Annotated in this window: 50 protein-coding genes (2 of these 50 running past the window's edge); 34 read left to right on the top strand and 16 right to left on the bottom strand. The window is 71.7% G+C overall.

What is annotated here, in order from left to right:
* The 4 genes from efeO to MUN74_RS08400 all read left to right on the top strand — a co-directional run.
* Positions 1 to 58, top strand: partial view of an iron uptake system protein EfeO gene (gene efeO, locus MUN74_RS08415; RefSeq protein WP_244856037.1) — the final stretch only. It extends 1151 nt beyond the left edge of the window; 58 of the gene's 1209 nt are visible here — the last part of the coding sequence; its start codon lies beyond the left edge, outside the window; it ends in the stop codon at positions 56 to 58.
* Position 59: 1 nt separating this feature from the next.
* Positions 60 to 1370, top strand: a complete 1311-nt coding sequence (gene efeB / locus MUN74_RS08410) for an iron uptake transporter deferrochelatase/peroxidase subunit (protein ID WP_244856036.1) — start codon at positions 60 to 62, stop codon at positions 1368 to 1370.
* 109 nt (positions 1371 to 1479) lie between these two features.
* The gene (locus MUN74_RS08405; RefSeq protein ID WP_244856035.1) at positions 1480 to 1767 is read left to right on the top strand and encodes a WXG100 family type VII secretion target; all 288 of its coding nucleotides are present in this window, start codon (positions 1480 to 1482) and stop codon (positions 1765 to 1767) included.
* A gap of 71 nt (positions 1768 to 1838) precedes the next feature.
* Complete coding sequence (locus MUN74_RS08400) at positions 1839 to 2687, top strand: hypothetical protein (RefSeq protein WP_244856034.1); 849 nt, start codon at positions 1839 to 1841, stop codon at positions 2685 to 2687.
* Between the two features lie 34 nt (positions 2688 to 2721).
* On the opposite strand, the gene MUN74_RS08395 is transcribed toward MUN74_RS08400, so the two are convergent.
* Both MUN74_RS08395 and MUN74_RS08390 read right to left on the bottom strand, forming a co-directional pair.
* Positions 2722 to 3117: a hypothetical protein gene (locus MUN74_RS08395; protein WP_244856033.1), complete on the bottom strand. Its 396-nt coding sequence runs from the start codon at positions 3115 to 3117 to the stop codon at positions 2722 to 2724.
* Positions 3114 to 4763, bottom strand: coding sequence for an aminotransferase-like domain-containing protein (locus MUN74_RS08390; RefSeq protein ID WP_244856032.1), 1650 nt, complete (start codon positions 4761 to 4763; stop codon positions 3114 to 3116). Before MUN74_RS08390 ends, MUN74_RS08395 begins: the two co-directional genes overlap by 4 nt.
* A 75-nt stretch (positions 4764 to 4838) precedes the next feature.
* Between MUN74_RS08390 and MUN74_RS08385 the strand changes: the two genes are divergently transcribed.
* From MUN74_RS08385 to MUN74_RS08350, 8 genes are all read left to right on the top strand, one after another.
* Positions 4839 to 5552 (top strand): pyridoxamine 5'-phosphate oxidase family protein, encoded by a 714-nt coding sequence (locus MUN74_RS08385; RefSeq protein ID WP_244856031.1) that lies wholly within the window; start codon positions 4839 to 4841, stop codon positions 5550 to 5552.
* Between the two features lie 17 nt (positions 5553 to 5569).
* Positions 5570 to 5701: a hypothetical protein gene (locus MUN74_RS19220; protein WP_255820938.1), complete on the top strand. Its 132-nt coding sequence runs from the start codon at positions 5570 to 5572 to the stop codon at positions 5699 to 5701.
* Positions 5702 to 5820: 119 nt separating this feature from the next.
* Positions 5821 to 6015 carry a hypothetical protein gene (locus MUN74_RS08380; RefSeq protein WP_244856030.1) on the top strand — a complete coding sequence of 65 codons (195 nt, stop codon included), beginning with the start codon at positions 5821 to 5823 and terminating at the stop codon, positions 6013 to 6015.
* Between the two features lie 110 nt (positions 6016 to 6125).
* A complete protein-coding gene (locus MUN74_RS08375) occupies positions 6126 to 9080 on the top strand; it encodes a helix-turn-helix transcriptional regulator (RefSeq protein WP_305038268.1) in 2955 nt (984 codons plus the stop codon).
* Positions 9081 to 9194: 114 nt separating this feature from the next.
* A complete protein-coding gene (locus MUN74_RS08365; protein ID WP_244856029.1) occupies positions 9195 to 9890 on the top strand; it encodes a tyrosine-protein phosphatase in 696 nt (231 codons plus the stop codon).
* The gene (locus MUN74_RS08360; protein ID WP_244856028.1) at positions 9887 to 10411 is read left to right on the top strand and encodes a GNAT family N-acetyltransferase; all 525 of its coding nucleotides are present in this window, start codon (positions 9887 to 9889) and stop codon (positions 10409 to 10411) included. The genes MUN74_RS08365 and MUN74_RS08360 overlap by 4 nt, the downstream gene beginning before the upstream one ends.
* A 54-nt stretch (positions 10412 to 10465) precedes the next feature.
* On the top strand, positions 10466 to 11101 hold the full coding sequence (locus MUN74_RS08355) for a TetR/AcrR family transcriptional regulator (protein WP_244856027.1): 636 nt from the start codon (positions 10466 to 10468) through the stop codon (positions 11099 to 11101).
* Between the two features lie 67 nt (positions 11102 to 11168).
* Entirely contained in the window at positions 11169 to 12128 is a 960-nt protein-coding gene (locus tag MUN74_RS08350) for a DUF389 domain-containing protein (RefSeq protein WP_244856026.1), read from the top strand.
* 175 nt (positions 12129 to 12303) lie between these two features.
* Here the strand turns inward: MUN74_RS08350 and MUN74_RS08345 are convergent, their stop codons facing one another.
* The 5 genes from MUN74_RS08345 to MUN74_RS08325 form a co-directional block, all read right to left on the bottom strand.
* Positions 12304 to 15075 (bottom strand): immune inhibitor A domain-containing protein, encoded by a 2772-nt coding sequence (locus MUN74_RS08345; protein ID WP_244856025.1) that lies wholly within the window; start codon positions 15073 to 15075, stop codon positions 12304 to 12306.
* A gap of 322 nt (positions 15076 to 15397) precedes the next feature.
* Positions 15398 to 16069 (bottom strand): HAD hydrolase-like protein, encoded by a 672-nt coding sequence (locus tag MUN74_RS08340; RefSeq protein WP_244856024.1) that lies wholly within the window; start codon positions 16067 to 16069, stop codon positions 15398 to 15400.
* An 83-nt stretch (positions 16070 to 16152) separates the two neighbouring features.
* Positions 16153 to 16848 (bottom strand): endonuclease NucS, encoded by a 696-nt coding sequence (gene nucS / locus MUN74_RS08335; protein ID WP_244856023.1) that lies wholly within the window; start codon positions 16846 to 16848, stop codon positions 16153 to 16155.
* 48 nt (positions 16849 to 16896) lie between these two features.
* Positions 16897 to 17451: a dihydrofolate reductase family protein gene (locus MUN74_RS08330; protein ID WP_244856022.1), complete on the bottom strand. Its 555-nt coding sequence runs from the start codon at positions 17449 to 17451 to the stop codon at positions 16897 to 16899.
* Positions 17452 to 17521: 70 nt separating this feature from the next.
* Positions 17522 to 18781, bottom strand: a complete 1260-nt coding sequence (locus tag MUN74_RS08325; RefSeq protein WP_244856021.1) for an MFS transporter — start codon at positions 18779 to 18781, stop codon at positions 17522 to 17524.
* Positions 18782 to 19056: 275 nt separating this feature from the next.
* Between MUN74_RS08325 and MUN74_RS08320 the strand changes: the two genes are divergently transcribed.
* The 11 genes from MUN74_RS08320 to MUN74_RS08270 all read left to right on the top strand — a co-directional run bounded on the left by MUN74_RS08320 (position 19057) and on the right by MUN74_RS08270 (position 32142).
* On the top strand, positions 19057 to 20331 hold the full coding sequence (locus MUN74_RS08320; protein ID WP_244856020.1) for an ABC transporter substrate-binding protein: 1275 nt from the start codon (positions 19057 to 19059) through the stop codon (positions 20329 to 20331).
* 4 nt (positions 20332 to 20335) lie between these two features.
* Complete coding sequence (locus MUN74_RS08315; RefSeq protein ID WP_244856019.1) at positions 20336 to 21310, top strand: carbohydrate ABC transporter permease; 975 nt, start codon at positions 20336 to 20338, stop codon at positions 21308 to 21310.
* Entirely contained in the window at positions 21303 to 22205 is a 903-nt protein-coding gene (locus MUN74_RS08310; protein WP_244856018.1) for a carbohydrate ABC transporter permease, read from the top strand. Before MUN74_RS08315 ends, MUN74_RS08310 begins: the two co-directional genes overlap by 8 nt.
* A gap of 4 nt (positions 22206 to 22209) precedes the next feature.
* On the top strand, positions 22210 to 23310 hold the full coding sequence (locus MUN74_RS08305; RefSeq protein WP_244856017.1) for a LacI family DNA-binding transcriptional regulator: 1101 nt from the start codon (positions 22210 to 22212) through the stop codon (positions 23308 to 23310).
* A 40-nt stretch (positions 23311 to 23350) separates the two neighbouring features.
* The gene (locus MUN74_RS08300; RefSeq protein WP_244856016.1) at positions 23351 to 24541 is read left to right on the top strand and encodes a Gfo/Idh/MocA family protein; all 1191 of its coding nucleotides are present in this window, start codon (positions 23351 to 23353) and stop codon (positions 24539 to 24541) included.
* A gap of 127 nt (positions 24542 to 24668) precedes the next feature.
* Positions 24669 to 25712 (top strand): L-threonine 3-dehydrogenase, encoded by a 1044-nt coding sequence (tdh, locus tag MUN74_RS08295; RefSeq protein WP_244856015.1) that lies wholly within the window; start codon positions 24669 to 24671, stop codon positions 25710 to 25712.
* Positions 25713 to 25727: 15 nt separating this feature from the next.
* Positions 25728 to 26909, top strand: a complete 1182-nt coding sequence (locus MUN74_RS08290; protein ID WP_244856014.1) for a glycine C-acetyltransferase — start codon at positions 25728 to 25730, stop codon at positions 26907 to 26909.
* A 240-nt stretch (positions 26910 to 27149) separates the two neighbouring features.
* Complete coding sequence (locus MUN74_RS08285) at positions 27150 to 29198, top strand: PKD domain-containing protein (protein WP_244856013.1); 2049 nt, start codon at positions 27150 to 27152, stop codon at positions 29196 to 29198.
* Between the two features lie 125 nt (positions 29199 to 29323).
* Positions 29324 to 29755, top strand: a complete 432-nt coding sequence (locus MUN74_RS08280; protein WP_244856012.1) for an SRPBCC family protein — start codon at positions 29324 to 29326, stop codon at positions 29753 to 29755.
* A gap of 48 nt (positions 29756 to 29803) precedes the next feature.
* Positions 29804 to 30886, top strand: a complete 1083-nt coding sequence (locus MUN74_RS08275; RefSeq protein WP_244856011.1) for a LacI family DNA-binding transcriptional regulator — start codon at positions 29804 to 29806, stop codon at positions 30884 to 30886.
* A 26-nt stretch (positions 30887 to 30912) separates the two neighbouring features.
* A complete protein-coding gene (locus tag MUN74_RS08270) occupies positions 30913 to 32142 on the top strand; it encodes an amidohydrolase (RefSeq protein WP_244856010.1) in 1230 nt (409 codons plus the stop codon).
* Between the two features lie 4 nt (positions 32143 to 32146).
* Here the strand turns inward: MUN74_RS08270 and MUN74_RS08265 are convergent, their stop codons facing one another.
* The 4 genes from MUN74_RS08265 to MUN74_RS08250 all read right to left on the bottom strand — a co-directional run bounded on the left by MUN74_RS08265 (position 32147) and on the right by MUN74_RS08250 (position 37078).
* Positions 32147 to 33523, bottom strand: coding sequence for an MATE family efflux transporter (locus MUN74_RS08265; RefSeq protein ID WP_244856009.1), 1377 nt, complete (start codon positions 33521 to 33523; stop codon positions 32147 to 32149).
* Between the two features lie 109 nt (positions 33524 to 33632).
* The gene (locus MUN74_RS08260) at positions 33633 to 34553 is read right to left on the bottom strand and encodes an alpha/beta hydrolase (RefSeq protein ID WP_244856008.1); all 921 of its coding nucleotides are present in this window, start codon (positions 34551 to 34553) and stop codon (positions 33633 to 33635) included.
* 150 nt (positions 34554 to 34703) lie between these two features.
* On the bottom strand, positions 34704 to 35360 hold the full coding sequence (locus MUN74_RS08255; protein WP_244856007.1) for a response regulator transcription factor: 657 nt from the start codon (positions 35358 to 35360) through the stop codon (positions 34704 to 34706).
* Complete coding sequence (locus tag MUN74_RS08250) at positions 35348 to 37078, bottom strand: sensor histidine kinase (protein WP_244856006.1); 1731 nt, start codon at positions 37076 to 37078, stop codon at positions 35348 to 35350. Before MUN74_RS08250 ends, MUN74_RS08255 begins: the two co-directional genes overlap by 13 nt.
* A 77-nt stretch (positions 37079 to 37155) precedes the next feature.
* Between MUN74_RS08250 and MUN74_RS08245 the strand changes: the two genes are divergently transcribed.
* The 3 genes from MUN74_RS08245 to MUN74_RS08235 all read left to right on the top strand — a co-directional run bounded on the left by MUN74_RS08245 (position 37156) and on the right by MUN74_RS08235 (position 40762).
* Positions 37156 to 39222, top strand: coding sequence for a M13 family metallopeptidase (locus MUN74_RS08245; RefSeq protein WP_244856005.1), 2067 nt, complete (start codon positions 37156 to 37158; stop codon positions 39220 to 39222).
* A gap of 98 nt (positions 39223 to 39320) precedes the next feature.
* On the top strand, positions 39321 to 40226 hold the full coding sequence (locus tag MUN74_RS08240; protein WP_244856004.1) for a serine hydrolase: 906 nt from the start codon (positions 39321 to 39323) through the stop codon (positions 40224 to 40226).
* Entirely contained in the window at positions 40226 to 40762 is a 537-nt protein-coding gene (locus MUN74_RS08235; RefSeq protein WP_244856003.1) for a GNAT family N-acetyltransferase, read from the top strand. Before MUN74_RS08240 ends, MUN74_RS08235 begins: the two co-directional genes overlap by 1 nt.
* On the opposite strand, the gene MUN74_RS08230 is transcribed toward MUN74_RS08235, so the two are convergent.
* Both MUN74_RS08230 and MUN74_RS08225 read right to left on the bottom strand, forming a co-directional pair.
* Positions 40735 to 42273 (bottom strand): alpha/beta fold hydrolase, encoded by a 1539-nt coding sequence (locus tag MUN74_RS08230; RefSeq protein ID WP_244856002.1) that lies wholly within the window; start codon positions 42271 to 42273, stop codon positions 40735 to 40737. The genes MUN74_RS08235 and MUN74_RS08230 overlap by 28 nt on opposite strands.
* 81 nt (positions 42274 to 42354) lie before the next feature.
* Entirely contained in the window at positions 42355 to 42762 is a 408-nt protein-coding gene (locus MUN74_RS08225) for an NUDIX domain-containing protein (RefSeq protein ID WP_244856001.1), read from the bottom strand.
* 92 nt (positions 42763 to 42854) lie between these two features.
* Between MUN74_RS08225 and MUN74_RS08220 the strand changes: the two genes are divergently transcribed.
* Both MUN74_RS08220 and MUN74_RS08215 read left to right on the top strand, forming a co-directional pair.
* Positions 42855 to 44240: a glycine--tRNA ligase gene (locus tag MUN74_RS08220; RefSeq protein ID WP_244856000.1), complete on the top strand. Its 1386-nt coding sequence runs from the start codon at positions 42855 to 42857 to the stop codon at positions 44238 to 44240.
* A gap of 4 nt (positions 44241 to 44244) precedes the next feature.
* A complete protein-coding gene (locus tag MUN74_RS08215) occupies positions 44245 to 44985 on the top strand; it encodes a GNAT family N-acetyltransferase (RefSeq protein ID WP_244855999.1) in 741 nt (246 codons plus the stop codon).
* 50 nt (positions 44986 to 45035) lie between these two features.
* On the opposite strand, the gene MUN74_RS08210 is transcribed toward MUN74_RS08215, so the two are convergent.
* Positions 45036 to 46073, bottom strand: coding sequence for a LacI family DNA-binding transcriptional regulator (locus MUN74_RS08210; RefSeq protein ID WP_244855998.1), 1038 nt, complete (start codon positions 46071 to 46073; stop codon positions 45036 to 45038).
* A 232-nt stretch (positions 46074 to 46305) separates the two neighbouring features.
* On the opposite strand from MUN74_RS08210, the gene MUN74_RS08205 reads away from it, so the two are divergent.
* The 6 genes from MUN74_RS08205 (at position 46306) to MUN74_RS08180 (ending at position 56621) form a co-directional block, all read left to right on the top strand.
* Positions 46306 to 47592, top strand: a complete 1287-nt coding sequence (locus MUN74_RS08205; RefSeq protein WP_244855997.1) for an ABC transporter substrate-binding protein — start codon at positions 46306 to 46308, stop codon at positions 47590 to 47592.
* 146 nt (positions 47593 to 47738) lie between these two features.
* Positions 47739 to 48740 (top strand): carbohydrate ABC transporter permease, encoded by a 1002-nt coding sequence (locus MUN74_RS08200; protein ID WP_244855996.1) that lies wholly within the window; start codon positions 47739 to 47741, stop codon positions 48738 to 48740.
* On the top strand, positions 48737 to 49651 hold the full coding sequence (locus tag MUN74_RS08195) for a carbohydrate ABC transporter permease (protein WP_244855995.1): 915 nt from the start codon (positions 48737 to 48739) through the stop codon (positions 49649 to 49651). Before MUN74_RS08200 ends, MUN74_RS08195 begins: the two co-directional genes overlap by 4 nt.
* Positions 49648 to 51456: a glycoside hydrolase family 35 protein gene (locus MUN74_RS08190; RefSeq protein ID WP_244855994.1), complete on the top strand. Its 1809-nt coding sequence runs from the start codon at positions 49648 to 49650 to the stop codon at positions 51454 to 51456. Before MUN74_RS08195 ends, MUN74_RS08190 begins: the two co-directional genes overlap by 4 nt.
* A 61-nt stretch (positions 51457 to 51517) precedes the next feature.
* On the top strand, positions 51518 to 55885 hold the full coding sequence (locus tag MUN74_RS08185; protein ID WP_244855993.1) for an endo-alpha-N-acetylgalactosaminidase family protein: 4368 nt from the start codon (positions 51518 to 51520) through the stop codon (positions 55883 to 55885).
* 100 nt (positions 55886 to 55985) lie between these two features.
* Entirely contained in the window at positions 55986 to 56621 is a 636-nt protein-coding gene (locus MUN74_RS08180) for a hypothetical protein (RefSeq protein ID WP_244855992.1), read from the top strand.
* Positions 56622 to 56685: 64 nt separating this feature from the next.
* Here the strand turns inward: MUN74_RS08180 and MUN74_RS08175 are convergent, their stop codons facing one another.
* Positions 56686 to 57339 carry a GNAT family N-acetyltransferase gene (locus tag MUN74_RS08175; RefSeq protein WP_244855991.1) on the bottom strand — a complete coding sequence of 218 codons (654 nt, stop codon included), beginning with the start codon at positions 57337 to 57339 and terminating at the stop codon, positions 56686 to 56688.
* Positions 57340 to 57436: 97 nt separating this feature from the next.
* Positions 57437 to 57671, bottom strand: the 3' end of a protein-coding gene (locus tag MUN74_RS08170; protein ID WP_244855990.1) for a serine hydrolase domain-containing protein. Its footprint extends 1139 nt past the window's final position; only the last 235 of its 1374 coding nucleotides appear in the window; its start codon lies off the right edge, out of view — the gene reads right to left on this strand; it ends in the stop codon at positions 57437 to 57439.

Raw genomic sequence — 57671 nt, 5'->3', positions numbered from 1 at the left:
GGTCAACGCGCTCGCCGAGCCGCTCTCGCAGCTCACCGCGACGGTGCTCGGGGTCTGACATGAGTGACGAGGAGCGCACCACCGCGCCCGCGGACGAGCCGCGGGGCGTGTCTCGACGCGGGCTCCTCGGCCTGTTCGGCGCGGGCGCCGCGGGCGCGGCGGTCGGCTTCGCGGGCGGGGCCGCGGCCGTGGGCGCCGCCATGTCGTCGGCCTCCACGGGCGGCGCCGGCGCCGGAGCATCCTCGTTCGCGTTCTACGGCCCGCACCAGGCGGGCATCACCACGCCCGCGCAGGACCGCCTGCACTTCGCCGCCTTCGACGTGGATGCCGCGCTCGATCGCGACGGCCTCGTCGAGCTGCTCACCGACTGGACGAACGCTGCGGCCCGCCTCACGCAGGGCCTCGACGTCGAGGAGGGCGGCGCCGTCGGCGGGTCCGACTACGCGCCGCCCGCCGACACGGGCGAGGCACAGGGGCTGCCGGCCGCCGGGCTCACCATCACGTTCGGCTTCGGCCCGGGCCTGTTCGAGGATGCCTCCGGCGCCGACCGGTTCGGCCTCGCGAGCCGCCGGCCGCCCGAGCTCGCAGTGCTGCCGCGCTTCCAGGGCGACGCGCTCGAGCCGGCCCGTACGGGCGGCGACCTCTGCATCCAGGCCTGCGCGGACGATCCGCAGGTCGCGGTGCACGCGATCCGCAACCTCAGCCGCATCGCGTTCGGCCGTGCGACGCTGCGCTGGTCGCAGCTCGGCTTCGGGCGCACCTCGTCGACCTCGACCGCGCAGGCGACGCCGCGCAACCTCTTCGGGTTCAAGGACGGCACCGCGAACGTCAAGGCCGAGGAGACGAAGGTCGTCGACGACCAGGTCTGGGTCGCGGCAGCCGACGAGCCGGCGTGGATGGCCGGCGGCTCGTACCTCGTGGCCCGCCGCATCCGCATGATCATCGAGAACTGGGACCGCGTGCAGCTCGGCGAGCAGGAATCGCTCGTCGGCCGGTCGAAGGGCGAGGGTGCGCCGTTGTCGGGCGGCACCGAGTTCACCGAGCCCGACTTCGAGGCCGAGGGTGCGACCGGCAAGCCGCTCATCGCCGAGAACTCGCATGTGCGGCTCGCGCACTCGTCGAACAACGGCGGGGCCCGCATGCTGCGCCGCGGCTACAACTTCGTCGACGGCAACGACGAGCTCGGCCGGCTCGACGCGGGACTCTTCTTCCTCTCGTTCCAGCGCTCGCCGCAGCAGTTCATCGACATCCAGACCTCGCTCGCGGCCGACGGGCTCAACGAGTACCTGAAGCACGTGGGCTCGGCGATCTTCGCCGTTCCCGGCGGCATCGCCGAGGGCGAGTTCGTCGGCCAGCGGCTCTTCGCCTGAGCGACGCGCCGATGGGGAGCGCTCCCCATTCGCCAGTTTCGCCGGCCGGGTTAGTCTCGTGGGGGTCGCTCGATCGGGTGACAGGATTTTCAACGGATCGGATGTGATCATGGCTGATTTCAAGGCGTCGTACGGTGAGATGGAGTCGATGGCGGGCCGTCTCGACACGGGTCGTGAGGAGATCGGCGACGTGCTGCGTCGCCTGAAGGACGATGTCGACCGTCTCCTGGGTGACGACTTCAAGACGCAGCACGCGTCGGGCAAGTTCGGCGAGGGGTACACCGAGCTGACCACGGGTCTCGAGAAGGCGATCGAGGGCATCAGCGACATGGGCGACTCGCTGCGCAAGATGATGCAGGCGATCAAGGACACCGACCAGGCCCTCGCCGGCAACTAGTCCTGTTCTGCAGCGGGGTGCGGACGCGCGGACGCGACCGCACCCCCGACGTCGTTCCAGGAGGAGCCCGGATGAGCGCGCGGTCGACCCCCGCTGTCGCCGCCGCGCTGCGCGCCGCGCCCGACGTCGTGTACGGCGCGGCGACGGTCGCGCGCGACATCGAGAACGCGGCGCTCGCGGCCGTGAGCCCCGACGCGGCGAACCGCGTCACCGCCGTCGACCGGCGGTTCGACCGGGCGTTGCGTGAACTGCGCGAGGAGTTCCGTGCTCGGGCCGACGACGTGCCCGAGCACCCCGAGGTCGGCGACCGGGTCGCCCTGGATCTCGCGGGCTTCCTCGGGAGCATCGTGGCCTTCGGCATCGTGATGGCGGGCATGTCGTCGACGTTCACCGGTGCGCCGGCGGCGTGGACGGCCACCGCGTTCGCGGTGTTCGCCGCCGGCTGCCACCTCGGCAACGCGGTCGCCGCGCGGCACGAGCCTCCGAACCGCAACTCGCCCGGCTACCTCGTGCTCTCGACACTCGCACTCGCGACCGCCGCCGGGGTCGGCACGATGCTCGCTCCGGGGGTGTGGGCGCCGTTCGCGGTCCTGGTCGCTTGCACGGTGGTCGTCGCGGGCCTCGCCGTCCGCGCGATCGTGCGATGGCTCCCCATCGGGCGTGGGGCTGCCGCGTATCGTGCGGCGCTCGATGCGCTGACCGCGGAGCTCGAACGGCGGTTGTCGGGTCCGGCGGCGGACGCGACCGCGGAGTGGCGTTCGATCGTCACCGCCCTGCCGACGGAGGCCCGCGAACGGTTCGAGGCCGATCGGGTGAGCGGCATGGCGGCGTTCGCGGCACGTGACGACGTGGTTCGTCCGGCGGGCTTCGATGCCGGCGCACCTGCTGGCGCGCTGCGCTACCGCGGCGCCCGGATCTAGCCGCGCCGGGATCGCCGGCCACGAGGCATCCGGGTCAGTCGGTCTCTTCGACCTCGGTCACGAGCCACTGGTCGCCGCCCTCGCTCTTGAGGAACCCGCGCACCCGTTCGCCGTCGCGCTCGGCCTGGAACGCCACCACGCCGGGCTCGCCCGGCTTGGTGATCTGCTCGGCGGAGAACGTGGGCGAGGTGTAGCCCAGCCCGGTGAGCGCCTCGGCGCGGGCGCCCTGATCCCATGAGCCGGGCATGAACGCGAACATCGCCGCGCCGGCGAGGGCGGCGAGCACGAAGATCGCGCTGCCGAGCTCGCGCACCGGCTTCGATCGCCGACGTGTGCCGAGGCTCGACACGACGATGCCGGCGATCGCGACGACGATCGGGATGGCGAGCGGCCACGGGTGCCAGGGGGTCACGGTCACGATCTCGTTCACGGCGGGTCTCCGGTGTCGAGGATGCCGCGTGCGAGGGCCGCGACGCGGTCGAGGGCGGTGGTGAGGGCGAGGTCGCCGACGCCCGCGTAGCCGATCACGAGCCCGGTGCGTGCGGGTTCGGCTGCGGGGCGGAAGCTGTCGCTGCGCGCGACCGCGGGGTGGGCGCCCGACGACGCGGAGTACGTCGAGAGCGGTGCGACGACGATGCCCTCGGCCGCGAGGCGGGCGACCAGTTCGTGCTCGCGGTCGACCCCGGGCACCTCGAGCACGGCGTGCAGACCGCCGTCGAGCGCTCGCAGGCGGGCGCCCCGCTCGTCGAGCGGCGCGAGCGCCGCGAGCACGAGCTGCCGGCGGTGCCGGTACTCGCGACTCGTGGCGGCGATGTGGCGCCGCAGCGCCCCACTCGTGATGAGGTGCGTCATCGCGAGCTGCACGGGGCCGGCGACCGGCGTCGTGAGGTCGGCACGCGCCGTCGTGAGCGCGGAGCGGAGGTGCGGATGCCTCGGCAGCACGAGATACCCCAGGCGCAGCCAGGGCGTCAGCACCTTCGAGAAGCTGCCGATGAGCACGACTCGTTCGCTGCCGCTGCCGCTGCCGCTGCCGCTGCCGCTGCCGCTGCCGCTGCCGCTGCCGCTGCCGCTGCCCGCACCGACGCCGTCGAGCGAGGCGAGCGCCGGCAGCGGCGGGCCGGCGTGCCGGAACTCGCTGTCGTAGTCGTCCTCGACGACGAACCCGCCCGTGCGCGCCGCCCAGTCGAGCAGCGCGAGCCGGTCGGCCACCGGCAGCCGACCGCCCAGCGGGTACTGGTGGCTCGGCGTCACGACGACGGCGTCGAGCCTGGTGCGTGCGGCGCTCACCGCCGCCACGTCGAGCCCGTCGCCGGAGACCGGCAGTGCCGCGAGCTCAGCGCCGTGCAGGCGCAGGGTGCGGCGGCCGTTGCGATAGCCGGGATCCTCGACGCCCACGAGGGGCGCCCGCTCGAGCATCGCGCGCAGCGCGTGGGCGACGACCGCGAGCGCCTCGCTCGTGCCGGCCGTCACGATCACGTCGTCGGCGGCGCAGTCGACGCCGCGGGCGTTGCGCAGGTGCTCGGCGATCGCTGCGCGCAGTTCGGGCAGTCCCGCCGACGGCGGCGCCAGGCCCGGGGGTGGCGCGGCCGCGGCCCGCCAGGCGGCGCGCCACGCCCGCACGTCGAGCCGTGCGGTCGACGGGATGCCGGGGGAGAGGTCGACGATCGGGGATGCCACGGCGGAGGTCGCGCTCGTGTCTGCGGAGGTCGCGCTCGTGTCGGCGCGGTCCGATGACGGAGGGCGGTCGGATCGGCGCGCCTCGGCCGGTCGGGTCGAGGCCGAGGTCTTCGTCGCGGTCGCTGTCGTGGTGGTCGTCGCGGAGTCGCGCGGGAGCCGGGCGACCCGGGTCGCCGCGCCCTGACGGAGCTCGAGGTAGCCCTCGCCGGCGAGCTGTTCGTAGGCGGCGACCACCGAGCTGCGCGCGATGCCGAGCTCGCCGGCGAGCACCCGAGTGGACGGCACGCGATCGCCGGCCCGCAGGCGGCCGTCGAGGATTCCGCGGCGCAGGCTCTCGACGAGCCGCGGCACGACGGTACGCGCGGCGGAGCGGTCGATGATGAGGAGCGGCCCGTCCATCTCGCCTCACTGGTCGGCATGAATGACGCGGAACTGGTCTTCGAATGCTACCAGTCGAGGGCGCACGCTCGAAGCATGATCTCAACCTCCACTCCCGACCCCGCTCCGAGTGCCGCCGCCGAGGAACGCGCACCACGAGGCATCCGCCGCAAGCCCGACCGGCAGCGCACGGACCGTGCGTCGATCGACGCACTGCTCGACGGGGAGCTCGTCGGGCACCTCGCCGTCGTCGTCGACGGCGCGCCGATCGTCGTGCCCACCGGGTACGCCCGCATCGGGGACCACCTCGTCATGCACGGGTCGACCGGCGCGGGGTTCGTGCTGCGCGCCGTCGCCGATCGCGCCACGGTCGCGTTCTCGGTGACCGCGATCGACGGGCTCGTCTTCGGCCGGTCGATCTTCGCGAGCTCGATGAACTACCGCAGCCTCGTCGCGTACGGCGTGCTCGAGGCGATGTCGGGCGAGGACGAGCGGGAGGCGCTCGTCGCGATGACCGATCGCCTCATGCCCGGCCGGTCGGGTGAGGTGCGCGACGCCACGCGCAAGGAGTACGCGCAGACGCGTGCGCTGCGCCTCGCGCTCGACGATGTCGTGATGAAGGTGCGCGACGGCGGAGCATCCGAAGACCTCGACGACGGCGAGGACCACGACCGGTGGGCCGGGGTGCTGCCCGTCGCGACGACGTTCGGCGTGCCGCAGCCCTCAGGGCTGACCCCGCCGGGCACGCCCTTGCCCGGTTCGGTGCGCACGCTGATGACGCGATCGGCCGTCTCGCGAAAGCTCTCCTGACGGAAAGGACACCACTCATGTTCATGCTCATGCTCACCCTCGGACTGCTCGCGGCCGCGGCCGTCGTCGCCGCGATCATCGACGTCCGCACCGACGGACTCGGCCGCCCGCGGCAGACGTTCCTCGCGCCGGGATCGCGGTCGTCGTAAGCCGCCTCAGCCTGTCGCCCCACCGAAATAGGGCGATCACCCGATGGGTGCGAGGCACCTTAGCGAGTTGTCTGAGGTCATCCGATCGGAACGGTCGGGGGCCCGACACAGGAGGAACCATGCAGTACTCAGCAGATCTCGTCGCGGTTCGCACCCATGAGGCGAACGTGCTGGAGGCCGAGCGCCGCCTCGCGCAGCGTCTCGCCTTCGAGGAGCAGACGGCCGAGGCCGACGCCGCCGGTGCGGCCTCGGCCGGCCGGGTGCGACGCAACCGGTTCGCCGGCCGCCGCGTCCCGCAGCTCGCGCTGCGGTGATGCCGCCCCTGGTCGAGGCGGTCGAGGCCGCACCGGCGACCACGGCGGCAGCTCGATCGGTGCAGGGGCCCGACGGGCGGGGCGTCGGTGGGCCGTGGGACGATGAGTGGGTGAGCCCAACCGCGTCCAGCGCCACGATGATCGGCCGCGATGCCGAGCTCGCCTGGCTCGACGGCCTCCTCGACGAGGCCGCCGCCGGGGTGCCCCGCACGATCGTCATCGGCGGCGAGGCCGGCATCGGCAAGAGCCGGCTCATCCGCGAGTTCCGGCAGCGCGCCGAGCGCACGGCGCGCGTCGTGCTGGGGCAGTGCGTCGACCTCGGCACGGTCGCCGCACCCTACGCGCCCATCAAGGCCGCGCTCCGCGCACTCGTCGCCGAGGTCGGCGCCGAGCGGGCGCTCGAGATCGTCGGGCCGGGGCGCGCCGCGTTCATCGCGCTGCTGCCCGAGCTGGGCGCCGTCGGCGAGCCCATCGACGCCGGTGCGATCGCCGGTGGGGCCGGCGCGAGCGGCCAGCTGCACGAGGCGATCGCCGTGCTGCTCGAGACGCTCTCGCACGAACGGCCGATCGTGCTCATCGTCGAAGACCTGCACTGGATCGACCCCGCGAGCCTCTCGCTGCTGCGCTTCTTCCTCCGCATGCTCGCCTCGAGCCGGGTGCTCATCGTGCTGAGCTACCGCAGCGAAGACGTCACCCGCGGGCACCTGCTGCGGCCCTTCCTCTCCGAGCTCGAACGCGACCGATGGGTCGAGCGGCGCGAGCTCGCGCGGCTCTCGCGCGACGAGGTGCGCGAGCTCGTGGCATCCATCTCCGACGAGCCGCCCGCCGAGGGTGCGCTCGACGTGCTCTTCCGCCGCAGCGACGGGGTGCCGTTCTTCGTCGAAGAGGTCGTCGGCCTCGACGGGTGCCGCGACGAGTCCGACCTGCCCGACACGTTGCGCGAGCTGCTGCTCGCCCGGTACGAGCGGCTCTCCGACCGGGCGCAGATGCTGCTGCGTCTCATCGCCACCGGCGGCGTGCGGGTGCCGCACTCGATGCTCACCTCCGTCTACCGCGGCGACGACGCCGATCTCGACGAGACCGCGCGCGAGGCGGTCGTCGGGGGTGTGCTCGTCGTCGAGGGCGACGAGTACGGATTCCGGCACGCGCTCGTGCGCGAGGCGATCGTGGCCGACATCCTGCCCGGCGAGCGTGCGCGGTACCACGCCCGGTACGCGGAGGCGTACGAAGCGCTCGCCGCGGCCGGCACGCGGCGCCTCGCGGCGGAGATCTCGTACCACTGGCTCGGGGCGAACAACGCGGCGAAGGCGTTCCCGGCGACCGTGCAGGCGGTGCGCGAGGCCCGCCGCTCGACGGCGTTCGCGTCGGCCGCCCAGCTCGGCGAGCGGGCGCTGGCCCTGTGGGACGTCGTCGACGGCGCCGAGCAGATCGCGGGCATGAGCCGCATGGAGTTCATGGGGCGCACCGCATCGCACCTGCGCAACGCGGGCGAGATCGATCGCAGCCTCACGCTGCTGAAGTCGGCGCTCGCCGAGTGCCCGCCCGACGACCCCGACTTCCCGCGGCTCCTGCGCGACGAGGCGCTCGCGCTCGCCGCCGCCGGCCGGCCAGGCTCGATCCCGCTGCTCGAGCGGGCGCTCGACGTGCTCGGCGACCGGGCTCCGCTCATGCGCGCGACCGTGCTCTCGGCGCTCGCCGGCCGGCAGATGATCGAGGGCCGGTTGCGGCAGGCGATCGACACCGCCGAGACGGCGCTCGAGCTCGCGCTGCGCGAGCAGTCGGCACGCACCGCGTCGGTGTCGCTCAACATCGCGGCCGTGTGCCGGGTGAATCTCGGCGACATCGAGCGCGGCCTCGCCGAGCTCGACCGCAGCCGCGAACTCGCCGAAGACGACGGGCCGGCTCAGCTCCGCTACTTCGTGAACGCGTCCGACGTGCACTACCTCATCGGCGAGTACGCCCGTGCCGTCGAGCTCGCCGAGGCCGGGCTCGCCCGTGCCCGTGAGCTCGGGCTCGAGCGCAACACGGGCGTCATCCTCGCGTCCAACGCGGTCGATCCCCACTACGCGCTCGGCCAGTGGGACGAGACCCTCCCGCTCATCGAGCGCGCGCTCGCGCTCGACCCGCCCCTGCAGTTCAGGGTGTACCTGCTGCGGGCGAAGGTCTGGGCGAGGCTCTGGCGGGGCGACGCCGAGGGTGCCGACCGGGAGTTCCGGGCGTTCCGCCCGATCACGGCCGGCCCCGTCGAGATCGAGATGCAGACCCGGCTCTCGGTCGGGCGGCTCGCGACCGAGCTCGCACTCGCCCGCGGTGACATCGCCGGTGCCTGGCGCGAGTCGCAGGGCCTCTTCGACCCGCGCGAACGCACCGCCGTGGCGCTCGGCTTCCCCTACGCCTGGGCCGTGTCGCGCGTCGTCGCCGCGGCACGCGCCGGCGCAGGCGCCGCCGACGCCGAGGGGGCGGCAGCCGTGGCCGAGGCCGCCGCGGCCGAAGCTTCGCTGCGCGGGCTCGTCGACGGATTCGACGCCTGGCCGCTCGCCCCGCTCTGGTCGGCGCTCGTCGAGGCCGAGCTCGGGGGCGGCGTCGACGCGTGGCGGGCCGCCGTCGAAGCCGCCTCGGTGCGCACCGCCGAGGCCTACCTCAGGCCGTACTCACTGCTGCGACTCGGCGAGGCCGAGCTCGCGGCGGGCGACCGCACCGCAGCCCGCGCAACCCTGCAGTCGGCCCACGACGAGGCCGAGGCGGGCGGCGTCGGTTCGGTGCTCGCATCGGTCATGCGGGTCGCCGGAGCGGCCGGACTCTCGCTCGACGCCGACCGCCGAGTCGGTGCCGACATCGCCGGCGTGACCGACGGCATCGCCGCGTCGACCGACGCCACGGCCGAGCTGACCGCGCGCGAACGGCAGGTGCTCGAGCTCATCGCCGAGGGGCTCAGCAACCGGCAGATCGGTGAGCGGCTCTTCATCAGCGGCAAGACCGCGAGCGTGCACGTGTCGGCGATCCTGCGCAAGCTCGGCGCCTCGACCCGCACCGAGGCGGCGTATCGGGCTGGCGCGCTGCGCTGAGGTCGGTGCTGGTGCCGGTGCTGGTGCTGGTGCTGGCGCCGGGCGTCGGGTGCTGGCGCTCGTGCTCTGCGGTGGCGATCGGCACGTCTCGCGTGGTGGGCTAGCGTCGAGCGCATGACGCGACGCATCACGTGGGCGGGGCTGCCCAACACCTGGGACCTCGGCGGGCTCGACGGCGCACTCGGCACCACCCGCTACGGTCGCGTCTACCGTTCGGCGATGCTCGACGCGCTCGACGAGGCCGGCCGTGCCGAACTCTACGACGGCGGCGTGCGCACGATCATCGACCTGCGCAACGACGACGAGATCGCTGCTGCCGCCGACGATCCGTTCACACGGCACCACCGGCCGGTCGAAGACCAGTCGGACGCCGAGTTCATGGCGAAGTGGCCGACCCTCGACTCGCCCGGCTACTACGTCGACGTGCTCGAGCGATGGCCCGACCTCGTCGTCGGCGTGTTCGGCGTGCTGGCTGCGCCGCACACCGACGGCGAAGACGAGGCCGTGCTCGTGCATTGCGCGCACGGGCGGGACCGAACCGGCATGATCACCGCGATGCTGCTGCAGCTCTGTGCGGTGGAACGTGAGGCGATCGTCGCCGACTACCTCGGTGCGGTCCGCGCCATCGGCGACCACGTCGCCGCCACGGGCGATGCCGCCCACATCGCGCGCGAGTCGCCCGAGCTCGACGCACGCCGAAGCCGGGAGCTCGAGGAGTTCCTCGACGTGATCGACACCGAGCGGTTCCTGCTCGGCAACGGGCTGTCGCCCGCCGACATCGATCGCGTGCGCGGGCGGCTGCTGCGATGAGCGGGATGCACCGGCCGGGGATCGTACCCGTCGTCCGCGCCGCACGGATCGATGACGCCGAGGGCATCGCCCGCATGCATTGGGCCAGCCACCACGAGACGTACATCGAGCCCGGGCTCGTCGCCCGCGAGCACATCGAGGCCTGGACGCTCGAGCAGCGGATCGCCGGTTGGCGGACGACGGTCGGCGAATCCCTCGCCGGTGGCCGCACCATCGCGGTGGCCGTCGAGGGCGACCGCATCGTCGGCTTCGCCGATGCCCGACCCGTCGATCGGGCCGACGACCCCGAGGCGCCGCGCGACCTCGAACTCAATGGCCTCTACCTGCTGGCCGCACATCAGGGCTCCGGGCTCGGACAGCGGCTGCTCGACGCCGTGATCGGCGATGAGCCCGCCTTCCTCTGGGCGCTCGCGGGCGAGACGCGCGCTCGGGCGTTCTATCGACGCAACGGCTTCGAGCCCGACGGCGCCGAGCAGGTGTTCGAGCCGTGGGCGGTCATGACCGTGCGGCTGGTGCGGTGAGCGGTTCGTGCGCCCGGTAGCGTTGACCCTCGACCCCGAGGAGCAGCACCGCACATGAAACCCGGCCCCAGGCGCAGCGTCAGCCAGTCCGACATCGTCGACGCCGCGTTCGAGATCCTCGAGGAGAAGGGCGTCGCCGGCGTCTCGGTTCGCGGCGTCGCCGGAGCCCTGGGGCTCACGCCCACCGCGATGTACACGTACTTCGACTCGAAGAACGCACTGCTCCAGGCGATGGTCGAGCAATTGCTGGCGGGCATCGCAACGCGCCCCGGCGCCGATGAGGATGCCGCTGCACCGGCGTGGCGCGAACGGGTCACGACGATCGCCCTCGCGTTGCGTGCCCGGCTCGCCGAGCACGCCGGAGGGGTGGTGCTCGTCACGAGCGGTCCGCTCGACGGACCCAATGCGCTCGCCGTCGCCGAGACGATCATCGAGGCGTTCGTCGAGGCCGGACTCGAGGTCGAGGACGCCGCACGGGCGGGCCACGCAGTGCGCGCCTTCACGCTCGGCCAGGCGGCGCTCGAGGCAGCCCGTCGCACGGCGCCGGTGGAGGCATCCGCACAGCAGCCGTTGTGGTCGGACTCGCGACACCCCCTCGTGGAGCAGACCGCCCGCCTCGACCTCGACGGCGAGGGCGACGACGAGTTCGCCGCGGCGATCGGCCGAGTCATCGACGGCTACACGAGCTGACGGGGTTTCGACACGGCGCTGGCGCGCCGCCTCAAGGTGCCGAACCCCGCTCGGCCACACTGGTGGCGTGCTGCACTTCAGGATGATCGTGCCCGTCGAGCTCATGCTGCCCGTCGACGATGTGCTCGCCGCGCACGACGACGTCGTGTCGAACATCATCCGGCTGCCTCGGGCGGGCGCATCGCCCGTCGGCGACGTCATCCTCTGCGATGTCGCCCGGGGCGCCGCGAGCGACCTGCTGCAGGCGCTGCACCGCATCGGGCTCGACCGTGCGGGCTCGATCACCGTCGAGACGGTCGACCTGGCGCTCTCGACGCGGGCCAGGCAGACCGCGGACTCCGTCTTCGGCGGGGATGACGACGCCATCGTCTGGCAGGAGGTCGAGGCGCGTGCGGGCGACGAGGTGCGGCTCTCGGCGACGTTCATCGTGTTCATGGCGGTGGCGACGATGATCGCGACCGTCGGCGTCGTGAGCGACCAGCCGATCCTCATCGTCGGTGCGATGGTCGTCGGCCCCGACTTCGGGCCGCTCGCCGCCATGGCGGTCGGCATCGTGCGCCGCAAGTGGCGCGTCGTCGGGCGTTCGGCGCTGGCGATCGGGGTGGGTTACGCGTCGGCGATCGTCATCTCGATCGGGTTCTCGTGGCTCATGGTGCTGATCGGCATCTTCCCCCGCGATCCGCTGTCGAACGACCATCCGATGACGGAGTTCATCTGGACGCCGAACGTGCTCAGCTACATCGTCGGCCTGCTCGCGGGCATCGCCGGAGTGCTCTCACTCACCTCGGCGAAGTCGGGCGCGCTCATCGGCGTGCTGATCTCGGTCACGACCGTTCCGGCGGCCGGTGCCGCGGCGCTCGCACTCGCGTCGGGGGAATGGACGCTCGCCGCCACCTCGCTGTGGCAGCTCTTCGTCAACCTCATCGCGATCGTCACCGGTGGTGCGATCACGCTCGCCGTGCAGATCACGGTCGTGCGGCGCAACGACCGTCGGCGGCGTGAACTGCAGGGGGTCGGGGTGCGGTAGCGCCTCACTCAGGGGGCGTGCGGCGTGCGGCGCGCGGTCGTGCCCCGCGTGCTCGGTGTCGTGCTCGTCATCCGCCGGCACCTGAAGCCCGTCTCGTCGCGCCGACCCTGAGACGCGGCGAGGCGCCGACCCCCGGAGGGGCCGACGCCTCGTCGGTGTTGCGAAGGTGCTGCGGTCAGCCGGCCGCCGGGGGCACGACGCGGATGAGCGCCGCGGTGTTGCCCTTGAAGGCCTTCTTGACCTGGATGACGGTGCCGTAGCCCACGCCGTCGTCGGCCGGGTTGCCCGAGCCGAACGGGCCGAGACCGATGTCCTCGCCGTCGTAGGCGGGGAGGCGGTTGCCCTGGAGGTCGTACAGCGGGGTGCTGTACTGGGCGTTGCCGACTGACGGCACGACGGTCGAGGCGTCGCGGTCGCGGTAGTACAGGCCACCGGTCGCCTCGTCGAGCGCGAAGCCCGGCACCCAGCCGCGGTCGTCGGTGAAGGTGCTCACCGGGTCGAGCGCGGGGATGTCGGTGCAGTACTCCGTGAACGCCGCGTCGGCGACGCACTCGGTGAACGGCTGCGTCTTCTCGAGGCCGAAGGCCGCGTTCGACGACTGCGCTCGCGACGCCATCACCTTGAGGCGGGTCTTGTCGACCGGAGCGGTCGACGCGTCACGCTGCAGCGGGTTGAAGTGGCTGTCGACGATGAGCAGACCGCCCTTGGCGCCGTAGCTCGGCAGCGCCGACTCGTTCGCGATCGGCATGTTGGTGTTGCCGTACGTCGTGTCGCGGTACCAGACGAGTGCGCCGGGGGCGTTGTAGGCGAGCTTCGCGACCTTCCAGGCACCATCCTGGTAGATGCTGTTGTAGCCGTACTTCAGACCCTCGTCGAAGCCGTCGAAGTTGCGCCACTCGACCAGGTAGTACTGCGCCTTGACCGAGGTGCCCGAGTCGTGACGCCAGCCGGGGCCCGAACCGTCGACGAACGTCGTCGCCTCGGTCGTCCAGCCGTTGTCGCCGTTCTCGACGTCGTCGCTCCACGTGGTGGCGCCGCCACCCGTGACCGCGAAGTCGTCGCTGAACCAGCCGCGCTCCTGGAACGCCTCGTCGGTCGCCATGCGCAGGCGCACCTGCACGGTGGAGCCCTTGTATGCCGACAGGTCGACGTAGTCGTGACGCCAGCCGTCGGTCGAGCCGGTGAGGCCGTACTTCTTGCCGCCGAAGTCGGTCATGCGACCGTTCGGGTCGGAGTAGCCGTCGTTCGTCGAGACGAGCGTGCCGGCCTCGTTGTAGACCTTCTGCTCGGTCCAGGTGGTGCCGCCGTCGGTCGAGACCTCGACGAAGCCGAAGTCCCAGTCTTCCTCGATGACGTAGTTGTTCCACATCCAGAACTTCGCGTCGTCGGCGGCAGGTACGTCGACCGTGCGGCTGAGGCGCAGGTCGGCCCACGCGTAGTCGGCGCCGGTGTACCACATGTCGTCGCCGCTGTGCGGCGTGGCGAGGGTCACGACCTTGTCGGGAAGGTCGACCTTGATGCCGTCTTCCGTGCCCTTCGCGGGGCGCGAGGTCTGGCCCACCTTGATGGTGGTCTCGTCGTCACCGGGCTTCACGACCTTGGGGTCGGCCCAGCCGAGCACCCACTTGTCCCAGAGGCCCATGTGGGTCGGCATCGACTGGAAGATCGGGCCCGAGTGCGAGCCCGAGCTCATGAGGTCCCAGAAGTCGACGTCGCTCGACGCGGCGTTCGAGGTGTCGTAGAGGTCGGGCAGGCCGAGGTCGTGGCCGTACTCGTGCGCGAACACGCCGACACCCGAGTCCTCGGGCTGGACGATGTAGTTCGACAGCTGGAGGTCGGTGCCGGGGATCTTCGCGCCGCCGACGACCGACGAGGAGTGCGCCCAGATCGCGTAGGTGCCCTCGGCGCCGCCGCCACCGGACTTGTCCTCGCCGGCGTGCACGAGCACGACGTGGTCGATCACGCCGTCGGGCTCGTTGACGTTGCCGTCGCCGTCGCGGTCGCCCTGGTCCTCGACGTCGTAGTCAGCCCACGGGAAGTCGGGCTGCGCGGCAGCGAGTGCCGCGACCGCGTCGATGGGGAGCTGGCCCGGGCCGAGCTTGTTGGTCGGGTAGCCCTGCTGGTCCTGCATGGGACCGGCCTCGTACTCGCCCTCTTCGTTGAGGTGGCAGACGGTCGCGCCGTAGTACGCCTCGGAGTGCGGAACCGTGACCCACGGGGTCGCCGCGCCGTGCACCGTGTAGGCGCCGCGCGACATCTCCTCGTACATGTTCTTCATCGTGTAGCCCGAGATGTCGAAGCCCGGCTTGCCGTCGGGGCCCGTCAGGTCGGTGCGGACGCGCTCGGTGATGCCCTCGTCGCTGAAGAGCATCTTGTTGTAGTGCTCGCTCGAGAAGTCGGGCACCCACATCGAGTTGTTGTCTTCGAGGTCGTACGAAGCGGGGTCGGGGATGTTGTTGTGCAGCGGTCCGGACTGCGGAGCACCCGGCTTGCAGGTGGTGGCGCCGAACTCGGTCGGCACGTAGACGTCGCTGAAGTCCTCGGATCCGCCGAACTCGACGAGGATCGTGAGGAGCTTCGCCTCCTGCTGGCTCTTGGCCTTCTTCAGGCTCTTCGGGCTCTTGCCCGTCTTCTGAGCCTTGGCCTCGGTCTTCGCCAGCTGTCGCGCGGCGTTGGGGTTGCCCTGCGCGAACTTCTGGTCGACCGACTTGGCGAGTTCGAGCGCCGTTTCGCCGCTCGGCGTGCCGGTCTTGTTGCCGTGCACGTCGACGACCGCTTCGTCGTCGGTGCCGAGTTCGGACTCGAACCGGGGCGCGACGTAGTTCATGTAGTACTCGTCGGCGCCGATCACCGGCGCGGAGGGCTGTGATGGCGTCGCATTCGCGGGCACTGCGCCGAAGGTCGCCAAACCGGCGGCCGCGAGCGCAAGCACGGAAGTCGTCGCCACCACGCGCCTGCGCGCGCGAGTGGAGTTTCCAGACATGCTTCTCCCTTCGAGTGCCGCAGCGGCGGGTGACCGCCTCGGCACACACGGCGCCCGTCGGTAGACGGACGTAATCGGAATCCTGCCCTTAACGGACCTCCCTATGGAAGACCTGAATCAGATCTGTGGAGAACTCCCGCCCATCTGTAGCGTCGTCGGCGGCGATCAGATCACGATGTCCGTGATCGCTTCCGCCGAGGAGAGTCGTCGAATACACTCCGACCTTCCGGTCGGTCGGTGCCGGTCGGCGACGTCCGGGGCAAGGCCGGTGAGCGGCCCGGCGCCGTCAGCCGATGAGCAGCCCGCGCAGCTGGTCGGTGGAGTGCACGATCGCGAGCGCGTCGTCGGCTTCGGCGGGCGAGCCGTAGCCCCACTCGACGAGGATCGTCGGCACGCCGTTCGCGAGCGCCCCGATCGTGTCGTGGCTGCGGTCGCCGACCATGACCGCGTGCTCGGTGTCGATGCCGTCGTCCTGCAGGCGGCGCAGCGCCTCGGCGACGACCTGCGCCTTCGTGCCTCGGGTGCCGTCGGTCGTGGCGCCGGTGATGACCGTGAAGAACTCGGTGAGTCCCGCGTTGTCGAGCACGGCGCGCGCGGTCGGCTCGGGCTTCGAGGTCGCCAGGGCGATGGGGATGCCCGCGGCATGCAGTCGCTCGAGCAGGCCGCGCACTCCGGGGAACACGGGCGACGAGAGCACGTGGTCGGCGTAGTGCGCGCGGTAGGTCGCGACGGCTTCGTCGGCCAGCGCGTCCTCGAGGCCGTGGCCGGCGGCGAAGACGTCGGTGAGCGGCGGGCCCACGTACGAGCGCAGCGTCGCGTCGTCGGGAACGGGCAGGCCGAGCGTGGAGAACGTGTGGGCGAGCGATGCGGTGATGTCGGCGGCGGAGTCGATGATGGTGCCGTCGAGGTCGAAGAGCACTGCCGACCAGGTGCGGGTGAGTGTGCTGGGGGAGGTCACCGTGACATCCTAGGGTGCCCGAATGCGAGTGTTGCTCAGGGTTCGCCCAGAAACTGGGTCAGTTGACCCATTCACGACGCCGATCAGAAGAGTCGCGAGTGCCCGTCGTCGACGCCCCGCATCGCGTCGTAGTCGAGCACGAGGCAGCGGATGCCGCGGTCCTCGGCGAGGGTGCGCGCCTGCGGCTTGATCTCCTGCGCGGCGAAGACGCCCGTCACGGGCGCGAGCAGCGGGTCGCGGTTCATGAGCTCGAGGTAGCGCGTGAGCTGCTCGACGCCGTCGATGTCGCCGCGACGCTTCAGCTCGACCGCGACGCTCGCGCCCGAGGCATCCGTCGCCAGGATGTCGACCGGCCCGATCGCCGTCATGTATTCGCGGCGCACGAGACGGTGGCCGTCGCCCAGCAGTTCGATCTGCTCGGCCAGGAGCTTCTGCAGGTGCGCCTCGACGCCGTCCTTCTGGAGGCCGGGGTCGATGCCGAGGTCGTGGGCCGAGTCGTGCAGCACCTCGTGGATCGACACGATCAGCCGGTCGGCGGTCTTCTTGTGCGTGACCGTCCACAGCTCGCTGACGCCGGCCTCGCGCTGCTCGTCGTCGGGCTCGGCCGTCTCGAGCGTGCACGGCGGGCTCATCCAGTTGAGCGGCTTGTAGCTGCCGCCGTCGGAGTGCACCAGCAGGCTGCCGTCGCCCTTGACCATGAGCAGCCGGGTCGCGAGCGGCAGATGGGCTTGCAGCCGCCCCGCGTAGTCGACGGAGCAGCGGGCGATGACGAGACGCACCCGACGAGTTTACCGGTGGCGCCGGGTCGGACGGGTGGCCGGCCCGCGTCAGGCCCGGCGGTACGCCACGAGCACCGTGCCGTTGTCGAAGCGTCGCGTGTCGGCGAGCTCGAGCGACTGGCGCACGCCATGGGGGAGCGCGGGGGTGCCGCCGCCGACGATCTCGGGCACGAGGTACAGCTCGACGTCGTCGACGAGGCCTGCCGCGAAGGCCTCGGCCGCGAGCGTCGCCCCGCCGACGAGCACATCGGCGTCGGATGCCGCGACGAGCGCCCGCACCTCGTCGGCGTCGAACCGCCGCTCGATCCGGGTGCGCGGCGTCGTCGGCTCGGCGAGCGTCGTCGAGTAGACCACCTTGTCGCCCCTGCGCCAGATCTCCGCGAAGTCGGCCTGCACGGGCGGCAGTTCGGCCAGGTCGACCCCGTGCCAGAACGCCATCACCTCGTAGAGACGCCGGCCGTAGAGGTGCGTGCCGATGCCGCGCATGCGGTCGTTGATGAACGAGTGCACCTCGTCGCTCGGCACGCTCCAGTCGAAGCGGCCGCCTTCGTCGGCGATGTAGCCGTCGAGCGAGCAACTGGTGGAGTAGATGAGCCTGGCCATGCGGGACCTCCTGGTCTTCCCGTGGCCCATGGTGCCCCGCTGGGCGGGATTCCGCCAGCGGTTCGGCCGGTCAGGCGGTCGGTGCGGGTGCCGCGGGGCGGGCGTTCTCGCGAGCGGCGGGTGCCGCGAGGAACGAGAGCACGAGCAGCACGAGGATGACGAGCAGCGCGTTGAGGATGCCGAAGTGCTGCCCGATGAAGCCGAGCAGCGGCGGACCGGCGAGGAACGCGCAGTAGCCGATGATCGCGACGGCGCTGACGCGGGCCGCCGAGTCGGTCGGGTGGTCGGCGGCGGCCGACATGCCGACGGGGAACCCGAGCGACGAGCCGACGCCCCAGAGCACGGTGCCGACGACGAGCATCCAGGTCTCGGTGCCGAAGATGAAGAGCGAGAGCCCGGCGATGCCGACGACGGCGAGCGTGCGCAGCACGGGCACGCGGCCGAACCGATCGAGGACGGGCCCGCCGACCACGCGGCCGGCCGTGATCGACACGGTGAAGACGCCGAACATGAGGGCGCCCGTGGTCGCGTCGAATCCGTGGCCGTCGACGGTCGCGAGCGCGAGCCAGTCGTTGGCCGAGCCCTCGGCGAACGACATGCCGAGCATGATGACGCCGATGAGCAGCAGTCGCACATCGCCCCAGACGGCGAGGTTCGCCTTGAGCCGCTCGCGCCACGGCGGGCGGGGTGCGTCGGTGTGCGTGTCGTCGCCGACCTCGGCACGCAGCGGCACGTAGCGCACGGCCACGACGATGCCGGCGGCGATGCCGAGCGCCATGACGCCGAGGTGCCAGGAGACGGGTACGTCGAGTGAGGACGCCGCGGCGGCGATGCCGGCGCCCGCGACCGTGCCGAACGAGAAGAAGGCGTGCATCATCGGCATGACGGTGCGGCCGATCTCGCGCTCGGCCTCGGCGCCCTCGACGTTCATCATCACGTCGACCGTGCCGTTGCCGAAGCCGAAGAGCACGAGACCGATCACGACGAGGGGCACCGACGGCAGCAGCTCCGAGCCGCCGACGCCGGTGAACACGAGCCCGACCGAGACGGTGATGAGTGCGCCGATCATGCCGAGGCGTGCGCCGAGGCGGGCGAGCAGCCACGGTGCGGCGACGAGCCCGGCGACGGCGCCGACCGACGAGCCGAGGATGACGAGGCCGACGCCCTGCGTCGTGAGCCCGGTGTCGTCGCGGATCGCCGGGATGCGCGCGACCCAGCTCGCCATGGCGAGGCCCGAGAGGAAGAAGATCGCGAAGATCGCGTTGCGCCAGGCGACGAGCTCGCGGGCGGGTCGGGGTGCGGTCTGGCTGGGGCGATGGGTCTCGGTCATGCGGCTCTTCTGGATGGGTCGGTGCCGGGTGCGGCGTGCGATCGAATCGATTCGATCGCACTCTATCCGGGCCCCTGCGCCGCCGCAAGCCGCGCTTCGCGCGGCAGTGAAGCGGGGGTGCGGTCACTCGAGCCGAACGTCCTGGATGTCGAATTCTGCTTGCACGGCCGCATCCACCCCGATACAGTCTCGTGTTAATCGTTTAGCTAAACGATTAACATCCTGCGGGCACGCACCGCGCCCTCACCAAGAGAGACAGATCCAAAGGAGGATCGATGCTTCGAAGCGCAATCACCCGACGAAGTGCCGCCGCACTCGCCGTGGCCGCGACCGCCGCGCTCGCGATGAGCGCCTGCAGCGGCTCGGGTTCGAGCGGAGGCGACGGCGAGGACGTCACCATCACGTACGGCATCTGGGACGAGAACCAGCAGCCGGCGATGGAGGACATCGCCGCGGCCTTCACGGAGGAACACCCGAACGTGACGGTCGACATCCAGCTGACGCCGTACAAGGAGTACTTCACGAAGCTCCAGACCTCGGTCTCCGGCGGCTCCGCGCCCGACGTGTTCTGGATGAACGGCCCGAACTTCCAGCTCTACGCGTCGAACGGCGTGCTCGCGCCGCTCGACGACCAGGGCATCGACGACGCGGACTACCCGCAGGGCCTCATCGACCTCTACACGTACGATGGCGCCCTGTACGGTGCGCCGAAGGACTTCGACACCGTCGCGCTCTGGTACAACAAGGAGCTCTTCGATGCGGCCGGCGTCGCCTACCCCGAGGCCGGCTGGACCTGGGACGATCTCAAGGCCGCGGCCGCGAAGCTGACCGACCCCGCCAAGGGGCAGTACGGCATCGCCGCGAGCCAGTACGGCCAGGAGAACTTCTACAACTCGATCGCCCAGGCCGGCGGCGAGGTCATCAGCGCCGACGACACCGAGTCGGGCTACGCCTCGCCCGAGGCGCTCGCGGGCATCGAGCTCTGGACCGACCTCATCCAGGCCGGTTCCTCGCCGACGGCGCAGCAGATGACCGACACGAACCCCGAGGACTTCTTCCTCTCGGGCAAGGTCGCGATGTTCCAGAACGGCTCGTGGGCCGCCGTCGCCTACGCCGACAACGCCGACATCGCCGACAAGGTCGACGTCGCGCCGCTCGCCGCGGGAGCCGCGGGCAACCAGAGCGTCATCCACGGCATCGGCAACGTCGCGAACGCGAAGAGCGAGCACGTCGACGTCGCGAAGCAGTTCGCCGCCTTCGCGAGCTCGCAGCAGGCAGCTGAGATCCAGGCCGAGACCGGCACCGTCATCCCGGCCTTCAACGGCACCCAGCAGGCCTGGGTCGACGCGCTCCCGCAGTACGACCTGCAGGTCTACATCGATGCGCTCGACACGGCCGTCGCCTACCCCGTCTCGAAGAACACCTCGGCGTGGACGTCGATCGAGAGCGAGGTCCTCTCGCAGGTCTGGGCCGGCTCGGTCTCGCCGGAGGACGGCCTCCAGCAGCTCGCCGAGCAGATGCAGGCGGCGCTGGACGCGGAGTCGGAGTAACGCCATGTCCGATCTGATCGCGCAGCGCACGAGCGCGCCGATCTCCGAGCTCGACCGGGAGCGGCCCGCGGCCGCTCCCGGCCGGGGGCGGCGCCGCGGGCGCGGGCCCGGCCAGTCGCCGTGGTGGGCGCTGCTCTTCATCGGGCCCACCGCTGCCGGCCTCCTCGCCTTCTACCTGTGGCCGACGGTGCGGACCTTCCTGATGTCGTTCACCGAGTCGGGCCCCTTCGGCGGCTCGGAATTCGTCGGCCTCGACAATTACGTACGCCTCTTCCAGGACCCGGAGCTCATCGAGGCGCTCCGCAACACCGCCGTCTACACCGTGATCGCCCTCATCGGCATCCCGATCGCGATCGCGATCGCGGCGCTGCTCAACACCACCGGGCTTCGCGGCCGGGGGGTCTACCGGACCCTCTACTTCATTCCCGTCGTCACGATGCCGGCCGCCATCGCGCTCGTCTGGCGCATGATCTACAACGGCGACTACGGCGTGCTGAACGCGGCGCTCGCCGCGGTCGGCATCGAGGGCAAGAGCTGGCTCACCGACCCGAACACGGCGCTCGTCGCCATCGCGGTCGTCGGCATCTGGGCCGGTCTCGGCACCAACATCGTGATCTTCCTCGCGGGGCTCCAGGGCATCCCCGACACGATCATGGAGGCGGCCGACCTCGACGGCGCAGGCCCGATCCGCAAGTTCTTCTCGATCACGATCCCGCTGCTCAGCCCGAGCATCTTCTTCGTGAGTGTCATCAGCGTCATCGGCGCCCTGCAGGTCTTCGACCTCATCTACATGATGCTCGGCCGATCGAACCCGGCGATGCCGAGCACGCGCACGATCGTCTACCTCTTCTACGAGGCGGGCTTCCTCGACAACCAGCAGGGCTATGCCGCGGCGATCGCGTTCCTCCTGCTGCTCATCATCCTCGTGCTGACGGTCGTGCAGTTCCGGCTGCAGAAGAAGTGGGTGCACTATGAGTGACCTCTCCCTCGACACCCGTGCGATGACCGGGGCTCCCGCCGAGGCATCCGCCCCTCGGCAGGCCCGCACCGGGCGCAGGCGCACGCAGGGCCACTGGCTCGTGCACCTGTTGCTCGCCGGCGGCGCGGTGCTCATGATCTTCCCGTTCGTCTGGCAGACGCTCACGGCGTTCAAGACGTTCCAGGCCTCGGTGCAGGTGCCGCCGGTGGTCTTCCCCGACCCGTGGGTGTGGACGAACTTCGCCGAGGTCTTCGAGTCGATGCCGTTCGGGCAGATGTTCCTCAACTCCGTGCTGCTGACCGTCGGTCGGACCGTCGGCCAGGTCGTGCTCTGCACGATGGCGGGCTACGCTTTCGCGCGCATCCCGTTCCGCGGGCGCAACATCGTCTTCGTCCTGTTCCTGTCGGTGCTGATGGTGCCGTCGCAGCTCTACCTGCTGCCGCAGTACGAGATCATCCAGAACCTCGGCTGGCTCAACACGCTCCAGGCGCTCATCGTGCCCGGTATCTTCAGTGCGTTCGGCACCTTCCTGATGCGGCAGTTCTTCATGTCGATGCCCGCCGAGCTCGAGGAGGCCGCTCGCATCGACGGGGCGAACCCGTGGCAGACCTTCTGGCGGGTGATGGTGCCGCTCGCGAAGCCCGGCATCGTCGCACTCACCGTCTTCACGGTGCTGTGGTCGTGGAACGACCTGCTGTGGCCCCTCGTCGTCACGACCGACCCCGAGAAGATGCCGCTCTCGGTGGGCCTGTCGCAGCTCGTCGGCCTCCACGGCACTGACTACCCTGTGCTGATGGCGGGCGCCCTGCTGGCGACGCTGCCCATGCTGGTCACGTTCATGATCCTGCAGAAGCAGTTCATCCAGGGCATCGCCTTCTCTGGGACGAAGGGGTGACGTGATGGTGCGGTCGAATGCTGGGGGCTCGACGGCGCACGGCGCTCACGGTGGTCCGGCCGGCGGCAACCACGCGCGCCGCCGCCCCACGCTGCGGATGGTCGCCGAGCTCGCAGGCGTCTCGACGGCGACGGTGTCGTACGTGTTCTCCGGGCGCTCGGGCGGCGGGTCCGGGGTCGCCGACGCCACGGCCAAGCGCGTGCTCGACGCGGCCGAACAGCTCAACTACCGGCCGAACCGCGCCGCCCGCACCATGCGGACCGGCCGCAGCGACACCGTGCAGCTCTCGCTGCACATGCTGAGCGACCCGTGGTCGCTCGCCGTCGCCGCGGCCGTCAACGAGGAGGCGAACCGGCACGGGCTGACCACGCTCATCCTCGCCGACGGCGACTGGTATGCGGCGCTCGACCGGGTCGAGAGCGACGTCGCCTACCTCGACGCCGCCGTCGGCAGCGACGAGGTGCGGCGAAAGCTGCTCGCGCTCGCCGAGCGCGGCCAGCGGCTCGTGGTCTTCAGCGAGACGCTCGAGCCCGACGGCTACGACGTGATCCGGTCCGACGCGATCCCGGGTTGCTACCTGGCGATGGACCACCTGCTCGAGCGGCACACCGCGATCGGATGCCTCGCGGCCGGCGACGCCGTGAAAGCACCCGAGCGCTCGAGGTACACCCCGTATCTCGAGCGGATGCGCCAGCGCGGCCTGCCGATCCTGCCCGAGCACACTGCGACGTACGCGAACACGCAGGCCAGCGCCTTCGCGGCGGCCGTCGCCCTGCTCTCGCGCGACGACCGGCCGACCGCGATCTACGCGACGACCGACTTCGCGGCGATCGCCGCGATCAACGCGGCGCACATGCTCGGCCTCAGGGTTCCGCACGACGTCGCCGTGATCGGCGTGGGCAACACGCCCGACGCCCAGTCGATCGCACCGACGCTGACCACCGTCGGCCCGACCGACTTCTACCGCCGGCAGGCCGAGATCATCGTCGCCCGAGCCCTCGACTCGGGTGCGAGCGAGCCCCGCCTGCACGAATTCCCCTGGTCGCTCGTCCCGGGCGGCTCGACCGATCTCGACGCGCCGCCCCGCGGCGCGCGCACGCCGTAATCCCTGCGGATGCAGGACACCTCTGAAGGAGCACCACCCCGTGGATCTGAACATCGGCATCGTCGGCTTCGGCGCGCGCTCGACCCTCGCCAAGGAGGCGCACCGCCCCGGCCGCGGCTCGCGCGTGACCGCCGTCTGCGACCTCTCCGAGCGCTCGCGCGAGGAGGCGCGTGCGGCACTGCCCGAGGCATCCGTGACCTCGTCGATCGACGAGTTGCTCGCGAGCGGCGTCGACGCCGTCATGGTGCTGACGCCCGACCACCAGCACGCGCCCGTCGCGATCGCCGCGCTCGAGGCGGGCGTGCCGGTCTTCTGCGAGAAACCGCTCGCCGTCACGGTCGAAGACGCCGACGCGATCCTCGAGACCGCACGCCGAACGGGCACCCGGCTCTACGTCGGCCACAACATGCGCCACATGTCGGTCGTGCTGCTCATGCGTCGGCTCATCCTCGAGGGGCGCATCGGCGAGGTGAAGGCGATCTGGTGCCGCCACTTCGTCGGCAACGGCGGCGACTTCTACTTCAAGGACTGGCACGCCGAGCGCGAGAAGACGACGGGCCTGCTGCTGCAGAAGGGCGCGCACGACCTCGACGTCATCCACTGGCTCGCGGGTGCGTACACGACCGACGTGCAGGCGATGGGGTCGCTCAGCGTCTACGGCGACATCGACGACCGCCGCGACCGCTCGGGCGAGCGCATGCGCGACTGGTTCAGCCTCGACAACTGGCCGCCGACCGCGCAGACGGGCCTCAACCCGGTCATCGACGTCGAGGACATCTCGATGGTGAACATGCGCCTCGGCAACGGCGTGCTCGCGAGCTACCAGCAGTGCCACTTCACGCCCGACTACTGGCGCAACTACACCGTGATCGGCACCGAGGGGCGCATCGAGAACTTCGGCGACGTGTCGGGCTCCGAGGTCGGCCTGTGGAACCGGCGCCACCAGGGTGCGGCGCCCGCCGACGAGACGTTCATCGTGCCCGAGTCGCCCGAGGACGTCGGGCACGACGGCGCCGACGCGCTGCTCGTTGCCGAGTTCCTGCGGTTCGTGCGCGACGGCGGCCTCACCGAGACGTCGCCCGTCGCCGCGCGCGAGGCGGTCGCGGTCGGCATCCGGGCGACCGAGTCGCTGCGCGGCTCCGGCGAGACCCTCGAGGTGCCGCCGCTCGACCCCGCGCTCGTCGCCTATTTCGAGGCCGGGCAGGTCGAGCCTGCCGCGACGCCGGCCTGAGGCATCCCGCTGCCGACGACCGCCCGCGCCGGTACGATGGCTGAGTCATCCGGCGCACCCACCGGACCATTCGCATGAGCCGCCGCACCCAGCGGTTCGTGCGCCGAACAACGGAGTTTCTCGAGCGATGAAGGCCCTCTACAAAGCCGCCCCCGGCGCCGGTTTCGAGTTCGTCGAACGGCCCGAGCCCGAGCCGGGCCCCGCCGACGTCAAGATCCGCGTCCTGCGCACCGGCATCTGCGGCACCGACCTGCACATCGAGAAGTGGGACGACTGGGCCGCGTCCGAGATCCGCACCCCGCTCATCCCGGGTCACGAGTTCTATGGCGAGGTCGTCGAGGTGGGCTCGCTCGTGCACGACGTCGCCGTCGGCGATCACGTGTCGGGTGAAGGGCACGTCGTCTGCGGCATGTGTCGCAACTGCCGGGCCGGCCGCCGCCAGATGTGCATCCGCACGCAGGGCGTGGGCCTGCACCGCGACGGCGCGTTCGCCGAGTACGTCGTGATTCCCGGCGAGAACGTCTGGGTGCACCACTCGCCCGTCGACCCCGAGGTCGGCGCGATCTTCGACCCGTTCGGCAACGCGGTGCACACGGCGCTCGCCTTCTCGGTCGTCGGTGAGGACGTGCTGGTCACCGGGTGCGGGCCGATCGGGCTCATGTCGATCGCGGTCGCCCGGCACGTCGGCGCGCGGTTCATCGTCGCCTCGGATGTCTCGCCGTCGCGTCTCGCGCTCGCGCTGGAGATGGGCGCGGACGCCGTCGTCGACGTCTCGCAGGAGCGGGTGCGCGACGTGCAGCAGCGGCTCGGCATGCGCGAGGGCTTCGACGTCGGCTTCGAGATGAGCGGGTCGCCGAAGGCGCTGCCCGAGATGATCGAGAACATGAACCACGGCGGCCGCATCGCGATGCTGGGCCTTCCGAGCGAGCCGTACGCGATCGACTGGGGCAAGGTCGTCACCCACATGCTCACGCTCAAGGGCATCTACGGCCGCGAGATGTTCGAGACCTGGAACTCGATGTCGGCGATGCTGCAGACCTCGAGCGAGCTGCGCTCGCGCGTGGCATCCATCATCAGCGACCGGTTCGCCGCGCGCGACTGGCGCGAGGCCTTCGACGTGGCCGCCTCGGGCGGCGTCGGCAAGGTCATCCTCGACTGGACCCAGGTCTGAGAAACGGAGCATCCGATGTACGGAGACGTGAAGGCGCAGCTGCGCGCCGAGCTCGATGAGATCGAGGCCGCCGGGCTCACGAAGCGCGAGCGCGGCATCCAGGGCCCGCAGTCGTCGGCGATCGACGTCGCGGGCCGCGAGGTGCTGAACTTCTGCGCGAACAACTACCTCGGCCTCGCCGACGACCCCCGCATCGTCGCGGCCGCGCACCGCGGGCTCGACGAGTGGGGCTACGGCATGGCGAGCGTGCGCTTCATCTGCGGCACGCAGGAGCAGCACCTCGAGCTCGAGCGGCGGGTGTCGGAGTTCCTCGGATACGACGACACCATCCTGTTCTCGTCGTGCTTCGACGCGAACGGCGGCGTCTTCGAGACCCTGTTCGGGCCCGACGACGCGATCATCTCCGACGAGCTCAACCACGCGTCGATCATCGACGGCATCCGCCTCTCGAAGGCGCGGCGGTTCCGCTACAAGAACCGCGACCTGGCCGACCTCGAGGCTCGCCTCGTCGAGGCATCCGATGCCCGCCGGAAGGTGATCGTCACCGACGGCGTGTTCTCGATGGACGGTTACATCGCACCGCTGCGCGAGATCTGCGACCTCGCCGACCGCTACGGCGCGCTCGTCTTCGTCGACGACTCGCACGCGGTCGGCTTCGTCGGCGCGAACGGTCGCGGCACCCCCGAGTACTGCGGCGTCGAGGGCCGCGTCGACATCACGACCGGCACGTTCGGCAAGGCGCTCGGCGGGGCATCGGGCGGCTACGTCGCCGCCCGCCAGGAGATCGTCGACCTGCTGCGCCAGCGCGCGCGGCCGTACCTGTTCTCGAACACCCTCGCGCCCGCGATCGTCGCCGGCACGATCGAGGCGCTGTCGCTGCTCGCCTCCTCGGGCGAGCTGCGCGAACGGCTGCAGGCGAACGCGGCCCTGTTCAGAGAGTTGATGGATGCCGCGGGCTTCGAGCTGCTGCCCGGCGAGCACCCCATCGTGCCCGTGATGTTCGGCGACGCCGCGCTCACCGCGCGCATCGCCGACGCGCTCCAGGAGCGCGGGGTCTACGTCACGGCCTTCTCGTACCCGGTCGTGCCGAAGGGCGCCGCCCGCATCCGCGTGCAGCTCTCGGCCGCGCACTCGGAGGACGAGATCCGTCGCTGCGTCGCCGCATTCTCCGAGGCGCGCGACGCCGTCGCGGCGTAGACGGCCACCCCCGCTACCGCCCGAACTGGGGTCGCCGCGGTACACGCCGCGCGCGTAGCGTGTGCCGCGAGGCCCGCCCTTCCGGGGCTCCCACGGTTCATGCCGGGTTGACGCCCGGTGCTCGCCTTGGCCTTCCGGGGTACAGGGATTTCCCCACGTGCCGGGCTCCTCGCGCTCGGCGTCTTCAACTCCTCGCGGGTCGCGCGAGCGTGCACCCGCACGTGGGAAGGGTCATCCGAAATGATCAAGCCCGTCTCACCGGTCACCCGCGGGTCGACCGGTCGTCGCGCCGCCGTCGGTCTAGCCGCCGGCGTCGCGCTCGCCCTCGGCGGTCTCGCCGTCGGCTCCACCGCCGCCTTCGCCGACTCCGGAACCATCGCCACGACGCTCTCGGGCGCCGGCGAGATCGGTCACGAGACCTACTCGTTCACGGAGGGTGCGCTCTCGGGCCAGGCGACGTTCAGCGCCAACGGCTCGTGGTCGCAGCCGGCCGTCGTGTCGGTCGACTGGGATCCCGACGAGGTCCGGCAGGGCCGAGCGCTCGACCCGACCGTCGAGCTCACGCGCCCCGTCTCGGGCACCATGAGCATCACCTACCAGATCGATGCGTCGCTCACGCTCGCGACCGATCCCTTCGGCGACCTCACGATCGACGTGCACCCGTCGATCACGGCCAGCGGAGCCTGCAACCTGCTCGCCGACGGCAGCACGTACAGCTGCCACCTCGAGAGCAGCGACGTCGGCGTGCTGGACCCGCCGCTCATCGCGACCGGCTTCCCGTACCTGAACCTCAAGATGGTCTCCGACGTGACGGTCACCTCGCACGCACTCGACACGTTGCGCACGGCGAGCACCGCGAGCCAGGACCTCGCGAGCGGCCCGCTGTCGCTCGGCGAGGGGCCGCAGGTCGACCCGATGACGATCGACTGCCGGGTTCCCGTCGGCGACCAGCTGAGCTACGGGCTCGGCGACCTTGCATCGACTCCGGGGCTGCACGTCGTCTCGAGCGTCGGCATCGAGGCCGGGTTCGTGAGCCCGCCGATCCCGCCGACCCCGTTCGGCGTCAGGATCGAGGTGTACTCCGACACCGTCGAGGTCGCGACCAGCGATGCCTCGCTCGACATGAGCGGTCCGGGCGGAACGATCGGGCTCGGCGCCATCCAGGCGAACAACATCCCGCCGACGCTCGGTGCGGTCTCGGCGCCCGACGGCACCGAGGGCACGCCGATCCAGTTCTCGACGAGCGCGACGGGGCCGTGTGCGGCCGGCGCGACGTACAGCTGGGACTTCGGCGACGGCTCGGGCCCCGGCCATACCGCGACCCCGCAGCACGTCTACGCCGACGACGGAGTGTGGACCGGGCAGGTCGTCGTGACCGACGAGACCGGACTGACCGACACCGCCGACTTCACGGTGCACGTGGCGAACGCGGCACCGAACGTCACGGTGGTGCCCGGCGCGCCGGTCACCGTTCCGTGGGGCAAGCCGCTCACGCTGAAGGCGCAGGCGGTCGATCCCGGCGCGGCCGACCAGTCGACGCTCACCTACGACTGGGCGTTCGGCGACGGAGACTCGATCGACAACGGCGGCACCTCTGCGACGCACTCCTGGTCGGTCATCGGCGACCCATCGCCGACGGTCACGGTCTGCGACAAGGACGGCGCCTGCACCGTGAAGCAGTTCACCGTGCACGTGCGCAAGCACGCGACGGAGCTGTCGTACACCGGCCCGCAGGCCGCCGATCACAGTTCGATCGCGCCGCTCACGGCGTCGCTCGTCGACGAGTTCGGCACGCCGCTCAACGGGGCGCCGGTCGCCTTCGCCGTCGACGGCTCACCGGTCGGCACGGCGATGACGGATGCCTCGGGGCGGGCGCGGCTCGACTACCCGGTCGTGAAGCTCGCAGGCGCCCACACGGTGTCGGCGAGCTACGTGGGGAACCCGTCGAAGTTCGAGGCCTCGGCGACCACCGGCGACCCGTTCGCGGTGTCGGCGATGGCGTCGGAGCTCACCTACACGGGCGGGCTGAAGGGCTCGCCGAACAAGGCGGTCACGGTCTCGGCGAAGCTCGTCGACGCCCTCGGCCGCCCGCTCGCCGGCCGGACCGTGACGTTCGTGATCGGATCGCAGCAGGTGAGCGCGACGACCGCGTCGTCGGGTATCGCCACGGCGCAGCTCAAGCTGGTGCAGAAGCCGGGGTTCTACCCGCTCACCGTCTCGTGGGCGGGTGACGCCGGGCGCTACCTCGGCGACTCGGTGACGCTGCAGTTCAGCCTCAACAAGAAGTAGGGAGCGAAGCCGACGGCTCCGGGGCAGCGGCTCCGGGGCCGTCGCGTTCGTTCAAGACGCCGCCGGGCGCTCGGCGTAGCCTCCGAGGAGGCGTCGCGATCCGCGATGCAGCGAGGAGGACGATCATGACCGAGCAGTTCGATGCGGTCTCGAGCATCACGATCGACGCGCCGCGCGAGCGCGTGTGGGCGGTCATCACCGATCCGGTGTCCGCGCGCGAGTTCATGTTCCGCACCGAGCTCGTGACGGACTGGTCCGTCGGCGGCCCGATCCACTGGCGCGGCGTCTGGGAGGGCGAGCCCTACGAGGACCACGGCGTGGTGCTCGAGTTCTCGCCGCCCGGGCGGCTCGTCAACACCCACTTCAGCCCGCTGAGCGGCCAGGCCGACGTGCCCGAGCACCACCACACCCTGACCTGGACCCTCGACGACGTCGGCGGCTCGACCGTGCTGACGCTCACCCAGGACAACAACCCGACCGAGGAGGCCATGCGGCACTCGGCGGGGATGTGGGACTCGCTGGTCGCGAAGGTGAAGGAGATCGCGGAGCGCGCGTGATGTGGCCGGACGGCCGATGTCGAAACGATTCGGCCTAGAATCGGGCGCATGCAGCCCGAACCCGCAGCACCCGCGTCGCCCGCGTCGAGGCCGACGCTCGCCGACGTCGCCGCGAAGGCCGGCGTGTCGGCATCGACCGCCTCGCTCGCGTTCAGCGGCTCGGGCCCGGTGTCGGATGCGACGAAGCAACGCGTGCTCGACGCCGCCGCCGCGCTCGGCTACGGCGGGCCCGACCCGCGGGCCCGATCGCTGCGCCGCGGTCGGTCGGGCATCGTCGGCGTCGTGCTCGAGGAGCGCGTGCGGGCGGCGTTCCTCGATCCGGTGAAGATCCAGATGCTCGACGGCATCACCGAGGGCATCGCCCCGCTCGGTGCCGGGCTGCTGCTGCTCACCGACACGGGCGAACCCGGCGAGAACGCGGTGAACATCGAGAGCGCGCCCGTCGACGCAGTCGTGCTCATCGGCTGCAGCCCGAGGCTCGCGGTCTCGATCGAGGCGCTACGGCGCAGGGGCATCCCCGCCGTCGCCATCGAAGGCGACACCGGCGAGGACCTGCCCGAGATCTCGATCGACAACCACCAGGCCACACGCCGCGGCGCCGAGTACCTGCGCGAGCTCGGACACACCGAGGTCGCGCTCGTGACCCTCCCGTTCGACGCCGCGCGCACCCGCGGCCCCCTCACCCCCGAGCTCGAGCGCACGGGCACCGCGGCCACCGCGCGCGAGCGGCTCGCCGGGGCGCGCGAGGTGTTCCCCGGCATCGGCGGCCAGGTCGCCGGTGCGAGCTCGATCGAGGAGGGGCTGGAAGCGGCGCGGGCGCTGCTCGCCGACCCCGAGACCCGCCCGACGGCGGTCATCGCGCAGAGCGACCTGCTCGCCGCGGGCGTCATCCGTGCGGCCGAGGAGCTCGGCATCGCCGTGCCGGCCGAGCTCAGCGTCATCGGGTTCGACGGCATCCGTGTCGACGGCCTGCAGCACGACCTCACGACGCTCTCGCAGCCGTCGGTCGCGAAGGGCCGAGCCGCCGGCGAGGCGGTCGTCGGCCTGCTCGCCGGCGAGTCGCCGAAGTCGGTCTGCTTCACGAGCACCCTGCACGTCGGCGACACGACGGCCCCGCCGCCCGCCCGCTGACGAGGTCGGCGACCTAGGCTGACCGCATGAGCCTCGACCTCGCCGCGATCTACCGCGACCTGCACGCCAACCCCGAACTCTCGTTCCAGGAGCACCGCACCGCCGGCATCGTCGCCGACACACTCACGGGCCTCGGCTTCGACGTGATCACCGGGCTCGGTGTCACGGGCGTCGCGGGCGTGCTCGCGAACGGCGACGGTCCGACGGTGCTGCTGCGCGCCGACATGGACGCGCTGCCCGTCCTCGAGGACACGGGCCTGCCCTATGCGAGCTCGGTGCGCGGCACCGACCCCGACGGCAACGACGTACCCGTCATGCACGCTTGCGGGCACGATGTCCACGTCACGTGCCTGCTCGGCGCCGCCGAGCGGATGGCCGACGAGCGCGGCGCGTGGTCGGGCACGCTCGTCGTCGTGTTCCAGCCCGCCGAGGAGCTCGGCGGCGGCGCCGAGTCGGTGATCGCCGCGGGCCTGTACGACCGGGTGCCGAAGCCCGAGATCGTGCTCGGCCAGCACGTCGCCCCGCTCCCGGCGGGCTTCGCGGGGCTGCATCCCGGCGTCGCGATGGCGGCCGCCGACTCGCTGACGGTGCGCGTGCACGGCGTCGGCGGCCACGGGTCGCGGCCCGAGGCCGGGGTCGACCCGGTGCTGCTCGCCGCGGCGATCACGGTGCGGTTGCAGGGCGTCGTCGCCCGCGAGGTCGCGCCCACCGACGCCGCCGTCGTCACGGTCGGGCAGCTGCACGCCGGTACGAAGCACAACATCATCCCGTCGGAGGCGATGCTCGGCATCAACGTGCGCAGCTTCGACGACGGGGTGCGCACGACGGTGCTCACCGCCATCGAGCGCATCGCGAAGGGCGAGGCCGCAGCCTCGGGCGCACCCCGCGAACCCGACTTCGACTACATCGACCGCTTCCCGGCGACGGTGAACGATCCGGATGCCTCGGAGCGGACCGCGGCGGCACTGCGCGGCGCACTCGGCCAAGGGCGCGTCTTCGACCCGGGCGTGGTCTCGGGCAGCGAGGACGTCGGCGTGTTCGCGACCGCGGCCGGGGTGCCGCTCGTGTACTGGTTCCTCGGCGGGTTCGACCCGTCGCTGTTCGATCCCGCCGTGCTCGCCGCCGGCGGGATGCCGCAGGACCTGCCGTCGAACCACTCGCCGAAGTTCGCGCCGGTCATCGACCCGACGCTCTCGACCGGGGTGACCGCGCTCGTCGCCGCCGCTCGCGAGTGGCTCGGGGCGCCGCAGGCCTGAACCGCTACGCCGGCGCGCCCGTGACCATCCATCGGGTGCCGCGGGCGCGCAGCGAGAGCGTGACCGCCCGCGCGGCGAGGTAGCCGATCGCGAACGTGGCCATGAGCCACGCGGGCCCGGCGGCACCCGGCGGCGCGATCGCGACGACGCCGAGTGCGAGCGGAACGAAGACCGCGAGGTTCACGACGCCGGTCCATGCGAGGTAGCGGGCGTCGCCGGCACCGATGAGCACGCCGTCGAGCACGAACACGAGACCGCCGAGCGGCGCCGACAGGCCGAGCACGACGAGCGACGGCGGCAGCAGGGCGGCGACCTCGGCCGAGCTCGTGAAGAGGCCCGGCAGCACCCAGGCGGTCGCGATGAGCAGGGCGCCGATGACCGCGCCCGAGCCGATGCCCCACTCGACGCAGCGGCGCAGCACTCGTCGGACGGCCGCGACGTCGCCCGCGCCGAGCCCGCGCCCGATGAGCGCCTGGGCGGCGATCGCGAGGGCGTCGAGCGCGAAGCCGAGCGTGAAGTAGATCGTCATCGCGACCTGGAACGCCGCGAGCTCGTTCGAACCGAGCGAGGTCGCCGCCCACGTGGCGAGCAGCAGTGCGACGCGCAGGCTCGCCGTGCGGATGAACAGCCAGCCGCCCGACGCCGCACCGCGCAGAACCCCGGCGTGATGCGGCCACGGGCTCGCGCCCGCCCGACGAGCATGGGTCGCGACGACGACGAGGTAGACGACGACCATGCCCCACTGCGCGATGACGGTGCCGACCGCCGAGCCCGCGATGCCCCAACCTGCGACGTAGATGAACACGTAGTTGAGCGCGATGTTCACGGCGAAGCCGATGCCGGCGACCCACAGCGGGGTCTTCGTGTCCTGCAGGCCGCGCAGCAGGCCCGTCGCCGCGAAGACGATCAGCATGGCGGGCAGCCCGGCCATCGAGATCGAGAGATAGGCGGATGCCTCGGCGCTGACCTCGGCGGTCGCCCCGAAGAGCCCCACGAGCCACGGCGCGGCGAACCAGCCCGCGACCGCGAGCACGACGCCGATGCCGAGCGCCAGCCAGAGTCCGTCGATGCCCGACGCGACCGCGCCGCGCAGGTCGCCGGTGCCGAGCCGGCGGGCGACGGCCGGCGTCGTCGCGTAGGCGAGGAACACCATGAGCCCGATGATCGTCTGCAGCACGGCGCTCGCGAGCCCGAGACCCGCGAGCGGATCGGCGCCGAGGTGACCGACCATGGCCGTGTCGGCGAGCAGGAACAGCGGCTCGGCGATGAGCGCGCCGAGCGCGGGGATCGCGAGTCGCAGGATGTCGCGGTCGACGGCGCGGCCGACGGCACGGTCGACCGACCGCGTCGCCGCGTTCTCGGAGGTCTCGGGGGAGTTCATGTGCCCCTCGAGCCTACGGCGGCCCGGCGACACGACCGGATGCCGGCCGGGCTGCCCGGCATCCGGTCGGCTTCGGGACGCGGCGCGTCGGGTTCGCGCCGGCCCGGCCTCACACGGCGGTGCGCACGCCCTTCTCCTCGCCCCGCTCGACGCGGTCGACGGCCGCGACGCCGCCGCCGACGAATGCGGTGACCGCGTCGAGGGTCCGGTCGGTCGAGAGCAGCCTCGCATGTCCGGACCCGGTCGAGAGCAGCATCCTCGACCGGTCGCCGTGGGCCGCGTGCAGCAGCTCGCTCTGCGCCGCGTCGATCTCGCGGTCCTCGCGGTCGTGCAGGAGCAGCAGCTCGACCGACGAGGGCAGCGGTGCGGCGATCGTGTCGAAGCGGCGCCACGGGTCGGCGCTGTCGGGGAAGACCCGGCGCGTGTAGTGCTTGCGCTGGAGCTCCGCGGCACGGGCGCTGAGGCCGACCCCGTGGGCGAACGCGTCGAAGAGGTAGCGCCCGGAGGCCATCGGCGCGATGCCCACGACACCGCGCGTCGAGACGCCGTCGCGCACGGCGGTCATCGTCGAGAGGGCGCCGAGCGAGTGGCCGATGATCGCCTCGAAGCGGCCGTACTTGAGGTGCAGCCGGTTGATCGCCTCGACCCAGGAGCGGATGTCGGTGTGCCGCCCGCCCGAATCGCCGTGCGCGGGCGCATCGAACGCGACGAGGTGGTACCCGGCGGAGCGCAGCTCGCGGATGATGGGCGCGAACTGCGAGGCGCGCCCGCGCCAGCCGTGCACGAGCAGCACGGTGCGCGGCCCGGTGCCCCACTCGTAGAGCACGCCGTCGCCGTGCGGCAGCGGCAGCGGGCGGCGTTCGGCGGCGAGGTGCACGGGTTGTTCGCTCGGCTTCACCTCGCGGGAGGGGCGGGTGCGTTCGAACATGGGGCCGGCGATGCTCGCGGCGAGTGCGTGCGAGACGTGGTCGGCGGTGCGCACCGCGCCGAGCGCGGCGTTCGTCATCGTGACGGAGGTCGTCAGAGCCATGGGGTGTTCCTTTCCAAGCGACGGCTCGCGTAGGGGCGCAGGGTTCACTCTGGCCGCGGGCGCTCGTCGCCGACATGGACCCATGTCGTCATTCGGGCGCGCGGAGGCACCCAGAACGGGGGGGTCTCGTTCGCTCGGAGAGCGGGGGCGTCAGTCGGCCGCGCCGTCGAGGTAGCGGATCACGGCGAGCACCCGCCGGTGGTCGTCGGCCGTGACCGGCAGGCCGAGCGCGTCGTAGATGCCCGAGGTGTGCTGCACGATGGCCTTCTCGGTGAGCACGAGCCGCTGCCCGATCCAGGCGTTGCTGCGGCCCTCGGCCATGTAGGCGAGCACCTCGCGCTGACGTCGGGTCAGCCGGCGCACGACCCCGTCGCCGCGCCCGGCCCGCGAGATGAGCACGGCGACCACCTCGGGGTCGAGTGCCGTGCCGCCCGCGGCGACACGGCGCAGGTCGTCGCGGAACGCGCCGACGTCGGCGATGCGCTGCTTGAGCAGGTACCCGACCTTGGATGCCTCACCGCCGAGCAGCTCGAGGGCGTAGCGTCGCTGCACGTACTGCGAGAGCACGACGATCGCGACCTCGGGGTGCTCGTGGCGGATCCGGAGGGCCGCCCGCAGCCCCTCGTCGGTGTGCGTCGGCGGCATGCGGATGTCGGTGATCACGAGCTCGGGACGGTGCGCGGCGACCGCGTCGAGCAACTCCTCGGCGTCGCCGGCTGCGGCGACGACCTCGAACCCGCCCTCCTCGAGCAGCAGCCTGAGACCCTGCCGCAGCAGGGTCTCGTCCTCGGCGATCACGACGCGCATGGCAGTTCCGCCGTGAGCCTGGTTCCGTCGCCGGGGGCGTTGTGCAGCGTCATCCGGCCCCCGATCGCGTCGATGCGGTCGGCGAGGCCCGCGAGTCCGCGACCCCGGTGGATGCCGGTGCCGCCGACGCCGTCGTCGGCGATCTCGATCGTCAGCACGTCGCCGTCGCGGGCGAGGCGCACCGAGGCGGATGCCGCGCGCGCATGCTTGGCCGTGTTCGCGAGCCCCTCGGCGACGACGAAGTAGGCGACGTTCACGACCGTGTGCGGCAACGGCGCGTCGAGCCCGTCGGCCGTGAGCGTCGTGGGAATCGGCATGCGGTCGACCAGGTCCTCGGCGGCGAGCACCAGCCCGCGTTCGACGAGCGCCGACGGCATGACCTCGTGCACGAGCCTGCGCAGTTCGTCGGCGGCCTCCTCGATGCCCTGCCGGAGATGCAGCGCCCGGTCCCGGACGGCGTCGCGGACCGCCTCGTCGTGGATGCGACCGGCCTCGAGCGCCAACAGCACGAGCTGCACCTGCAGGCCGTCGTGCAGGTCTTTCGCGATGCGGGCCCGTTCGCGGTCGGCCGCCTCCACGAGTCGAACGCGCGAGTGCCGGAGCGCCGTCTGGCTCGCCCGCAACTCGGTCGTGAGCCGTTCGCGGGCGATGGCGATCGCGGCGACGCGGCCGACGGCCTGCACCCGTTTGGCATCGCCGACGAGCCTCGCGTCGTAGACGATCGCACCGGCGGGCGAGTCGCCCGACTCGATGACGACGAAGCCGCGGTCGGGGGAGTCGGGCGGGTCGACGCCGACGCCCTGCTCGTCGACGAACCCCTCGCGCACGGGCAGCCAGTACACGAGCTCGACGCTCGGGTCGCCGAGCGCCCGGGCGATCGCCGACCGCAACGGCTCGCGTCCGGTCTCGGTGCCGAGCCACGCCGCGAGCTCCTCGAGCTCGGCGGTGCGTTCGAACCCGCCGACGAGGACGCCGACGGTGAAGGCGACCGCGACGCCCGCGATGAGCGCGAGCTGGATCCCGGCGATGACCGTGCCGGGCAGGGCGAAGGCGAGGGCCGAGCTCGCGGGGATCAGCACGACCGACGCCATGCCGTAGCCGTAGAGCGGGGCGAGCACGCGCCGGCGCCCGGGCGACGCGGCGCGCAGGCGCGTGCCGAGCACGATCGCCGTCGCGACGACGACCACGAACCCAGCCCACCGCTGCACCTCGCCGCCGATCGCCGCGAGTTCGGCGTTCGCCGGGATCGCGGGCGAGAACACGCCGAAGCCCCACACGTAGATCGGGGTCTGCAGCACGAGCGCGATGACGTACCCGGCGACCACGAGCGTGCGCGAGATCGCGTCGGGCAGCCGGCCCGAGGGGAATGCGAGCAGCAGGTGCATGATGACCGCGACGATGACGGTGGCGAAGACGCTGCCGACGACGATGCCGAACTCGATGCCGGTGTTCAGCAGGCCGCTCGCGAGCAACGCGATGCCGCCGACCTGGAGGAGCAGACCCGTGCGACTGCTCGGCCGCCGCCGCCAGGCGATCGTGCCGGCGACGAACCACACGAGCGCGACCGCCGGGAACAGGGCGATCACCCACAGCTCGGGCGGGATCGGCAGGAGCAGTGCGAGCTCGAGGGCGGCGAACAGCACGCCGAGCACCATCATGAGCGTGAGCGCTGCACCGAGCGATCGTGCGAGCGGCGGCGCCGACCAGTCCGAGGCCATGGGGCTAGTGTGCCATCCGCGGTTCTTCCTGCCGACGTTCAGCCTCCGCGGCGGTGCCCGCGCTTAGGCTGGTGCGCATGACCGACGTCGCGCTGCCCTCAGGAATCACGCTTGACGAACTCGACGAGGGCGTGCGCCCGCAGGACGACCTGTTCCGGCACGTCAACGGCAAGTGGATCGAACGCACCGACATCCCCGCCGACAAGGCCCGCTACGGCTCGTTCTACGTGCTGCACGAAGCGGCCGAGGAGGCGGTGCGCGACATCATCGTCGAGTCGCAGCAGGCCGAGCCCGGCACCGAGGCGCGCAAGGTCGGCGACCTCTACGCGAGCTTCCTGAACGAGGAGCGGGCCGAGCTGCTCGGCGTCACGCCGATCGCGGGCCAGCTGCTCGAGGTCTCGCTCGTGAACTCGATCGGCAGCTTCGTCGAGACCCTCGGCCGGCTCGAACGGCAGGGCGTCTCGGGCTTCGCGCAGCTCTACGTCGACAACGATCCGGGCGACCCCGAGCGCTACCTCGTGTTCGTCGAGCAGGGCGGCATCGGGCTGCCCGACGAGAGCTACTTCCGCGAGGAGCGGTTCCAGCCCATCCGCGAGGCGTACCGGGCGCACCTCGAACGCATGCTGCGGCTCGCGCAGCTCGACGACGCGGCCGAGCGCGCGGCGCGGGTCTTCGAGCTCGAGACCGAGATCGCGAAGTCGCACTGGAACAACGTCGACTCGCGCGACACCGAGAAGACCTACAACCTGAAGAGCTGGGCGGATGCCTCGGCGCTGGCGTTCCCGGGCGCCGAGCCGGCCTCATCGGGGCTCTCGGTGTGGCGCGACGCGATGGGCGTGCCGGCCGGCGCGTTCGACGAGCTCGTCGTTCGCCAGCCGTCGTTCGTGCAGGGGCTCGGCGCGCTGCTCACCGACGACCGCCTGCCGGCGTGGCGCGACTGGCTCGCGTGGCAGGTCGTGCGTTCGTCGGCGGCCTACCTGTCGAGCGACCTCGTCGAGGCGAACTTCGACTTCTACGGCCGCACCCTCACGGGCACCCCGCAGATGCGCGAGCGGTGGAAGCGGGGCGTCTCGCTCGTCGAGGGCGCCATGGGCGAGGCCGTCGGCCGCATCTACGTCGAGCGGCACTTCCCGCCCGCGGCGAAGGAGGCGATGGACGAGCTCGTCGCGAACCTCGTGCTCGCGTATCGCGAGTCGATCGAGGGGCTCGACTGGATGGGCGAGGCGACCAAGCAGAAGGCGCTCGACAAGCTCTCGAAGTTCACCCCGAAGATCGGGTACCCGGTCAAGTGGCGCGACTACTCGTCGCTCGAGATCGACGCCGCCGACCTCGTCGGCAACGTGCGGGCGACGGCCGAGTTCGAGTTCAACCGCGAGCTCGGCAAGATCGGCAAGCCGATCGACCGCGACGAGTGGTTCATGACGCCGCAGACGATCAACGCGTACTACAACCCGGGGTTCAACGAGATCGTGTTCCCGGCGGCGATCCTGCAGTTCCCCTTCTTCGACGCGGGGCGCGACGCGGCCGCGAACTACGGCGCGATCGGCGCCGTCATCGGGCACGAGATCGGGCACGGCTTCGACGACCAGGGCTCGAAGTTCGATGGCGACGGCCGCCTCACCGACTGGTGGACGGCCGACGACCGCGCCGGCTTCGAGGAGCGCACCAAGGCGCTCATCGAGCAGTACGACGCGCTCGTGCCGGCGCAGCTGGCCGACGGGGATGCCTCGGCCGAGGCATCCGCAGCGGGCGAAGCCGAAGGCGAGGGGGAGGGCGAAGCCGCAGCGACCGGCGCGCCGCACGTGAACGGGGCGCTCACGATCGGCGAGAACATCGGCGACCTCGGCGGACTCTCGATCGCGTGGAAGGCGTACGTGCTCTCGCAGGGCGGCGACGTCGACGGCGCCCCCGAGATCGACGGCTACACGGCGGTGCAGCGCTTCTTCCTCTCGTGGGCGCAGGCCTGGCAGCAGAAGGCCCGCGACGAGGAGGTCACGCGCCTGCTCGCGATCGACCCGCACTCGCCGAACGAGTTCCGGTGCAACCAGATCGTCCGCAACATCGATGAGTTCTACACTGGCTTCGGAGTGACTGAAGACGACACCCTCTGGCTCGACCCTGCCGAGCGGGTGACCATCTGGTAGTCGCCGATCCGAGACCCGAACATCCGAACACCTCGAGCGCGCCGCGGCCTGCGGTGGGGGAACGCCGAGCGCCAGAGAAAGAGCGTGCAAGCACCGTGGTGACGTCGTCGCAGGGATCCGAGCGACGTGCGCGTCATGCCGACCTGCGCAAGGGCAAGCACCGCACCGAGGAGCCGAACGAGAACTTCGCCCGCGGGTTCGCCGCGCTCGGCGAGCTCGCGCTCGCCGGGGTGCAGGTGTCGGCGCGTGCGACCGACCTCGCGACCGGCAAGGTGCTGTTCTCCGTCGACGACCACGTCGTGATGCCGACGGCCTCGATCGGCAAGGTGCTGCTGCTCGTCGAGGTCGCCTCGCGGCTCGTCGGGGCGAGCGCCGAGACGTTCACGGTGCTCGACCGCGCGCCGCGCGACGCCGCCGGCGACTCGGGCATCTGGCAGCACCTGCAGTCGCCGTCGCTGCCCATCGCCGACCTCGCCGCACTCGTCGGCGCGACGAGCGACAACCTCGCCACCAACGTGCTCATCCGCCACATCGGGCTCGAGGCCGTGCGCTCGCGCACCGAGACGCTCGGCCTCACGCGCACCGCGCTGCTCGACCTCGTGCGCGACCATCGTGGACCCGATGACGCGCCCCAGCTCTCGATCGGCTCGGCGAAGGAGCTCACGTGGCTCTTCGCGTCGCTCGCCCGCGGCGAGATCGTGTCGCCCGAGGTGTCGCAGCGGGTCGTCGGCTGGCTGTCGCTCAACGCCGACCTGTCGATGGTCGCCTCCGCGTTCGGGCTCGACCCGCTCTCGCACCGCACGCCCGACCACGGCATCCTGCTCATGAACAAGACCGGCACCGACGGCGGCGTGCGCAGCGAGGTCGGCGTGCTGCGCGGCCCGCGCGCGAGCGTCGCCTACGCGGTCTCGATGTACTACGCCGACACCATGCTCTCGTCGCGCCTCGCGGTGCTCGACGGCATGCGCCAGGTCGGCATGGACCTGCTCGAGTTCGTGCACTGATGGGCGCAGTGCTGATCCGGGAGTTCGCGGTCGACGACCGCGCGGCGGTCGACGCGCTGCTCGCCGAGGCGTTCTCGGGACCGCAGCCCGACGGCTCGCCCGCCGCGTCGCCGCCGATCGAGGTCGTGCTCAACACGGCGCTGCTCGACTCGGTCGAGTTCCTGCCGCAGCTCGCGCTCGTCGCGGAGGTCGACGGCGCCGTGGCCGGGTACTGCATCACGACACGAGGGTGGGTCGGCGACGAGCCGGCACTGGGGCTCGGCCCGATCGGGGTCGACCCGGCGGTGCAGGGCCGCGGCATCGGGTCGGCGCTCGTGCGCGAGACGCTGCGCCTCGCCGCCGAGCACGGTGAGCGGGTCGTCGCGCTGCTCGGCGCCCCCGCCTACTACGGCCGGTTCGGCTTCGTGCCGGGCACCGACCTCGGCATCGATGCGCCCGAGCCGGCCTGGGGTGCGTACTTCCAGGCGGTCCGCTTGGGCGACGGCGCCGGGCCGGCGGGCGCGTTCCGCTACGCGGCGCCGTTCGACGAGCTCTGAGCCGAGTCGACGGTCGCCCCGCCGTCGGCGAGCTGCCCGATGCCGGTGAGCACGGCGTCGACCGTCTCGCGTGCGCCGAGCACGCGGAAGTGGCCGGCGACCGGCACCTGCACGTTCGTCGCGCCGTCGAGCGCGCTGCCCTCGGGCACGTGCGGGTCGAACGGGCCGAACACCGAAACGATGTGCGAGTTCACCGAGACCCCGTCGGCGAGTTCGACGATGATCGGTCCGTCGGGGTCGAACTCGCGCAGTGCCCGGTCGAGCATGAAGCGCGAGAAGATCGACCCGCCGAACGGCGTGGCGATCGCGACCATGCCGAGCAGCCCGAGCTCGTCGGCGTCGTCGCGGAGGAGCATGCGCTTCGCAACGAGCCCGCCCTTCGAGTGGGCGACGAGCACCTGGCCGGCTTCGGGAACGGACACCCGTGCGAGTGCGCGCGCCACGCGGGCGGCGGTCTCTGGGATGTCGAGCAGGTTCGCGCCGAGGCCGTGCACGACCCGGATGCGGTGTCCGCGCGCGTTGAGCTCGTCGCCGAGCAGCCGCAGGAAGGACCAGTGCTCGTACACGCCCGGCAGCAGCACGATCGTCGGCCGGGCGGCGTCGCCGCGCGACCACGCCGCGGGAACCTTCCACGCGCCGAGCACCGCGAGCTGGCGCCAGCCGGCGTAGACGTAGTCGAGCGCCCACCAGCGGAGCATCTTGGGCAGTGGGGGCAGGGGGCGCGCAGGGACGACCACGGCACCGTCGTCGGGGGGCAGGACGCGCCCGGCCTCCTCGCCCCTCGCGTGACGCGCGATGAGGTCGGCGACGCGCGCTCCCGCGGTGATCATCGTCTCGTGCCCGCGCCCCGGCACCTCCGCGTAGCGGCCGTCGGGCACGAGCCGCGCGACGCGCTCGGCCCAGTCGCGGGGCACGAGCCGGTCGTGCTGGCCGCGGATGACGAGGGTGCGCGCAGCCACCCTCGGCAGCGTCAGCTCCATCCGGTGCTCCATGACGGGCGGAAGGCTCTCGAGGTACCAGCCGATACCGGCCTTCGCGTACGAGACGATGCCGAGGCCGAGCACCTTGGGCCGGGTGAGCGAGAGGTCCTGCAGCAGCCGCAGTGCCTGCTTGCGCGCGGTGCGCTCGCGCGGGTTCACCGTCGGCCCGATGAGCACGATGCGGTCGAAGAGTTCGGGATGCCACGCCGCCGCCTCCGCCACGGCCTGGGCTCCGGCACTATGGCCCACGAGCACCGGTTCGGCGATGCCCTCCGCGCGCACGAGGTCGGCGAGCAGGTCGCCCGCGCCGCGCATCGTGAGCGGTTCGTCGGGTTGCGGCGCATCGCCGAACCCCGGCAGGTCGAGGGCGTAGACGGTGCCGCTGCGCCCGAGCTCCGTCGCGACGCCGGACCAGTACTCGTGCGCCATGCCGATGCCGTGCACGAGCACGTAACCGGGGCCGTCGTCGCGACCGCTGCGGGTGATGCGCGTCACGCGGCCACCGCTGCGGAAGTCGCGAGTCGTCGCCATGCCCGAAGTCTAGGGGCGAGTTGCTCGCATCAGGGTTTCGAGACGCCCTCCTCCGTCGGGCTCCTCAACCCACGGGGTCGGTCAGTCGATGAGGCCGGTCGCGGCGAGGCGGGTGAGCACCTCGCGGCCCGCGGGCGGGCAGCGGTCGAGGTCGGCCGTGGTCACCCAGTGCAGGCTCCCGACCTCTGCGGACGGTGCCGGCGCGGCATCCGTCTCGGTCTTGAAGACGCGCATGCGCACGAGCCGGCCGTCGGGTTCGCCGTGGGCCTGGGTGACGACCTCGAACAGTTCGTCGAGCGAGGCGGGGTCGAGCTCGAGGGCGACCTCTTCGAACGCCTCGCGGGCAGCTGCCTCGGCGGCGGTCTCGCCCGCGTCGATCTTGCCGCCGGGCATGTAGTAGACCTCGCGGCCGCGCGCCGTGACCATGAGCACGCGGCGGTCGCGCACGAGCGCGATCGCCGAGACGAGGAGGTCGGGCAGCTGGGGCATCCGTTCCAGCCTAGAGCGCCCGCGCCCGTAGGATGGTGGCACCGCCGGGCTGTCCGCCCGCGAATCTCCACCCTTCGACCATTGGAGCCACCGTGGCCGCGCCCAGCCGTCTCGAGTCCGTCATCGCCCTCGCCCAGCACCGGGGGTTCGTCTTCCAGGCCGGCGAGATCTACGGCGGATCACGGTCGGCGTGGGACTACGGCCCCCTCGGCGTCGAGCTGAAGGAGAACATCAAGCGGCAGTGGTGGCGGTACATGGTCACCCGCCGCGACGACGTGGTCGGCCTCGACTCGAGCGTGATCCTGCCGAAGCAGGTGTGGGTCGCCTCGGGCCACGTGGGCGTCTTCACCGACCCGCTCGTCGAGTGCCTGCACTGCCACAAGCGCTTCCGCGAGGACCACCTGCTCGAGGCCTACGAGGAGAAGAAGGGCCGCGCCCCCGAGAACGGCATGGGCGACATCGCCTGCCCGAACTGCGGCACCCGCGGCGAGTGGACCCCGCCCCGCGACTTCAACATGATGCTGCAGACCTACCTCGGCCCGGTGCAGGACGAGAGCGGCCTGCACTACCTCCGCCCCGAGACGGCGCAGGGCATCTTCACGAACTTCGCCAACGTGCTGCAGGCGGCCCGCATGAAGCCGCCGTTCGGCATCGGCCAGATCGGCAAGTCGTTCCGCAACGAGATCACGCCCGGCAACTTCATCTTCCGCACGCGCGAGTTCGAGCAGATGGAGCTCGAGTTCTTCGTCGAGCCCGGCACCGACGACGAGTGGTTCCAGTTCTGGCTCGACTACCGCTGGAACTGGTACGTCGACCTCGGCGTCGACCCCGAGAACCTGCGCCTCTTCGAGCACCCGCAGGAGAAGCTCAGCCACTACTCGAAGCGCACCGTCGACATCGAGTACCGCTTCGGCTTCACCGGCGGCGAGTGGGGTGAGCTCGAGGGCGTCGCGAACCGCACCGACTTCGACCTCTCGACCCACTCCGAGCACTCGGGCAAGGAGCTCAGCTACTTCGACCAGTCGAAGAACGAGCGCTGGATCCCCTACGTGATCGAGCCCGCGGCTGGTCTCACCCGCTCGCTCATGGCGTTCCTCGTCGACGCGTACCACGTCGAGGAGGTGCCGAACGCGAAGGGCGGCACCGACACCCGCACCGTGCTGAAGCTCGACCCGCGCCTCGCGCCGGTCAAGGCCGCCGTGCTGCCGCTCAGCCGCAACGAGAAGCTCTCGCCGCTCGCGCGCGAGGTCGCCGCATCGCTGCGCCAGCACTGGAACGTCGACTTCGACGACGCCGGTGCGATCGGCCGCCGCTACCGCCGCCAGGACGAGATCGGCACCCCGTTCTGCATCACGGTCGACTTCGACTCGCTCGACGACGACGCCGTGACGGTGCGCGACCGCGACACCATGGAGCAGCAGCGCGTGCCGCTCGCCGAGCTCGAGGGCTTCCTCGCGGCGCGGCTCGTCGGGGCGTAGGGGCGTGGGCGCGGCCGGCGCCGCCGGGCCGGGCGGCCCGGTCGGGTCGGGGACTGCACCGCGTGCTTCGGGCGCCGCGTTCCCGTTCGACATCGCGTCGATCGAGGATGCCCCGCTCGAGACCGCGCGCATGACGCTGCGCCCGATCGCGCCCGACGACAGCGACGACGTCTGGGAGTACCAGCGCCTGCCCGAGGTGCTGCGCTACATCCCGTGGCCGGCGCGCAGCCGCGAGGACGCGCACGTGCACACGCTCAAGCGGGCCGGCATGCGCGTGCTCGCCGCCGACGGCGACGCGACGCACTTCGCGATGGTGCTGCACGGCGAGCCGTCGGTCGCGATGGGCGGCCCCGGCAAGCGCGGCGGGCGCGCGTCGAGCGGTGCGGACGGCGCCGGCCCCGAGGCATCCGCCCGTCGTGATCGCGTCGTGGGCGACGTCATGCTGCGCGTGGGCAGCATCGACAGCGCGCAGGTCGAGATCGGCTGGGTGCTGCACCCGGCGTTCCAGGGGCGCGGGCTCGCGCACGAGGCGGCCGCCGAGGTGCTGCGCTTCGCGTTCGAGGTGATCGGCGCGCACCGGGTGTTCGCCCACCTCGACGTGCGCAACACGGCATCGGCGGCGCTCTGCCGACGGCTCGGGATGCGCCTCGAGGGCACGATGCTCGAGGAGATCCTCGAGGACGACGGCTGGCAGGACAGCGAGCTCTACGCGATCCTGCGGCGCGAATGGATGCCTCGGGGCTGAAGCCGCGCGCGATGCTCCACCGGCTCCACCCGCTCCACCGGTTCCACCGCTCAGCCCGCGTAGGCCGCCGTGCTCGACCGGATCACGAGCTCGGCGGCGACCTCGGTCGACGCGGGCGGCGCGCTCGGGTCGTCGATGCGCCGCAGCAGGTGCTCGACCGCGAGGGCGGCGATGTCGCCGAACGGCTGGGCGACGGTCGTGAGCGCGGGGCTGCAGTACGCGGCGAGGGCGATGTCGTCGACGCCGACGACCGAGAGGTCCTCGGGCACGCGGCGGCCGAGCTCGTGCAGCGCGCGGATCACGCCGAACGCCATCTCGTCGCTCGCGACGAACACGGCTGTGGCTTCGGGGATGCGGCCGAGCAGGAGCCCCGCCTGGTAGCCCGACTCGGGCGACCAGTCGCCGTGCAGGAGCGGCGGCACCTCGCGCCCGGCGGCCTCGAGCGCGGCACGCCAGCCCGCCGCGCGACCGGTGGAGTCGAGCCATTCGTCGGGGCCGGCGACGTGCCACACGGTCGGGTGGCCGAGCCCGAGCAGGTGCTCGGTCGCGAGCCGGCCGACCTCGAACTGGTCGATCGCGACGACCTCGCTCGACATCGTGCGCGAGCCGTCGATGGTGACGGTCGGGATGCGACGGGCGATCGTCTCGACCTCGTCGGTGCCGGTCGGCACGGGCACGACGAGCACGATGCCCTCGACCGACTGCCGGTCGAGCCTGGTCATCGCGGCGGCGATCGCGGCGGGGTCGGGGGAGCTCGCGGTCGAGATGTTGACGGCGTAGCCGGCCCGGCGGGCGGCCGACTCGACGCCGTGCGTGACGGCCGAGCCCGAGTAGTCGACGGTCGGCAGCACGACGACGCCGATCGTGCGCGTGCGGCCCGACGAGAGCGAGCGCGCGGCGTTGTTCATGCGGTAGCCGAGCTGCTCGACCGAGGTGAGCACGCGGTCGCGCGTGGCGGGCTGCACGTTGGGGTGCCCGCTCAGCACGCGCGACACCGTCTGGGCCGAGACCCCGGCGTGGGCGGCGACGTCGGCCATGCTCGGCGTGCGCGTGCGTCCGTTCGCGTCGAGTCGCCGGGTCGTGCTCATCTCATGCCCCTTCGCCATTGCCCCTGCAGCATGCACCATCGTCATGCTAGCGAAAACATGCTAACCCTGCGAGGCGGCCGGATGCGGCATCCATTCGTCAGGATTCCGTGCTTGTTATCGATAACAACTTGTGGCACCATCGGGAGCACGCCCCGCGGAACCCGCACCCGAGACCGCGCGGGCCCGGTTCGTTGCACGACGCATTCCGAGCTCATTCAAAGGAGAGGCAGCAGTGAAGAAGACAGTCATGCGCACGGTGGGCATCACCGGCGCGATCGGCATCGGCCTGGCGCTCGCCGGCTGTGCCGGGGCCGCGCAGCCCGAGGCATCCGGCCCGGCCGAGGTCACGTTCTGGGGCTGGGCCCCGGGCTACGCCGACGCCGTCGACGCGTTCAACGCGTCGCAGGGCGACGTGGTCGTGAAGTACGAAGAGGTCGCGCCCGGCGCCAAGGGCGGCTACGACAAGATGCTCAACGCCGTGACGGCGGGCAACGCCCCGTGCCTCGCGCAGGTCGGCTACGAGACCCTCACGAGCTTCGCGGCCCAGGGCGCCCTCGAAGACGTCTCCGAGTTCGCGAACGCGAACGAGGACGAGTTCACCCCGGCCACGTGGTCGGCCGTCTCGATCGGCGACGCCGTCTACGGCGCACCCGTCGACCAGGGCCCGATGGCGCTCTTCTACAACAAGGAGGTGTTCGACCAGCTCGGCATCGCCGTGCCGACGACCTGGGCCGAGTACCAGGCCGCCGGCGAGAAGCTCAAGGCCGCCGGCAAGTCGCTCTCGGCGAGCTACCTCAACTACGACTACGCCGGCTTCGACTGGCAGGCCGAGGCCCCGTGGTTCTCGGTCGACGGCGACAGCTGGGACGTCTCGATCGACTCGCCCGAGGGCCAGAAGGTCGCCGACTACTGGCAGGGTCTCACCGACGCCGGCCTCATCAGCCAGGCCCCCATGTGGGACCAGTCCTGGTACACCGGCCTCGGTGACGGCTCGATCGCGACGCACGTCGGCGCGGTGTGGATCGCGGGCATCCTGAAGGGAAGCGCCCCCGACGGCGCCGGCAAGTGGGCCGTCGCCCCGATGCCGCAGTGGGAGGCCGGCGAGAACAAGGTCGGCAACGTCGGCGGCTCGGCCACGGCCGTGCTGAAGGGCTGCGACAACCCCGAGGCGGCATGGACGTTCGCGCACGCCATGAGCACCGACCCCGACATCTACACGGGCCTCATCGAGGCCGCCGCGCTCTACCCGGCGGCGACCGACCTGCTCGACCTGCCGGCGCTCACCGAGCCCGACCCGTACTTCGGCGACCAGGTCATCTTCGACGTGTTCGCCGAGGCCTCGCCGAACGTCACCACCGGCTGGACCTGGGGCCCGAACATGCCCGAGACCGTTGGCTTCCTCGACGACGGCCTGGGCAAGGCCTGGTCGAAGCAGGGCACCTTCGCCGACGCGCTGAAGAGCACCCAGCAGCAGACCGTCGACGCCCTCGAGGCCCAGGGCCTCTCCGTCTCGGAGTAGCTCGGAGCAGCCCCGCGAGACCCGGACCGGGGCGGGCGAGGATCCCGCCCCGGTCCGCACCCCGAGACGCTCGCGGCGCAGCCGCAGCCGCAGGCGCCGCGATCCGCACAGCACCCCACCCACGCACCACACCCACGCAGGACGACATGCTCACCTCATCGACTCGCGCGGTCACCGCCGCCGACACCGCGCGCCCCGGGCGCTCGGGCGGCGTCGGCCGCCCCGGGCCCGACGCTCCGGCCCCCGGCGGCCGCGCCTCGCGCCGCGGCGGCGGCCGCTGGCGCATCCCGCTGCTCTTCCTGCTGCCGTTCGGCGTGCTCTTCGTCGCGATGTACCTCGTGCCGATCGTCTTCGCGTTCGTGCAGAGCCTGTTCACCCTGCAGCGCTCGGGGCTCGGCCTCGAGGCGCCCACCCTCGAGTTCACGCCGCTCGCGAACTACGTGCGCCTCTTCGGCGACGCCGACTTCATGGCCTCGCTCGGCCGCGTGGGCCTCTTCGGCCTCGTGCAGGTGCCCGTGATGCTCGGCCTCGCGCTCGGCCTCGCCCTGCTGCTCGACTCGCGGTCGGCACGGGGCAAGGGCTTCTTCCGCCTCTCCGCGTTCCTGCCCTACGCCGTGCCCGGCGTCATCGCCGCGGTCATGTGGTCGTTCCTCTACTCGCCCGTGACGAGCCCGATCAACACGCTGCTCGAGCGGGTCGTGGGTACCGGCATCCCCTTCTTCGCACCCGAGATCGTGCTGTGGGCCGTCGCGAACATCGTGACCTGGGGCTGGACGGGCTACAACATGCTGATCATCTACTCGTCGCTGCAGACGATCCCGGCCGAGACCATCGAGGCGGCGCGCCTCGACGGCGCCGGCCCGTGGCGCATCGCGTGGAACATCAAGATCCCCATGGTGCGCCCGGCGATCGTGCTCACCGCCGTCTTCTCGATCATCGGCTCGGCCCAGCTCTACAACGAGCCCAAGGTGCTGCAGACCATCTCGGGCGGCGCGATCAGCAACACCTTCACGCCGCTCATGGCCGCGCAGGCGCAGGTCACCGCGCAGAACTATACGTACGCGGCGGCGCAGTCGGTCGTGCTCGCCCTCATCGTCGGCGTGCTCTCGTTCACGTTCTTCAAGCTCATGAATCGAGGCGAGCGATGAGCGCCCCCACCCTCGTGTCGGCCGAGCGGCCGCCCCGGTCGGACCGGCCGGATGCCGCGCGCCCACGCCGTTCGCGGCGCGAGGCGAACCTCGCGAGCCGCCTGGGCGTCTTCGCCCTGCTCGGCCTGTCGGCCCTCTACTTCATCGTGCCCATCTGGTGGCTCGTCGTCGCGTCGACGAAGCCCGCCGGGCACCAGTTCTCCGAGCCCGGCCTCTGGTTCGACGGCTTCGGGCTGTTCGACAACATCGCGCTCGTGTTCGCCGAGTCCGACGGCATCTTCGGCCGGTGGATGCTCAACAGCGTCTTCTACGCGGGCACGTCTGCGCTCGTCGGCACGCTGCTCTCGGCCATGGCCGGGTACGCGCTCGCGAAGTACGAGTTCCGCGGCCGGGGCGTCGTGTTCGGCGTCATCCTCGCGGCCGTGCTCATCCCGAAGGTCATGTTCACGCTGCCGCTGTTCCTGCTCTTCAACCAGGTGGGCCTCTTGAACAACCCGCTCGCGGTGCTGCTGCCGAGCGTCGTGAGCCCGTTCGGCGTCTACCTCGCCCGCGTGTTCGCGGCCCAGTCGGTGCCCGACGAGCTCATCGAGGCGGGCCGCATCGACGGCGCGGGGGAGTTCCGCATCTTCTTCTCGATCGGTGTGCGCATCATGTCGCCCGCGCTCGTGACGATCTTCCTGTTCCAGTTCGTCGAGGTCTGGAACAACTTCCTGCTGCCGCTCATGGTGCTCAACGACAGCTCGCTGCAGCCCGTGACGGTCGGCCTCGTCGGCTGGGCGGGCAGCAACGGGCAGGTGCCTGCCGGCACCGTCGTGGTCGCCGCGCTGCTCTCGGTCGTTCCGCTCATCATCGCGTTCCTCAGCCTGCAGCGCTTCTGGCGTGCGGGCCTGACCGCGGGGGCCGTGAAGTGACCGGGTACACGACGACGACGCGTCCGGATGCCTCGGGGCCGGCGCCGTCGCATCCCCGACCCGTCCTCACCGTCGCCGACGGCGCGTTCCTGCGCCAGGGCCGCCCGCATCGCATCCTCTCGGGGTCGCTGCACTACTTCCGCGTGCACCCGGCGCAGTGGCGCGACCGGCTCGAGCGCATGCTCGCGCTCGGGCTCAACACCGTCGACACCTACGTCGCGTGGAACTTCCACGAGCGTCGCCGGGGCGAGATCGACTTCACCGGCTGGCGCGACCTCGAGGGCTTCCTCGCGCTCGCCGCCGAGGTCGGCCTCGACGCGATCGTGCGGCCGGGCCCGTACATCTGCGCCGAGTGGGACAACGGCGGGTTCCCGGCCTGGCTCTCGGGCACCCCCGGGCTGCGCCTGCGGTCGAGCGACCCGGCCTACCTCGACGCCGTCGGCACCTGGTTCGACGAGCTGCTGCCGCGGCTCGTGCCGCTCCAGGCGGCCCACGGCGGACCGATCGTCGCCGTGCAGCTCGAGAACGAGTTCGGCAGCTACGGCGACGACGCCGACTACCTCGCCTGGCTGCACGACCGCCTCGTCGCGGGCGGGGTCACCGAGCTCGTCTACACGGCCGACGGCCCGACCGAGCTCATGCAGGACGGCGGCAGCGTGCCGGGCGTCGTCGCGACCGCGACGTTCGGCTCGCGCGCCGCGCAGGCCGCGTCGATGCTGCGCGAGCGCCGCTCGGGCGAGCCGTTCATGTGCGCCGAGCTCTGGAACGGCTGGTTCGACCACTGGGGCGACCCGCACCACGTGCGCACGCCCGAGGGGGCGGCCGGTGTGGTCGCCGACATCGTCGCCGAGGACGGGTCGCTGAGCCTCTACATGGCGCACGGCGGCACGAACTTCGGGCTCTGGTCGGGGGCGAACCACGACGGCGTGCGCCTGCAGCCGACCCAGACGAGCTACGACTCGCACGCCCCGATCGCCGAGAACGGCGCGATCACCGAGAAGTTCCGTCGCATCCGCGACGTGCTGCAGGATGCCACGGGGCAGACGCCGCCCGCGGCATCCCCGACCCCGCCCGTGCTGCCGGCTGCGACGTTGCCCGTCCGGCCCGGCCGCGACCTGCTCGACGTGCTGCGCGCGGCGGGCGAGCCCGTTCGCGCAGCGACCCCGCCGACCTTCGAGGAGCTCGGGCTCGACGCGGGCCTCGTGCTCTACGAGGCGCGGCCGATCGTGCCGACGGGGGGTGCGCTCCTCACCATCCGGGGGCTGCGCGACCGAGCGCTCGTGTTCGTCGACGGTGAGCGCGTCGCGGTGCTCGATGCAGAACAGGCTCTGGCCGGCGTGCGGCTCGCGGGCGAGGGCCGGGCCGTCGTGCTCGAGATCGTCGTCGAGAACCAGGGCCGCATCAACTACGGGCCGTTGCTCGGCGAGGGCAAGGGCATCCTCGGCGGGGTGCAGCTCGACCGTCGCCTCGTGCAGCGCTGGACGGCGCGGGCGCTGCCGCTCGACGAGTGGAGCGAGCGAGACCTCGACGGGCTCGCCACGGCGACGCTGACGGTCGACGAGCCGGCCGACGCGTTCCTCGCCTTCCCCGGCTTCGGCAAGGGGTTCGTGTGGGTGAACGGGTTCCTGCTCGGCCGGTACTGGGAGATCGGGCCGCAGCAGACCTACTACGTTCCGGCGCCGCTGCTGCGGGCCGGTGAGAACACGATCGCGGTGCTCGAGCTCGAGCGCCTCGGCGACGTCGTCGAGCTGCGCGAGCACGCGGAGCTCGGCCCCGAGCAGGAGTACATCGAGACCTTCGACTGAGCTGCGCCGTCGGCGCAGGTCGATGTGGACGCGTCGACACGACGCGGGAATGGAGACGAAGATGCCTTCATCACGACCCCCGGGTCGCCTCTGGCGACTCGGACTGGGATGCGCCATCGCGGGCGGCGTGATCGCCCCGCTCGGCGCGATGCCGGTGCACGCCGCACCGCTCGTGCCCGACGGGTTCGCGGTCGCCGCCGCGGGCGAGACGTTCGCCCTGCAGAGCCGCGACCTCCGGGTGACCGCGTCGGCGGGCTTCCCGCAGGTCGTTGCGTACACCGACCGCGACTCGGGCGCGACGATGCACGGCAACGACGCGACGATCTCGTCGATCACGATCAACGGCAAGGCCGAGCCCGTCGAGGTCGCCTCGCGCCTCGACGACGGCGAGGCGCTGTACGTGCTCACGCCGACCGCGCTCGCCGGTGTCTCGATCGAGGCGCAGCTCTCGGTGAAGCACAACGTCGTCACGATCCGCGTGACGAAGATCACCGACCCCGATGGCGTCGTGAAGACGCTGCAGATCCCCGACCACCGGCTCGTCACGGTCTCGTCGGGCGAGGCGGGAGCCGCAGTCGCCGCGGCGAACCTGTCGGTCGACCGCGGGGCCTCGGGCGACGTCTTCATCCCCGTGACGGCGTCGACGCCCCTCGATGCCGCGCCGAAGGGCTCGAACGCGATCATCGCCAACACCGGCGAGCTCGCCGCGGCGTTCGCGACGAACGCCCTCTACGACACCTCGTCAGGGCCCTCGCAGAAGGATGCGGGCAACTTCTGGCGCCAGGCCGTCGCCGCCGACGGCGGCGTCGAGGTCGGCATCGCCTCGGGCCCGTGGCTCTACCGCGCCCAGGGTTCGGACGCGACCGAGGAGCTGCCGTGGGTCAAGGTCGCGATCACGCCCGACGCCAACGGCGACGACGTCGTCGACTGGCAGGACGGCGCGATCGCGATGCGCGGCATCCGCGTCGCCCCGAACAAGGGCGACCAGACTCCCGAGAACGTGATCACGCACATCCCGTTCAACTTCGCCTCGCAGGCGACGCACCCGTTCCTGCGCACGCTCGACGACGTCAAGCGCATCGCGCTCAACACCGACGGCCTCGGTCAGGTCGCGATGCTGAAGGGCTACACGAGTGAGGGTCACGACTCGGCGAACACCGACTACGGCGACAACTTCAACGAACGCGCCGGCGGACTCGACGAGCTCAACGAGGCCGTCAAGGCCGGCAAGAAGTGGAACGCCTCGTTCGGCGTGCACATGAACGCCACCGAGATCTACCCCGAGGCGAACTCGTTCAGCGACGAGATCGCGAACGAGAACTCGAAGGGCTGGAACTGGCTCGACCAGTCGTACTACATCGATCAGCGCTACGACCGGGTCTCGGGCGAGCTCGACAAGCGCATCGGCGAACTGGCCGACGCGACCGACGACAACCTCGACTTCGCATACATCGACGTCTACTACGAGCACGGCTGGCTCGCGCAGACCCTGCAGGACTCGCTCGTGAAGCACGGGTTCCGCGTCGGGTCGGAGTGGGCCGACAAGCTCGCCGAGAACAACACGTGGTCGCACTGGGCGAACGACGAGAACTACGGCGGCTCCTCCAACAAGGGCGTGAACTCGCAGATCCTGCGCTTCGTCAACAACACGGAGGCCGACGTCTGGAACCCCGACGTCAAGCTCGGCACGAGCCACATCGTCGAGTTCGAGGGCTGGACCGGGCAGAACGACTTCCCGGCGTTCCTCGAGAACGTGTGGACGGCGAACGTGCCCGCGAAGTTCCTGCAGCATCACGAGATCATGCGCTGGACTCCCGAGCGCATCGACCTCGAGGACGGCGTGAGCGTCACCGGCACGACGGCCGCCGACCGCACCATCACCGTCGACGGCACCGAGGTGCTGCGCGGCGGTACCTACCTGCTGCCGTGGTCGTCGAAGGCGGGCAAGACCGCCGACAAGCTCTACCACCTCAACCCGGCGGGCGGCCAGACCACCTGGCAGCTCACCGACGGCTTCGCGGATGCCGCGTCGCTGCAGCTCTTCGCGCTCGGTGACGAGGGCCGCACGAAGGTCGCCGACCTGCCCGTGACGGGCGGCGCCGTCACCATCGACGCCCAGGCCGGCCAGGCCTACGTGCTCGTGCCCGGCAAGAAGGCGACGGGCGCCACGACGCTGCCGAAGAAGGTCTCCTTCGGCCAGGGCACCCCGGTCGTCGACCCCGGCTTCAACGCCGCCGACCTCGAGGGCTGGAACGCGACGGGCGCCGCGAGCGTCGAACGCGACGACCTGGGCCGGCGCGCGGCCGTGCTCGGTGCCGGTGCTGCGTCGATCAGCCAGCGACTCGGCGAGCTCGAGCCCGGCACGTACGCGGTGTCGGCCGACCTCGGCATCGCCGACGGTGCCGCCCGCGAGACCACGATCTCGGTCGAGGTGCCGGGTGGCGAGGGCTCCTCGACGACCGTCGAGCGCTCAACCATCCGCAACGCGGTCGCGGCCGACGAGTGGAGCGGCACCAACCTCCAGCGCGTCCGCACCTACATCACCGTCCCCGCCGACGGCGCGCGTCCGACGCTCACGGTCTCGGCCGCCGACGGCGACGCGACGGTGCGGGTCGACAACGTGCGCGTCGTCGCGACCGACGACCCGACGGCCGGCCCCGCCGGCGACGGTGAACGGGTCCTCGTCGACGAGGACTTCGAGCAGGTCGACCAGGGCTGGGGCCCGTTCTTCAAGGGCGACGCCGGCGGCACGACCGACCCGCGCACCCACATCGCCAAGCGCAACGAGCCCTTCACCCAACAGGGCTGGAACGGTCGCAAGTTCGACATGGTGCTCGGCGGCGACTACTCGCTCATGGCGCACGAGGAGAACCGCGGGCTCGTGTACCGCACGTCGGAGTACACCGTTCCGTTCGAAGCTGGGCACCGCTACCGGGTGACGTTCGACTACCAGAGTGGTGTCGCCGGGGCGTACTCGTTCGTCTCGGGGGTCGACCAGTCGACCGGCGATGCCTCGAAGCCCGTCGAGCTCACGTCGACGCCCTTCGGCGAGCAGCTCTCGACGGCCGAGTTCTCGTACGAGTTCGACGGCGCGACATGCGGCACCCCGTACGTGGGGGTGCGTCGCAACGCCGTCGGCGGCACCGGCGCCGACCTCATCGTCGACGACGTGCGCATCGTCGACCTCGGCGAGAGCACCGAGGCGGCCGCGTGCGCCAAGCTCGACGTGGTCGGGCCGTCGGGTCTCGTGCCCGGCGAGGCCAACGCCTTCACGACCTCGTTCACCAACCACGAGGCCGAGGCCGCGACCGCGGTGTCGACCTCGATCGAGGTGCCCGAAGGCTGGACGGCGAAGGCGTCGAGCGCGGCCGAGTTCGCCTCCGTCGCGCCTGGCGCCACGGTCAAGACCACCTGGCGGGTGACCGCGCCGGCCGGCCTCGAGCCCGGGCGCTACCCGGTGTCGGCGTCGGCCGCGTACACGGTCACGGGCGGTGAGCGCACGGTCGAGGCATCCACGAGCGTGCCGACCCTGCCCGCCGGCCTCATCCCGCAGTCGCGCCTGTCGATCGCGGGCGTGAGCGACGCCGAGCCGGGCACCGGCGACGGCAGCGCCGGTGCGGCGATCGACGGCAACACGGCGACGATGTGGCACTCGGCCTGGTCGCAGGTGAACCCCGACACGCCCTACCCGCACTGGATCGCGCTCGACCTCGGCGACACCTACAACGTCGACGGGTTCGACTACCAAGTGCGCCGCGGCAACGGGTCGATCAAGGACTACGAGCTCTACCTCTCGAGCGACGGCGTGAACTGGGGCACCCCGGTGAAGCAGGGCGCGTTCGCGTCGACGACCGACGTGCAGCACCTCGCACTGCCCGCGACGAGCGCCCGCTACGTGAAGCTCGTGGGCCTCAACGCGATCAACGGTGCGGCCTTCGCCGGCGCCGGCGAGCTCAACGTCTGGGGCACCCGCCAGGCGGCGCCGACCCCGCTGCCCAAGGAGGGCATGACGGTGGCCGACGTCGACTCGGAGGAGATCGAGGGCGAGGACGGCGCGGCCGCCAACGCCATCGACGGCGACACCGCGACCTACTGGCACACGCAGTGGCTCGGCGGGTCGCCCGCCTTCCCGCACCACCTCACGGTCGACCTCGGCGAGGCGAACGAACTGCGGGGCATCTCGATCCAGCAGCGACCGGGCACCGAGCCCAACGGCCGCATCAAGCAGTTCGAGGTGTACGTGAGCGCCGACGGCGAGGCCTGGGGTGACCCGGTCGCCGCGGGCACGCTCGCCGCGACCGGCGGTGCCCAGGCGGTCATGTTCGCGCAGCCGGCCGAGGGCCGCTACGTGAAGGTCGTCGCGCTCAGCTCGCACAACGGCCAGCCCTGGGCGGCCATCGGCGAGCTCGACTTCTTCGGCACCGAGTGATGGGCCGCGCCGGGGCGGGCGGTTGACCGCCCCGGCGCCACCGGCACGAACACCCCCGCGATCCTCACCGCGGGGGTGTTCGTGCGTCTAGCCTGTCGTCATGCACTCCGAGGGTGGATTCTTCGATCGCGTGCCGCACCCGCCCGAGCCCGAGGCGCCACCGCCGATGCCGCCGTGGTGGCAGCCGCCCTCCGGCGAACTGCCCGGAAGGACGGTCCTCGACGAGATCCTGCACCGCGACCGGCGGCTCGTGGTCGTGCTGCGGGAGCTGCGTCGATTCTCGAACGGGTACGAGGTTCGGCTCGGCTGGATGCTGCGCCGCGACGGGCTCGACCGGCGCGAGTGGGACGACCTGCTGAGGCGACGAATGCACGAGCCGCCGACATCCGGCTCGGGTGGCGTCCAGCTCGGCCTGCTCCTCGCGGACGGCGCCGCGGTCTACCCGATCGGGTTCGACGCAGTCGCACTGGACGCAGCCGCAGCTTCGAGCTCGGACCCGTACTCGCCGAAGCCGCCGACGCTCTGCGCGAACCACTCGGGCGGCGGAGGCGACGAGCGCGAGTATCGCGGCGGGTTCACGGGCTGGATCTGGGCTCCCGACGGGCTGGCTGCCCCGACGACGCTCGTGCTCGAGTGGAGTGACCTCGGTGTGCCCGAGCTCCGGTTCGAGCTCGACGCCGCGCACCTCAATGCGCTGCCCGAGCCCCGTGCCGTCTGGCGCGACGACGAGGCGTAGTCGTCGGCGACGGTGTCGGCTCAGCGGCGGTGCCGCTTGCGGAACTCGGCGGGGCCGAGGCCGTTCAGCCGCGTCCCTCCCACTCGCGGCGGAGGATGGCGTACATTGCGCTGTCCTGCCAGCCGTCGTCGTACTCGTCCTCCAGGAGCGTGCCCTCGTGACGCATGCCCAGACGCTCGCAGAGAGCGGCCGACGCCGTGTTGCGCACGTCGAGGCTCGCGTGCACGCGGTGGGCGCGGAGGGTCTCGAACGTGAAGCGCAGCACGCGTGCGGTGCCCTCGTAGGCGAGACCGCGCCCCTGGAAGTCGGGGTGCAGTGCCCAGCCGAGCTCGATCTGCGCCCACTCGACGCTCGTGACGCGCATCATCACATCCCCGATGACGCGATCGCGACCGGGTGCCGCCGGTTCGGCGCCGCCTCCGACCGAGGGTTCGCCGCGCAGCACCAGGGCGAAGTGCGTGGCGTCGCCATCCTCGGCGAGGCGCCGACGCTCGGCGCGTCTGAGGGTGTGGTCGTGCGCCTCCTCGCGCGTGCGCCGGGGCCAGGGGATGTACCGCAGCACCTCCGGCAGGCGCTGGTACTCCCAGATGTCGTCGCTGTCGTCGGCGCGGATCGGGCGCAGGATGAGGCGGTCGGTCTGCGGCGGATCGGCCTCGACGCTGCCGATGTCGAACGGCACGGCGAGTGCAGGCGTGTCCGAAGCGGTCGACGCGTTCATGCTGCGAACCTACCGTTTCGCCCGATGCGAGGGGTCGTGGCGGCTCTCGTGCGAGAGGGCCGCCGACCCCTGCGGAGTTCTCCCGCCGCGTCGACTGCTACGCGCGCCGTGGGTGCAGGCGTGCGTTGGTGTGGAGGAAGCGGGCGGCACCGTCGCGGAAGTCGAAGAGTGCGAGCGTCTGGGTCTCTTCGAGCGGGCCTGCAGCCGCCATGAGGAAGTGGGTGTCGTCGATGGGGAGGAGGTCGTGGGTGATGCGGTCGGGCGTGCCCATGATCGCGGCGTGCACCGGGTCCACGTCGTGGTGCAGTTGCAGGCCGCCGCCGGCGGCGGTC

Source organism: Agromyces sp. H17E-10 (genome assembly GCF_022919715.1).
Taxonomy (GTDB): domain Bacteria; phylum Actinomycetota; class Actinomycetes; order Actinomycetales; family Microbacteriaceae; genus Agromyces.
Note: the sequence above shows the minus strand (reverse complement) of the source record. Positions and strands in the feature narration are given on the sequence as shown.

Excerpts from the sequence above, each read along its gene's own strand:
- MUN74_RS08325 (WP_244856021.1), bottom strand. The coding sequence starts at position 18,781 with ATGACCGAGACCCATCGCCCCAGCCAGACCGCACCCCGACCCGCCCGC.
- MUN74_RS08185 (WP_244855993.1), top strand. The coding sequence starts at position 51,518 with ATGCCTTCATCACGACCCCCGGGTCGCCTCTGGCGACTCGGACTGGGA.
- tdh (WP_244856015.1), top strand. The coding sequence starts at position 24,669 with ATGAAGGCCCTCTACAAAGCCGCCCCCGGCGCCGGTTTCGAGTTCGTC.
- MUN74_RS08290 (WP_244856014.1), top strand. The coding sequence starts at position 25,728 with ATGTACGGAGACGTGAAGGCGCAGCTGCGCGCCGAGCTCGATGAGATC.
- MUN74_RS08200 (WP_244855996.1), top strand. The coding sequence starts at position 47,739 with ATGCTCACCTCATCGACTCGCGCGGTCACCGCCGCCGACACCGCGCGC.
- MUN74_RS08280 (WP_244856012.1), top strand. The coding sequence starts at position 29,324 with ATGACCGAGCAGTTCGATGCGGTCTCGAGCATCACGATCGACGCGCCG.
- MUN74_RS08320 (WP_244856020.1), top strand. The coding sequence starts at position 19,057 with ATGCTTCGAAGCGCAATCACCCGACGAAGTGCCGCCGCACTCGCCGTG.
- MUN74_RS08180 (WP_244855992.1), top strand. The coding sequence starts at position 55,986 with ATGCACTCCGAGGGTGGATTCTTCGATCGCGTGCCGCACCCGCCCGAG.
- MUN74_RS08275 (WP_244856011.1), top strand. The coding sequence starts at position 29,804 with ATGCAGCCCGAACCCGCAGCACCCGCGTCGCCCGCGTCGAGGCCGACG.
- MUN74_RS08365 (WP_244856029.1), top strand. The coding sequence starts at position 9,195 with ATGACGCGACGCATCACGTGGGCGGGGCTGCCCAACACCTGGGACCTC.
- MUN74_RS19220 (WP_255820938.1), top strand. The coding sequence starts at position 5,570 with ATGTTCATGCTCATGCTCACCCTCGGACTGCTCGCGGCCGCGGCCGTC.
- MUN74_RS08355 (WP_244856027.1), top strand. The coding sequence starts at position 10,466 with ATGAAACCCGGCCCCAGGCGCAGCGTCAGCCAGTCCGACATCGTCGAC.
- MUN74_RS08265 (WP_244856009.1), bottom strand. The coding sequence starts at position 33,523 with ATGAACTCCCCCGAGACCTCCGAGAACGCGGCGACGCGGTCGGTCGAC.
- MUN74_RS08225 (WP_244856001.1), bottom strand. The coding sequence starts at position 42,762 with ATGCCCCAGCTGCCCGACCTCCTCGTCTCGGCGATCGCGCTCGTGCGC.
- MUN74_RS08260 (WP_244856008.1), bottom strand. The coding sequence starts at position 34,553 with ATGGCTCTGACGACCTCCGTCACGATGACGAACGCCGCGCTCGGCGCG.
- MUN74_RS08400 (WP_244856034.1), top strand. The coding sequence starts at position 1,839 with ATGAGCGCGCGGTCGACCCCCGCTGTCGCCGCCGCGCTGCGCGCCGCG.
- MUN74_RS08270 (WP_244856010.1), top strand. The coding sequence starts at position 30,913 with ATGAGCCTCGACCTCGCCGCGATCTACCGCGACCTGCACGCCAACCCC.
- MUN74_RS08175 (WP_244855991.1), bottom strand. The coding sequence starts at position 57,339 with ATGAACGCGTCGACCGCTTCGGACACGCCTGCACTCGCCGTGCCGTTC.
- MUN74_RS08305 (WP_244856017.1), top strand. The coding sequence starts at position 22,210 with ATGGTGCGGTCGAATGCTGGGGGCTCGACGGCGCACGGCGCTCACGGT.
- MUN74_RS08230 (WP_244856002.1), bottom strand. The coding sequence starts at position 42,273 with ATGGCGACGACTCGCGACTTCCGCAGCGGTGGCCGCGTGACGCGCATC.
- MUN74_RS08235 (WP_244856003.1), top strand. The coding sequence starts at position 40,226 with ATGGGCGCAGTGCTGATCCGGGAGTTCGCGGTCGACGACCGCGCGGCG.
- MUN74_RS08245 (WP_244856005.1), top strand. The coding sequence starts at position 37,156 with ATGACCGACGTCGCGCTGCCCTCAGGAATCACGCTTGACGAACTCGAC.
- MUN74_RS08330 (WP_244856022.1), bottom strand. The coding sequence starts at position 17,451 with ATGGCCAGGCTCATCTACTCCACCAGTTGCTCGCTCGACGGCTACATC.
- MUN74_RS08285 (WP_244856013.1), top strand. The coding sequence starts at position 27,150 with ATGATCAAGCCCGTCTCACCGGTCACCCGCGGGTCGACCGGTCGTCGC.
- MUN74_RS08380 (WP_244856030.1), top strand. The coding sequence starts at position 5,821 with ATGCAGTACTCAGCAGATCTCGTCGCGGTTCGCACCCATGAGGCGAAC.
- MUN74_RS08385 (WP_244856031.1), top strand. The coding sequence starts at position 4,839 with ATGATCTCAACCTCCACTCCCGACCCCGCTCCGAGTGCCGCCGCCGAG.
- MUN74_RS08195 (WP_244855995.1), top strand. The coding sequence starts at position 48,737 with ATGAGCGCCCCCACCCTCGTGTCGGCCGAGCGGCCGCCCCGGTCGGAC.
- efeB (WP_244856036.1), top strand. The coding sequence starts at position 60 with ATGAGTGACGAGGAGCGCACCACCGCGCCCGCGGACGAGCCGCGGGGC.
- MUN74_RS08315 (WP_244856019.1), top strand. The coding sequence starts at position 20,336 with ATGTCCGATCTGATCGCGCAGCGCACGAGCGCGCCGATCTCCGAGCTC.
- MUN74_RS08210 (WP_244855998.1), bottom strand. The coding sequence starts at position 46,073 with ATGAGCACGACCCGGCGACTCGACGCGAACGGACGCACGCGCACGCCG.
- MUN74_RS08250 (WP_244856006.1), bottom strand. The coding sequence starts at position 37,078 with ATGGCCTCGGACTGGTCGGCGCCGCCGCTCGCACGATCGCTCGGTGCA.
- MUN74_RS08390 (WP_244856032.1), bottom strand. The coding sequence starts at position 4,763 with ATGGACGGGCCGCTCCTCATCATCGACCGCTCCGCCGCGCGTACCGTC.
- MUN74_RS08360 (WP_244856028.1), top strand. The coding sequence starts at position 9,887 with ATGAGCGGGATGCACCGGCCGGGGATCGTACCCGTCGTCCGCGCCGCA.
- MUN74_RS08405 (WP_244856035.1), top strand. The coding sequence starts at position 1,480 with ATGGCTGATTTCAAGGCGTCGTACGGTGAGATGGAGTCGATGGCGGGC.
- MUN74_RS08310 (WP_244856018.1), top strand. The coding sequence starts at position 21,303 with ATGAGTGACCTCTCCCTCGACACCCGTGCGATGACCGGGGCTCCCGCC.
- MUN74_RS08255 (WP_244856007.1), bottom strand. The coding sequence starts at position 35,360 with ATGCGCGTCGTGATCGCCGAGGACGAGACCCTGCTGCGGCAGGGTCTC.